At 72.1% G+C, this 43,902-nt stretch carries 34 protein-coding genes and 1 riboswitch (1 of these 35 only partly in view); of the genes, 14 read left to right on the top strand and 20 right to left on the bottom strand.

Annotation, left to right across the window (positions count from 1 at the left end):
• A partial coding sequence (locus tag ABEA87_RS34745) for an amylo-alpha-1,6-glucosidase (protein ID WP_345636998.1) occupies positions 1-1,414 on the bottom strand: 1,414 nt, incomplete at its 3' end.
• A gap of 9 nt (positions 1,415-1,423) precedes the next feature.
• Positions 1,424-1,789: an SCP2 sterol-binding domain-containing protein gene (locus ABEA87_RS34740; protein ID WP_345636996.1), complete on the bottom strand. Its 366-nt coding sequence runs from the start codon at positions 1,787-1,789 to the stop codon at positions 1,424-1,426.
• Between the two features lie 351 nt (positions 1,790-2,140).
• Here ABEA87_RS34740 and ABEA87_RS34735 point away from each other — a divergent pair, with 351 nt between their 5' ends.
• From ABEA87_RS34735 to ABEA87_RS34715, 5 genes are all read left to right on the top strand, one after another.
• The gene (locus ABEA87_RS34735; protein WP_345636994.1) at positions 2,141-4,024 is read left to right on the top strand and encodes a transketolase; all 1,884 of its coding nucleotides are present in this window, start codon (positions 2,141-2,143) and stop codon (positions 4,022-4,024) included.
• Positions 4,025-4,164: 140 nt separating this feature from the next.
• A complete protein-coding gene (locus tag ABEA87_RS34730) occupies positions 4,165-4,956 on the top strand; it encodes an SAM-dependent methyltransferase (protein ID WP_345636992.1) in 792 nt (263 codons plus the stop codon).
• A 155-nt stretch (positions 4,957-5,111) separates the two neighbouring features.
• Positions 5,112-6,917 (top strand): putative bifunctional diguanylate cyclase/phosphodiesterase, encoded by a 1,806-nt coding sequence (locus ABEA87_RS34725; RefSeq protein ID WP_345636990.1) that lies wholly within the window; start codon positions 5,112-5,114, stop codon positions 6,915-6,917.
• 146 nt (positions 6,918-7,063) lie between these two features.
• Complete coding sequence (locus tag ABEA87_RS34720) at positions 7,064-7,831, top strand: FadR/GntR family transcriptional regulator (RefSeq protein ID WP_345636988.1); 768 nt, start codon at positions 7,064-7,066, stop codon at positions 7,829-7,831.
• A 61-nt stretch (positions 7,832-7,892) separates the two neighbouring features.
• Positions 7,893-10,121, top strand: a complete 2,229-nt coding sequence (locus tag ABEA87_RS34715; protein WP_345636986.1) for a glycogen debranching N-terminal domain-containing protein — start codon at positions 7,893-7,895, stop codon at positions 10,119-10,121.
• A 64-nt stretch (positions 10,122-10,185) separates the two neighbouring features.
• On the opposite strand, the gene ABEA87_RS34710 is transcribed toward ABEA87_RS34715, so the two are convergent.
• The 7 genes from ABEA87_RS34710 to ABEA87_RS34680 form a co-directional block, all read right to left on the bottom strand.
• Positions 10,186-10,986, bottom strand: coding sequence for an alpha/beta fold hydrolase (locus tag ABEA87_RS34710; protein WP_345636984.1), 801 nt, complete (start codon positions 10,984-10,986; stop codon positions 10,186-10,188).
• A 139-nt stretch (positions 10,987-11,125) separates the two neighbouring features.
• A complete protein-coding gene (locus tag ABEA87_RS34705) occupies positions 11,126-12,241 on the bottom strand; it encodes a cellulose binding domain-containing protein (protein ID WP_345636982.1) in 1,116 nt (371 codons plus the stop codon).
• A gap of 275 nt (positions 12,242-12,516) precedes the next feature.
• A complete protein-coding gene (locus ABEA87_RS34700) occupies positions 12,517-13,281 on the bottom strand; it encodes an enoyl-CoA hydratase/isomerase family protein (RefSeq protein WP_345636980.1) in 765 nt (254 codons plus the stop codon).
• Positions 13,282-13,348: 67 nt separating this feature from the next.
• On the bottom strand, positions 13,349-13,687 hold the full coding sequence (locus tag ABEA87_RS34695; protein ID WP_345636978.1) for a GlsB/YeaQ/YmgE family stress response membrane protein: 339 nt from the start codon (positions 13,685-13,687) through the stop codon (positions 13,349-13,351).
• 134 nt (positions 13,688-13,821) lie between these two features.
• On the bottom strand, positions 13,822-14,274 hold the full coding sequence (locus tag ABEA87_RS34690; protein ID WP_345636976.1) for a hypothetical protein: 453 nt from the start codon (positions 14,272-14,274) through the stop codon (positions 13,822-13,824).
• Positions 14,271-15,257: a hypothetical protein gene (locus ABEA87_RS34685; protein WP_345636974.1), complete on the bottom strand. Its 987-nt coding sequence runs from the start codon at positions 15,255-15,257 to the stop codon at positions 14,271-14,273. Before ABEA87_RS34685 ends, ABEA87_RS34690 begins: the two co-directional genes overlap by 4 nt.
• Before the next feature lie 85 nt (positions 15,258-15,342).
• Positions 15,343-15,879, bottom strand: a complete 537-nt coding sequence (locus ABEA87_RS34680; protein ID WP_345636972.1) for a hypothetical protein — start codon at positions 15,877-15,879, stop codon at positions 15,343-15,345.
• Between the two features lie 400 nt (positions 15,880-16,279).
• Between ABEA87_RS34680 and ABEA87_RS34675 the strand changes: the two genes are divergently transcribed.
• Both ABEA87_RS34675 and ABEA87_RS34670 read left to right on the top strand, forming a co-directional pair.
• Positions 16,280-19,489 carry a putative Ig domain-containing protein gene (locus tag ABEA87_RS34675; protein WP_345636969.1) on the top strand — a complete coding sequence of 1,070 codons (3,210 nt, stop codon included), beginning with the start codon at positions 16,280-16,282 and terminating at the stop codon, positions 19,487-19,489.
• Between the two features lie 629 nt (positions 19,490-20,118).
• On the top strand, positions 20,119-20,940 hold the full coding sequence (locus tag ABEA87_RS34670) for a hypothetical protein (protein WP_345636967.1): 822 nt from the start codon (positions 20,119-20,121) through the stop codon (positions 20,938-20,940).
• A 140-nt stretch (positions 20,941-21,080) separates the two neighbouring features.
• Here ABEA87_RS34670 and ABEA87_RS34665 read toward each other — a convergent pair whose 3' ends face one another.
• Entirely contained in the window at positions 21,081-22,076 is a 996-nt protein-coding gene (locus tag ABEA87_RS34665) for a DUF4331 family protein (RefSeq protein ID WP_345636965.1), read from the bottom strand.
• Between the two features lie 624 nt (positions 22,077-22,700).
• Here ABEA87_RS34665 and ABEA87_RS34660 point away from each other — a divergent pair.
• The 3 genes from ABEA87_RS34660 (at position 22,701) to ABEA87_RS34650 (ending at position 27,058) form a co-directional block, all read left to right on the top strand.
• Positions 22,701-25,352 carry a discoidin domain-containing protein gene (locus ABEA87_RS34660; RefSeq protein ID WP_345636963.1) on the top strand — a complete coding sequence of 884 codons (2,652 nt, stop codon included), beginning with the start codon at positions 22,701-22,703 and terminating at the stop codon, positions 25,350-25,352.
• 300 nt (positions 25,353-25,652) lie between these two features.
• Positions 25,653-26,114: a peptidase inhibitor family I36 protein gene (locus tag ABEA87_RS34655; RefSeq protein ID WP_345636961.1), complete on the top strand. Its 462-nt coding sequence runs from the start codon at positions 25,653-25,655 to the stop codon at positions 26,112-26,114.
• The gene (locus tag ABEA87_RS34650; protein WP_345636959.1) at positions 26,114-27,058 is read left to right on the top strand and encodes a hypothetical protein; all 945 of its coding nucleotides are present in this window, start codon (positions 26,114-26,116) and stop codon (positions 27,056-27,058) included. Before ABEA87_RS34655 ends, ABEA87_RS34650 begins: the two co-directional genes overlap by 1 nt.
• 60 nt (positions 27,059-27,118) lie before the next feature.
• Here ABEA87_RS34650 and thiD read toward each other — a convergent pair whose 3' ends face one another.
• The 5 genes from thiD to thiO form a co-directional block, all read right to left on the bottom strand.
• Positions 27,119-27,922, bottom strand: a complete 804-nt coding sequence (gene thiD, locus ABEA87_RS34645) for a bifunctional hydroxymethylpyrimidine kinase/phosphomethylpyrimidine kinase (RefSeq protein WP_345636957.1) — start codon at positions 27,920-27,922, stop codon at positions 27,119-27,121.
• Positions 27,922-29,304 (bottom strand): purine-cytosine permease family protein, encoded by a 1,383-nt coding sequence (locus tag ABEA87_RS34640; RefSeq protein ID WP_345636955.1) that lies wholly within the window; start codon positions 29,302-29,304, stop codon positions 27,922-27,924. The genes thiD and ABEA87_RS34640 overlap by 1 nt, the downstream gene beginning before the upstream one ends.
• 170 nt (positions 29,305-29,474) lie before the next feature.
• The gene (locus tag ABEA87_RS34635; RefSeq protein ID WP_345636953.1) at positions 29,475-30,245 is read right to left on the bottom strand and encodes a thiazole synthase; all 771 of its coding nucleotides are present in this window, start codon (positions 30,243-30,245) and stop codon (positions 29,475-29,477) included.
• 1 nt (position 30,246) lies between these two features.
• A complete protein-coding gene (gene thiS / locus ABEA87_RS34630) occupies positions 30,247-30,447 on the bottom strand; it encodes a sulfur carrier protein ThiS (RefSeq protein ID WP_345636951.1) in 201 nt (66 codons plus the stop codon).
• Positions 30,444-31,661: a glycine oxidase ThiO gene (thiO, locus tag ABEA87_RS34625; protein ID WP_345636949.1), complete on the bottom strand. Its 1,218-nt coding sequence runs from the start codon at positions 31,659-31,661 to the stop codon at positions 30,444-30,446. The genes thiS and thiO overlap by 4 nt, the downstream gene beginning before the upstream one ends.
• Before the next feature lie 45 nt (positions 31,662-31,706).
• Positions 31,707-31,817, bottom strand: a riboswitch (TPP riboswitch).
• A 46-nt stretch (positions 31,818-31,863) separates the two neighbouring features.
• Here thiO and thiE point away from each other — a divergent pair.
• The 3 genes from thiE to ABEA87_RS34610 all read left to right on the top strand — a co-directional run bounded on the left by thiE (position 31,864) and on the right by ABEA87_RS34610 (position 37,388).
• Complete coding sequence (thiE, locus tag ABEA87_RS34620; RefSeq protein ID WP_345636947.1) at positions 31,864-32,544, top strand: thiamine phosphate synthase; 681 nt, start codon at positions 31,864-31,866, stop codon at positions 32,542-32,544.
• A 477-nt stretch (positions 32,545-33,021) separates the two neighbouring features.
• On the top strand, positions 33,022-36,885 hold the full coding sequence (locus ABEA87_RS34615; protein ID WP_345636945.1) for an nSTAND1 domain-containing NTPase: 3,864 nt from the start codon (positions 33,022-33,024) through the stop codon (positions 36,883-36,885).
• A gap of 110 nt (positions 36,886-36,995) precedes the next feature.
• Positions 36,996-37,388: a tetratricopeptide repeat protein gene (locus tag ABEA87_RS34610; RefSeq protein ID WP_345637006.1), complete on the top strand. Its 393-nt coding sequence runs from the start codon at positions 36,996-36,998 to the stop codon at positions 37,386-37,388.
• Here ABEA87_RS34610 and ABEA87_RS34605 read toward each other — a convergent pair.
• The gene (locus ABEA87_RS34605; protein WP_345636943.1) at positions 37,365-38,288 is read right to left on the bottom strand and encodes an acetamidase/formamidase family protein; all 924 of its coding nucleotides are present in this window, start codon (positions 38,286-38,288) and stop codon (positions 37,365-37,367) included. The two genes, ABEA87_RS34610 and ABEA87_RS34605, sit on opposite strands and share 24 nt — an antisense overlap.
• Before the next feature lie 311 nt (positions 38,289-38,599).
• Here ABEA87_RS34605 and ABEA87_RS34600 point away from each other — a divergent pair, with 311 nt between their 5' ends.
• Complete coding sequence (locus tag ABEA87_RS34600) at positions 38,600-39,511, top strand: MHYT domain-containing protein (RefSeq protein WP_345636941.1); 912 nt, start codon at positions 38,600-38,602, stop codon at positions 39,509-39,511.
• A gap of 282 nt (positions 39,512-39,793) precedes the next feature.
• Here the strand turns inward: ABEA87_RS34600 and ABEA87_RS34595 are convergent, their stop codons facing one another.
• The 4 genes in view from ABEA87_RS34595 to ABEA87_RS34580 are tightly spaced (at most 5 nt apart) and all read right to left on the bottom strand, a layout consistent with a single transcriptional unit that may run on beyond the window.
• The gene (locus ABEA87_RS34595; RefSeq protein WP_345636939.1) at positions 39,794-40,729 is read right to left on the bottom strand and encodes a PfkB family carbohydrate kinase; all 936 of its coding nucleotides are present in this window, start codon (positions 40,727-40,729) and stop codon (positions 39,794-39,796) included.
• Entirely contained in the window at positions 40,726-42,234 is a 1,509-nt protein-coding gene (locus tag ABEA87_RS34590) for a purine-cytosine permease family protein (RefSeq protein ID WP_345636937.1), read from the bottom strand. The genes ABEA87_RS34595 and ABEA87_RS34590 overlap by 4 nt, the downstream gene beginning before the upstream one ends.
• Positions 42,235-42,239: 5 nt before the next feature.
• Positions 42,240-43,265 carry an ADP-ribosylglycohydrolase family protein gene (locus ABEA87_RS34585; RefSeq protein ID WP_345636935.1) on the bottom strand — a complete coding sequence of 342 codons (1,026 nt, stop codon included), beginning with the start codon at positions 43,263-43,265 and terminating at the stop codon, positions 42,240-42,242.
• A protein-coding gene (locus ABEA87_RS34580) for a GntR family transcriptional regulator (protein ID WP_345636932.1) crosses the window boundary here: on the bottom strand, positions 43,262-43,902 show its 3' portion. The gene runs 61 nt beyond the window's last position; the window shows 641 of its 702 coding nt (coding positions 62-702); its start codon lies beyond the right edge, outside the window — the gene reads right to left on this strand; its stop codon occupies positions 43,262-43,264. Before ABEA87_RS34580 ends, ABEA87_RS34585 begins: the two co-directional genes overlap by 4 nt.

Below are 43,902 nucleotides of genomic sequence, written 5' to 3'. Positions count from 1 at the left end.
GCTTCAACTCCGCCGCCTGCGCCTCAAGCCGATCCGCCAACCCCGGATCGTTCCAGAACTCCCGCGCCAACCGCGCCGCCCGCCGCTTCGCGTCATACGCATACCCCTGAAGCTCACACGTCGCCCGCGGACCCGCCGGGATCCGGCCGTCCCGGTAGGAGATGGAGTCCCAGGAGTCCTTCCAGCACTGGTTCTCCAGCCCGGTCTGCTCGTTGCGCCGCTGATAGTAGACGTACCCGTTGCCGACCAGGTCGGCGTAGGTGTCCATCCACTCCAGGGCGGCCCGCGCCCGCGATTCGAACGCGCGCACCACCTTCGCCTTGCCGGTCCACCGCTCGTACTCGTCGAGCAGGATCACGAACAGCGCGGAGCTGTCGGCCGCACCGTAGTACGGCGAGTGGGGCTGCTCCTCGAACGCCGCCGACTCCCCGTACCGGAACTCGTGCAGGATCTTGCCCGGCTCCTCCTCCCGGAAGTCGTCCAACCTGGATCCCTGTAGCCGGCCGAGTATCCCCAGCGTCGCCTCGGCCAGCTCCGGGTAGAACGGCAGCGCCTGCAGGCTGGTGAAGATGCTGTCCCGGCCGAAAATGCTCATGAACCAGGGCAGCCCGGCCGCGGGCAGCTCGTGCCCGCGTGCGGCCAGCGGCGTGAACCGCAGCGCGGCCAGGTCGATCAGGCTGCGCCGGTAGGTGGAGACCAGCAGTTTCCAGTCGCTGTCCAGCCGCGGCGCCTTCCTCATCCACTCCTTCAGGTCCTGGGCCACCTGGGGCCGCTGCTGCTCGCGGCCGGACAGCGGCGCCCGGAAATCCGAGCCGCCCGGGCCGAGCAGCCTGGTCTTGACGAGCACGTCGGTGGTCCAGGTCTGCTGCGGGTCGATGCGCACGTGGTAGGTCAGCCCGTGCTCGTCGACGGTCCCCGGCCCGACCGGCGTGATGGTGGTCTCCCGCCGGAAGGCGCCGCGCTCGTATCCGAGAAACAGCGAACCGTCCTCGATCCGGGCGTACTTGCGCCCCTTCTTCGGCTGCACGTTGCGGACTTCGAAAAGGTCCGCGAAGTCGGAGCCGGCCTCGATGCGCAGAGTCAGGTCGGCCGGTTTCTGGTCGTGGTTGATGATGGTCAACCGTTCCTGGAAGCTGTTGCCGACCCAGCGGTGCCGGATGACCGACACGTTCGCGTCGATGTACTGCGTCGCCTCGCCCTGCACCAGAAAGAACCGGGTTTCGTAGTACTGCAGGTCGTCCACTGACAGCGCCTGCAGCCGATCACCGTTGACGGTCAGCACCCAGGTCGACAGGAACCGCGTGTCGAACGAGAACAGCCCGGTGGCCGCGGCCGGCGACTCCTCGAAGTCCCCGTTCGAGTCGCTGACCACGAACGTGTTGCCGTGGAGGATCTGGACCAGGTTGTCGCTCATCGTCCCCACTCACCGCGCGCCCTTGGCCAGTCGCGGGCCCTTCGCACCGGGCGGTCCGGGAAGCAGGCGCTCCAACAGGACGAGCAGCTGGATGTCGCCGTGCGCGACGACCTCCGCGCGCAGCAGCATCGCCATCGCGCTCTCCGAGCCGATCGCGATCCGGTCGAACCGGGCCTTGGTGCTGTGCACGACGCAGTCCGCGTCCGCCTCCTCCCTGGTCACCCTCAGGTCGCCGTCGTCGATGGTGACCAACCAGTAGAGAATCTCCGCGTCCGTCGCGAGGTCGAACCGGACCGTGCCACGCACGTACTCCAGCATCGGATCGTGGGCCCGGCGGCCGAGCCGCTCGAACAGCTCGACGGTCGGATCCGGCATCAGATCCTCCCTTCGTCAGGCGCGACGAGCCCGATCGGTGCCGATCGCGCCGCCGGCCGGGGTCGCGACGCCGGACCGGGGCACACCGGCCGAGCCGGGCGGAAAGGCACGGCTGGCGAGGCAAGCATCGCGCCCCCCGTGGTGCCCGGGCATCACCCGGAAGGGATGAACCCGTCGCGGGTCACGCGATTGGCGGACGGTGTCCCGGTCGGCGCCCGCGCGCCGGTTCCCGTGGTTATCGTTCGCGTAGGGCGGTCGGCCGGCCCGCGACGCGGGTCGGCCGGCTTGCGGTACGGCGCGGCGTCACCCGTACGCCGCCGGGGGCGCGCGACCCAGGCGCTGGAGGCGAGCATGGCCGTCAGGACGAAGACCGTATCCGGGCTGCGCCCCGCCGACCTCGACGAACTGCGCGAGCTGGCCGCACAGCTGCGCGCCGACTCCATCCGCAGCAGTTCCAGCGCGGGCTCCGGGCACCCTTCGTCCAGCCTGTCGGCGGCCGATCTGCTGGCCGTGCTCATCTCCCGGCACCTGCGCTACGACTGGGCCCACCCGGACAACCCCGGCAACGACCACCTCATCTTCTCCAAGGGCCACGCCAGTCCGCTGCTGTACTCCGTGTTCAAGGCGACCGGCGCGATTTCCGACGAGGAACTCCTGAACGGGTACCGCCGGTTCGGTTCCCGGCTGCAGGGGCACCCGACGCCCGAGATCCCGTGGGTCGACGTCGCGACCGGCTCGCTCGGGCAGGGGCTGCCCATCGCCGTCGGCATCGCGCTCGCCGGCCGGTACCTCGACAAGCTGCCGTACCACGTCTGGGCGCTGTGCGGGGACAGCGAGATGGCTGAGGGCTCGATCTGGGAGGCGCTGGACAAGGCGCGGCACTACCGGCTGCGCAACCTCACCGCCATTGTGGACGTCAACCGGCTCGGCCAGCGCGGGCCGACCGAGTTGGAGTGGGACCTGGACGCGTACCAGCGGCGGGTCGAGGCGTTCGGCTGCGAGGCGATCTGCGTCGACGGGCACGACCTGGAGCAGATCGACGCCGCCCTGCTGCGGGCGCGCGGCGCCGAGGCGCCGACGGTGGTGCTGGCCCGCACGGTCAAGGGGCGCGGGGTCCCGGAGATTGAGGACCAGAACGGCTTCCACGGCAAGCCGCTTAAGCCCGACGTCGCGGAGCGGGCGCTGGCCGCGCTCGGCGGGGCACGCGAGATAGTGGTGGCCGGCACGCCGCCCGACCCGACGACCCCGCACTCGCCGGACGGCGGGGGCCAGATCCGGCTGCCACACTACGAGCCGGGCGCCAAGGTGGCCACCCGCAAGGCGTACGGGGACGCGCTGCTGGCGGTGGGCGCGCGCGGCAGCGTGGTAGCCCTGGACGGCGAGGTCAGCGACTCCACGCACGCCGAGGAGTTCGCCAAGACCTACCCGGACCGGTTCTTCGAGATGTTCATCTCCGAACAGCAGATGGTCTCGGCGGCCGTGGGGCTGCAGGTGCGCGGGTACCGGCCGTTCGTCTCCACGTTCGCCGCGTTCCTGTCCCGCGCGTACGACTTCATCCGGATGGCCGCCATCTCGCGGGCGAACCTGGCCCTGTGCGGTTCGCACGCCGGGGTGGAGATCGGCGCCGACGGCCCCTCGCAGATGGGCCTGGAGGACCTGGCCAGCATCCGCGCGGTGCACGGGTCGACGGTGCTGTACCCGTGCGACGCGGTCTCCTGCGCGGCGCTGGTGGCGGCGATGGCCGACCGTGAGGGCATCAGCTACCTGCGCACCACCCGAGGCACCTACCCGGTGCTGTACGGCAACGACGAGCAGTTCCCGATCGGCGGCAGCAAGCAGCTGCGCGGTGGCGACCGGGACCGAGTGGCGCTCATCGGCGCCGGGGTCACCGTGCACAACTGCCTGGCCGCCGCGGACGCGCTGGCCGCCGAGGGCGCCGACGTCCGGGTCATCGACCTGTACTCGGTCAAGCCGGTGGACCGCGACGCGCTGGTCGCCGCCGTCCGGGCCACCGGAGGCCGGCTGGTGGTGGTGGAGGACCACTACCCGGAGGGCGGCCTGGGCTCGGCCGTGCTGGAGGCGCTGGCCGACCTCGGGGAGCCGCTGCACCTGACTCATCTGGCAGTGCGCGACCTGCCCACCTCGGGCACGTCCACCGAACTGATGGACGCCGCCGGCATCGGGGTGGACGCCATCCTGACCGCGGCCCGGCGACTGATCGCCGCACCGGCCTGAGCGCTTCGCCCGGGCGTGTGCCCGTGCCCCCGCCCCGACCCGCGACCCGTCATGCCCATAGAGTGGCAGGGCCGGCGGCCGGGGCCGTTGCCCGCGGCGGACCGGCGAGGACTGGCCGTCGCGTGAAACGGGAGCGTCCGATGGAGATGCCTGACTGGGTGCCGGAGGGTCTGGACGTCAACGTGCCCAACGCCGCCCGGATGTACGACTACGCCCTGGGCGGCTACCACAACTTCGCGATCGATCGGGAGTTCGTCGAGCGGGCCGAGGCCGCGATGCCCGGCGCCAGGCTGCTCGGCCACGCCAACCGGGCGTTCCTGGGTCGCGCGGTGCAGTGGCTGGCACGCGCGGGCATCCGCCAGTTCCTCGACATCGGCTCGGGCATCCCGACGCTGGGCAACGTGCACGAGGTGGCGCAGGACGCCGCGCCCGAGGCCCGCGTGGTGTACGTGGACATCGACCCGGTGGCGGTCGAGCACGGCCGGGCCATCCTGGCCGCCAATCCCCGGGCCGTGTCCATCGAGGGCGATCTACGCCGCCCGGGCGAGATCCTGTACCACCCCGACGTGGTGGAGATGCTGGACTTCTCCCAGCCGGTGGCCGTGCTGATGATCGCCGTTCTGCATTTCGTGTCGGACGACGACAACCCGGCCGGCATCGTCTCCGAGATCCGCGACGCGCTGGTTTCCGGCAGCTACCTCGCCATGTCGCACGGCACTCCGGTCGAGGCCGACGTGCAGACCATCAGCACGATGTACAAGCAGACCACCACGCCGCTGCACCTGCGCACCGTGGATGCCGTCGGGTCCCTGATGACCGGCCTGGACCTGGTGGAGCCCGGGATCGTGCCGGTGTCGGAGTGGCACCCGGATCCGGCCGACACCGTCGTGGCCCATCCCGGCGTGCTGGCCGCGGTCGGCCGCAAGCCGTGATCACGCATCGATAACCATGCTTATCTTGGCGACTGGATTCTCGCCCGCGACGGGACGATAATCGCGGGACCGGCGCCGCGGCGGTCGCCCTCGCACCACACCTCCCGCGGCGGTGGCACCCCGCGCCGCACCCCCGCGATCCGAAAGGGGCACTGATGACGGAGCCCCAGCTCGCTCCGGCACCCGGCAACGGTGCCCCACCCGCGCTGCGCGACCTCGCGCGGGACTGGTTCGACGCGGTCGCCCGGACCACCTTCGTCCCCGGCGGGCGCGTCCACGCGCTGCCGGTCCTGCTCGACTGCCTCGGTCGGCTCGCGGCGGCGCTTTCGGCCAAGCCGCTGGACGAGCTCGCCGGGTGCCGGGTGGGCGCCGACCTGGTCGACGCCAACCTGTCCGCGCCCGAGGCCCTCGGCGCCAGCCTCGCCCTGCTCGGGCGGCGCCTGCCGGCGGCCCTGAGCCTCGACGACGACCAGGCGCGGGTCGGGCTGCCCACGTTGCTGGGGCGGCTCGCCACCGGCTTCACCGACGCGCTGCGCGAGCAGGCGCTGACCGCCGCCGAAGGCATCCGCCACGCCGAGCGGGCCGCGTGGCGCCGCAGGCAGGAGCGCCTGCAGGAGGACCTGCAGCACGCCCTGCTCCACCACCCGCTGACCGGCCTGCCCAATCGGGCGGCGCTGACCCGGCGGCTGACCGACCTGCTCACCGACCCGCCCGCCGGCCTGCGGTTGGGCATCTGCCTGCTCAACCTCGACCGGTTCGGCGCCGTCTACGACAGCCTCGGGCCCGCCGCCGGCGACCAGGTCCTGCTCGCGGTCGCCGAGCGGCTGTGCCCCCTCGCCGCCGGCCGGGGTCGCTTCCTCGCCCACCTGGGCCGCGACGAGTACGCCCTGCTGATCGAGCGCACCAGCGGCCCGGACGAGGTCGTCAAGGCCGCGGACGAGGTGCTGGCCGTGCTGCCGGAGCCGGTCCTGCTCGACGGCCACCAGATCTCGGTCACCGGCCGGGCCGGCATCGTGGAGCGGCCCGCCGCCGGCACCGACCCCACCGAACTGCTGCGCGCGGCGCACATCACGCTCGGCTGGGTCAACCGCAACCGGCACTGCTCGTGGGCGGTGTTCGATCCGAAGCGCAACGCCGCCGACGTGGCCCGGCACGCGCTGGGCGCGCAGATGCCGGCGGCCCTGCGCGACGGCGAATTCACCCTGGTTTATCAGCCCCTGGTCCGGCTCATCGACCGCACGGTGGTCGGCGTGGAGGGCCTGGCCCGATGGCGGCACCCACGGCTCGGCGTGCTCGGCCCGGCGCAGTTCATCGCGGCGGCCGAGGACACCGGCCTGATCGAGCCGTTGGGCCTGCACCTGCTGCGCCTGGCGTGCGCCCAGGCCGCGCGGTGGCAGGACCTGGCCTCCGGGCCGCACCTGGTCAGCGTCAACCTCGCGACCACGCAGATCCGCCATCCGGGGCTGCCCGCCCTCGTCGCCGACGTGCTCGACCGGGCCGGGCTGCCCCCGCACCAGCTTCAGCTGGAAATCACCGAGAACGCGTTCGACGACACCGGCGGCTCGGCCCTGGCCAACCTGCACGCGCTGCACGACCTCGGCATCCGGCTGGCCCTCGACGACTTCGGCACCGGCTACTCCAGCCTCGCCTACCTCTCGGAGCTGCCGATCCAGGCGGTCAAGCTGGCCACCGGCTTCCTGCGCGGTCTGGGCAGCTCCGACGCGCCGCGCCGGTCCAACCGCACGATCCTGCCGGCGCTGATCTCGCTGTGCCACGACCTCGGCCTGACCATCACCGCCGAGGGCATCGAGACCGCCACCCAGGCGCAGCGCCTGACCCGGCTCGGCTGCGACCTCGGGCAGGGATTCCACCTCGCCGAACCGGTCGACCCCGAGCGGATTCCCGAACTGCTCGGCACGGTCGTGAGCGCGACGAGCGAATCGCCGGACCCGGCGTGGTAGGCCGGTAGCGCCCCGCGCCGAGCCACGATCGACCGTCCACAACGGACGGAGGTCGGTGAGGCACCGCCGCGCATTTTGGTAATACCATCAGCCGGCGGCGGGCCGGCGGCCACACAGCGCGGAAGTTACCTGTAACAATGGCCGCCATGTCTGCGGATATCACCGGCGATGGCGCCAGGCGTGACCTGTTCAGCCCGGTACACCTCGGTCGGGTCTCCGGGGCGATAGTCGAACAGGTGCGGCTGCTGATCCGGCAGGGCCGGCTCAAGCCCGGTGACCGGCTGCCCAGCGAGCGCGACCTGTGCGAGTCGTTCGGGGTCAGCCGGGTCACCGTGCGGGAGGCGCTGCGCGTGCTGGAGGCCGGCGGTCTGGTGGAGATCCGGGTCGGTGCGCGAGGCGGTGCCTTCGTCACCGTACCGTCCACCGAGCGGGTCGGCGCCAGCCTCGCGGATCTGGTCGGCCTGAGCCCGCTGACCGTCGACGACGTCAACGAGGCGCGCAGGGTGTTCGAACTCGGCATCGTGCCGCTGGTGGTGGAGCGGGTGACCGACGAGGATCTGGCCGACCTGTACCGGCTGTGCCAACAGCAGCGGGCCGCCCGGGACGACGAGGACACCTCGACGGGCCTGTCCGCACGGTTTCACGTGCGGGTCGCCGGCGCGACCCACAACGCCGCGATCGAGATGCTGGTGCACAGCTTCCACGGTCCCCTGCTCGGGTCGACGCGGGAGGATCAGGAGGTCGCGCCGAGGACGGCCGGCCGCGGCACCCGGGAGCACCTGGACTTCGTGAAGGCGCTGGAGCGCCGCGATGTCGAGGCGGCCACCGGCATCATGAGCCGGCACCTCGGCCGGGGTGCGCGGCGGGGCCGATCGTCCCGTTCGTCCCGCGCCGTCCGCCCGGACACCACCTGAGCCGTCGCCACCCGCAACCGCGCCGCCTGAGCCGATTGCCGCCGCCCGCACCGTCCGGCGTGTGATCCGCGACCGGACGGGTACAGCCCGCCGCAACGGGACCGCCGACGGCGTGGAGGCGACGATGGGCGTGGTACGGGACGCACGGGTACGCCCCGCCCTGCTGTACCTGGCCAGCGGATGGTCCACGCTCGTCACCGACGTACACGGGCGGATCAACGGCGTGAACCCGCAGGGATTCTTCGCGCACAACACCCGGCTGCTGTGCCGGGAGCGCATCACCGTGGACGGCCGCGAACCGGTCTCTTTCCACACCGTCAACGTCGGTGCGCACGCACAACTGTCCTATGTGGAGTTGTCCGACGGTGAGAAGCTGCCGTCCGAGGCCTGCTACCTCACCATCGAGCGGTTCCTGGGCGAGGGCCTGCGCACCCGGCTCGCCCTGCACAGCTGGGCCGAGGGACCGCGCCAGGTGCGTGTCGGCGTCCAGTTCGAGACCGACTTCGCCGACACCCAGGAGGCCGTGCGCGGCTGGCAGCAGCGGCAGGTGCCGGTGCGCCGGGAGTGGAGCCAACCGAGCCAGGAACTGCGCCTGGTCTACGGCCACCCCGACCCCGACCACCCCGATCTGGACCGCGCGGTGGCGATCCGGGTCGAGTCCCCGGTCCCGGTGGAGCACACCGGACCGGACTCCGTCGAGGCGATCCTGACCGTGCAGCCCAATGGTTCGACCTTCATCGATTTGGTCGCCGAGCCCGTGTTCGACGGCCATCGGATGACCGCCCCGCAGGCGAGCTACGCGGAGACCCACGACGACGCCGGGCGGGCCCGCACCGTGCTCGCCGGGGAGTTCGCCCGCCTGCACAGCTCCAATCGGGACGTGACGACGGCGTGGGCGACGGCCGTCGACGATCTGGCCACCATGCCGCTGGGCGATCAGCCGGGGCCCGCGGCGCCGTTCGCCGGCGTGCCGTTCTACCAACAGTTCTTCGGCCGGGACACGCTGACCATCTCGTGGCAGTCACTGCTGGCCGGCCCGACCATGCTGCGGGACAGCCTGCGGCTCAACGCCGCGCGCATCGGCCGGCGCGTCGACGACTGGCACGACGAGGAGCCGGGCAAGCTGATGCACGAGGCGCGCCACGGGCCCCTGTCCGCGCTCGGCCTCGACCCGCTCGGCGCCTACTACGGCGACTGGGCCACCCCGCTGGACTTTCTGGTGTTCCTCGGCCAGTACCTCGCCTGGACCGGTGATCACGCGACGGTCCGGGAGCTGCGGCCGACCGCGCACGGCGTGCTCGACTGGCTGTCGCGCGACGCCGACCGCGACGGGGACGGCTTCCTGGAGTACCGGCGGCGCTCGCCCGGCGGCGTGAAGAACCAGGGATGGAAGGACTCCGAGACCGCCATCGTCGACGAGCACGGCCGGGTGGTGGAGAACCCGATCGCCACCAGCGAACTGCAGGGCTACCACTACGCCGCCCTGCGCCACGCGGCCGTCACCCTGGCCTTCATCGGTGAGCGCGGTCGCGCCGCCGGCCTGCTGGCCCGGGCGGCCCGGCTGCGCCGGCGCTTCCACCCCGCCTACTGGATGCCGGATCACCACAGCTACGCGCAGGCGCTGGGGCCGGACCGGCGGCAGGTGCGCTCGGTCAGCTCCAACGACGGCCACCTGCTCGCCAGCGGCATCGTGCCGCCCCGGTACGCCCACGCCCTGGCCCGCCGGCTGTTCGCCGACGACATGTTCAGCGGCTGGGGCGTGCGCACGCTGTCGGCCGACCACCCGGCCTACAACCCGTTCAGCTACCACCGGGGCACCGTCTGGCCGGTCGACGCCGGTACCACGGCGCTGGGCCTGGCCCGGTACGGCTGCGTGGACCAGCTGCACCGGCTCGCGGAGGCCACCTTCTCGGCCGCCGGACTGTTCGAGGGGCATCGGCTCCCCGAGGCGATGAGCGGCCTGCCGCGCGATCCGGCGCATCCGCACCCCGGTGTGCATCCGCAGGCGTGCTCGCCGCAGGGCTGGTCGGCCAGCGCGATCGTCGCCATCGTGCAGGCGCTGCTCGCCCTGCGCCCGGTCGCGCCGCTGCGCACCATCCTGGTCGATCCGCACCTGCCCGACTGGCTACCCGACCTGGAACTGCACGGGGTACGGGTAGGCGAGGCCACCTTCGATCTGGCCGTACTCCGCCGCCGCAATGGCCGGATCATCGTGCGTACCCGCGGCGACCGCATCACGGTGATCCGCCAGCCCACCATGCAGAGCCGCCTGTCCCGCCGCGGCGGCTGAGACGCGGTCCCCCACTCCACGGCGGCTGAGGCGCGGCGCCATGCCGGCGGTGTCGGGCCGCGGGTCAGGCCGGAAGCCCCTTGATGAATCGCTCGACGAGCTCGGCCACCTGGTCCGGGTGTCCGACGTGCGGGTGGTGCCCCTCGCCGTCGAGCATGACCACCTCAGCGTGCAGGCGGTCACCGATCCACCGCGCCTCGGCGGCCGGGTCCGGGAAGTCGATGTCCTTGGTGCCCATCAGCACGATCGCCGGGGCGCTGACCCGGTCGAGGCGGGCCTCCGCCTCCCGGTGCGAGCTGCGGAGCAGCCCGCGCACGGCGTCGATCCTGCCCGGCTCGCCGAGGTTGGCGCGCAGCCTGGTCAGGTACTCGGCGAAGTCCGCCGGCCGCGTCGGCAGCCACTTCGGGAAGTAGCTGAGGAACAGCGGCTTGGTCAGGCCGGGGGTGAGCAGCATCTTGGCGCCGATCCGGGTGGCCCGGGTGGTCGGCGCGTCCCGGACGAACGGCCCGGCCAGCACCATCCCCCGGATCAGGTCGGGCGCCTCGGCGTCGGCGTACACGGCCGAGGCGGAGCCGAGCGAGCAACCGTAGACGACGGCGGGGCCGGCGTCCAGGTGGCGCAGCAGCGCCATCAGGTCGCGGGCGGTGGGTGCGCTGCCGTACTCCGGCCAGTTGACGCTGGATTCACCCAGGCCACGCAGGTCGAAGGTGACCACCCGGTAGCCCGCCGAAACCAGACGGGGAGCGAGGAAGCGGTATTCGGCGCGGATATCACCCATCGCCGGGATGCAGACGACCAGGGGGCCGTCGCCGGTGTCGTCGAAGGCGATTCGCCCGTCGGGCACGTCAAGAAACTGGGTGGTCATGGTCGGCGCCTCTCTAAGCTGTCCTTGATAGCCATTAGGCTAATCCTATTAGCCAATGACTGTCAACCCGCCTCCGGACCCGGCCGGAGACGACCCCTGGCGGGGACCGCCTCCGGCGGATGAGCTGCCGGTACCCGGCTCAGCCGGGGGTACAGGTGATGGACGGGGCCGGATTGCCGCTCGTCCAGTTCGCCAGGAACCCGGCGCTGGTGCTCGCGCCCGGCGCGAGGGAGCCGTTGTAGGACAGGTTTGTCAACGTGAGCGTCCCGCCGGCCTGGGTCGCCACCGCGTTCCACGCCTGGGTGACCGCCTGCCCGGCGGTGAAGCCGAGGCTCACCCGCCAGCCGGACATCGGGACCGCGCCGGAGTTCCGGATGGTCACGCCGGCCTGGAAGCCGCCCGGCCACTGGCTGGCGACCGCGTAGGTCGCCGCGCAGGCCGAGCCGCCGGTGGGCGGCGGCGTCGGCGAATCCGTACGCGGCGGGGACGAGGGCGACCGGGACGGGGACGGCGACGGCGAGGCCGGCCGGGACGGGGAGGGCGACGACGACGGGCTCAGCAGCGCCGCCAGCGGCGGGTACCACCGGTCGGACACCTTCTGGTTGCCGGAGTCGTTGGGGTGTACGCCGTCCACGGTGTCGGTGCTGTCGTCGAACCCGGTCCACTGGTCCACCACCGTCACCGGGGACGCGGCGGTGCTCTTGGCGCTCGCCCAGGCCGGGATCTGGCTGTCCAGCGCGACCACCCGGGCCGCGCATTCGGCACAGTTGCTCGGGTTCATGGGGATGATCTGGGCGACCAGCACCTTGATGTTCGGATTGCTGGCGCGCATCTGGTCGACGAGCGTGCCGAACGCCGACAGGATGGTGGCCGGCGAGAGGTTGCTCCACACGTCGTTGGTACCCAGGTGCATCAGCACGATGTCCGGGTGGGTGGCGGACAACCAGCCGGGCAGCAGGTTCTGGCTCACGATGCCGGTGGCCAGGATGCCGCCGTGCCCCTCGTTGTCCCCGTCGTAGGACACCCCGCAGCCCTGCGGTGGCAGGGTTCCGACGAAGTCGATGTTCGTGTACCCGGCGCTGGTCAGCCTGTTCCAGAGCAGGGCGCGCCAGCAGCCGGGTGAGCCGGTGATGGAGTCGCCCAGCGGCATGATGCGGATCGGCGTGGCCGCCGAGCAGGCCGGCTGGGCGATCGCCAGCACGGTGAGCAGGAGGGCGGCCGCCGTGACGGCGGCGCCGATGATGCGCTTGACCATGGTGAGAGTCCTTGCCGCTCGGGGATTGGCGTGCATGACGGACCGGCCGCGCGCACGCGACCGGCTGCGGCGAGGCCCCGGCGGCCACAGCGCGGTTCCCGTCGATAATAGTCATCCGTCGATGCGATGGCGCGCCAGACGGAGCGGACGGGAGCCAATACCAGCCAGCGGCGGGGCTGCTTAGAAGCGGAAGGGCCGGTCAGGAGCGAGGCGGCCGGTCAACAGCGGGGCGGTCGATCAGAAGCGGGGCGGTCGATCAGAAGCGGGGCGGCCGATCAGAAGCGGGGCGGCCGGCCGGACATGAAGGCCGACACGCCCTCGGCGTACTCGGCGCTGGCGGTCGCCTCGTCGTAGAGCGCGGTCACGGCGGGATCGTCGCCGGGCTCGCCGTCCACGATGCGGCCCACGATGGTCTTCGCGCCCCGCACGCTGACCGCGGCCCGGGTGGCGATCCGCCGTGCCAACGTGACCGCGCGGTCGCGCACCTCCGCCGCCGGGTGCACCTCGTTGACCAGTCCGACGCGCAGCGCGGTGGCCGCGTCGAAGATGTCCCCCGAGAACAGGATCTGCTTGGCCCATGCCGGGCCCACCGCCTCCACCAGCCGGCGGGTCGAGTCGAAGTGGTACACGATGCCGAGGTTGGCCGGCGTGATGCCGAACCGGGAGTCGGCCGCCGCGACCCGGATGTCGCACGCCAGCGCGATCTCGCAGCCACCGCCGACACAGACCCCGGTGATCGCCGCTATCGTCGGGATCTCCAGCGTCGTCAGCGCGCACCCGGCCGCGTGCACCGCCTCCGCGTACCGGCGGGCCCCGTCGATGCCGCTGCGCAGCGTGCCGAACTCGCTGATGTCCGCCCCGGCGGAGAAGTCGTCGCCGCCACGCACGATCAGCACCCGCGCCCCACGCTCGCGCACCCGCTCCACGTGTCCGGGGATCGCCCGCCACATGTCCAGGCTCAGCGCGTTGCGCTTGGCACCCCGGTCGATGACGATCGTGGCCAGCCGGTCGTCGAACTCCAGCCGCAGATGCTCAGACATGCGCCACCCTCGGTACGCCCTCCCGGAGGATCAACCTCACGGCGTCCCGACACCGTACTCCGTGGGCTCAGCGGCTGGTTCTCGGCCCGTGCCGGGTGCGCCGGCGCGGGCGGTCGTCGTTGTCGGCGATCGCGGTGTGCGTCACCATGGTCGCCAGCCCGACCCCGATGGCCGCGAAGCCGACCTGGATGGCCAGCAGGACCCAGTTCCAGGACAGCCGGTGCCAGTGGACGTCCCAGCGACCGAGCGAGAGGCGCCCGGCGACCCAGGTGCCGGCCACCGCGGCGGCGACCCCGATCAGGAACGTGACGAACACGCCGATGCGCTGCCGGCCGGGCAGCACCAGCCGGCCGAGCACCCCGAGGACCACGCCGATCGGGATCGCGACCAAGTCCGAGACGCGCATGAGCCCAGTATCGGCCCGGTCGGCCCGATCGGCATCTCGAGAACACCACGCCGGCTCCGCCCGCTATCAGACACCGCCCGGTATCAGGCACGGGGCGGTATCAGGCACGGGGCGGTATCAGGCACCGGGCGGTATCAGGCACCGGGCGGTGCCGGGCGCGAGGGCCCGTGGCCGGACCGGCTCCGGGCGGCGAGCGCCACGGCTGCCCCGGCGAGCAGGAGCAGGGCGCCGAGCGCGACCAGCATGCCGGTCGCCGGGGTGTTCCCCGTGATGGGCAACGGCCCGTGCGGCGTGGTCCGGGCCGGGCCCGGCGTCGCGGTGCGGCTCGGGCTCGGGGTGTGGCTCGGGCTCGCGGTCGGCGGCGCGGGTGTCACCTCGAGAATGACGCTGCCGGGCGCGGCGGTCGCGGCGCGTACCTGTGCGGCCGGACGCACCGTGCGCGGCGCGGGGCCGAGCCCGACGGCGGGCAACGCCACCACGGCGACCGCGGCGAGCGCGGCCACCGCGATCGCGATCATCGCGGTGGTGGTCGCCACCGCACGCCGGGGGCCCGGCGTGCGGCGACCCGGCGTCGCACGGTCGGTCATCGGAATTCCCGTGCGGCGAATGGCGCCGTGGCGCGGCGGGTCCTGCGGTGTCGCGGCTGCCCCGGATTTCCGCGCCGCCGCAGCAGGTACCGGGTCAGCAGCAGCGCGGCCACGATGAGCAGCACCGCCAGGGTCGCGGCGGCGCCGAGCTTCGTCCACGGCGTGCCGGATGCCATGATGGCCGCCCGCGTACCCGCGACCGGGAGGGTGAAGGTGGCCGAGGCGGTACGCGTGGTGGTGCCGCTGGCCAGGGTGAGCTTGGCGGTCCAGGCTCCGGCCGGCAGTTGCTTGTCGATGGGCACCTGCACCGGTCCGCTCTGACCGGGCAGGATCGTCACGCCGTTGGTGACCTCGAACGGACCGGCCTTGACGGAGCCGTCGTCGTTGGTCAGCGTCAGGCTTCCCGTCATGTCGATGGCCCGCCCGCCGGTGTTGTCGACCCTCGCGGTGACCAGCGGCCACGGGCCGTGGCCGCCCGAGATGGTGATGTCCCCGATGCGGAAGTCGGTCGGCGGCTCGCCGCCCGGTCCGATGTCGAGGTACATCCGCACGCCCACCCGGTTGTTCTCGCCGACCGTGCTGCCGGGCTTCGGCGGCCGGCTGATCTGCGCCCAGATGGCGCCGTAGCGTTCGCCCTTGACCGCGTCGCGCGGCACCGTGATGGTCGCCCAGACGTTCTGGGTGGCCCCGGCCTTCAGGTCCAGGCTGGGCGAATCCAGGCTCACCCAGCCGGTCAGGTCTTCTTCCGGCGGGGCGGTGGCCGGCGTGAAGGTGTCGTTGACCACCGCGGCGGCGCCGGCGTACATGTCGACGTGCTGCGTCTGTGGTGAGGTGTTCTTCACCTCGACCCGGCGGCGGATCGTGTCCCCGGGGTTCAGGAAGTCGATGATGTAGGCCAGCGCGCGGGGATCGTCGATCCGTGCCGTCGGCACGTCCAGGACCCTGATGCTCAGGCTCGGCGGGTCCGCCGTCGGCGCCGCCACGGCCCGCCCAGCACCAGCTGGTGACACCGGCATCGCCAATGCCGCGAGGGCGGCGGATGCCAGAATCACCAGCCGGCGGGGGCGGTTAGAACACCGAATGGGTCACCGTGCCGGTGTAGATGCCGCCGACGGTTCCGTTCGGCACATTGACCTGCAGGGTGGGGTTCCAGGAGGCGGCGTTGTTGCCGGTGCCGCCGGTAAGGCTGAAGGCGGTGCGGGGGACGTTGATGATCACCGCGTCGGCCGCGGCGGGCTGGCCGGGCGTGAAGGTGCCGGGGCCGGCGGTGGCGGTCGCCGGACCGGACCAGTACAGAACGTTGATGTTCGGGATGGTCTCGGCCGGGCTGGCGGTGCCGGTGGTGAAGTCCGTCGAGATCACCGAGGCGTTCCAGCTCGCGTTCAGCAGGGCGCGCGCGTCCGTCACCGTCACGGTGCCGAGCTGCCCGGAGATGGTGGTGCCGGGACCGCCGGTACCGATGTTCGCCGTGCCGGGCACGCTGATGGACAACCCCGCGGACGTGACAGTGAGGGTGGTGGCGGTGTCCGCGGCCATCGCGGGTACCGCCGATCCGACGGCCAGCGCAAGACCGGCCAGCCCGGATCCGACGAGAGCTTTCTTCATGAAGACTCCAAATTTCTCGATGTGAGCGCGAGGCTGTCTCCCACCCCCGCGGTCCGGAGCATAAACGAACAAAACGGACTTACACCGCTCATTTGCCCAATAACGGGACCGATGCCGGCACGCCGCGCGTCCACTATGGATCGGCACGGCTCTGTCTGATTTTTCCGGAAGAATTGCCATTTGAAACGCCACGCCCGCGCCGCCTCGCTATCGTCTGCACGTCGATCGACCGCCGACGAAGGCCGATCGCGACAAGCATTCGGATGACGAACGGCCGGCTCGAACGGATCACACCAGCGGCGAGAGCCGCGCGGCCCGAGCGCCGGCCGTTTCAACGCGCACGGATCGGGGTGGAAGCGCGATGGCAGGGTGCCGGCCACGCCTGCTGGCGGCGGTCACTGTGGCTGTTGTCGTCGCGGCCGGCCTGGCGTCCACGTCCGGTCCAGCGGTGGCGGCGGGCTCGACGCTGTTCAACCAGCCGTTCCACAACAACACCGCGAACGGCACCGGCGCGGTGGTGCTGCCGGCCGCGCTGGCCCGACCCAACAGCGCCTGCCTGTCGGCCGCCGGCAACTCCACCACCGGCCCCCTGCTCAGCTGCACCACCTCGACCGACCCGCAGGGCTCGGGCAAGCTGCGGCTCACCGACGCCACTGCGAGCAAGGCCGGCGGGGTGTTCGGGGCGGTCAGCGTGCCGACCTCGCAGGGCCTGGACATCACCTTCAACACGTACCAGTACGGCGGCATCAGCCCGGGGGCCGACGGGCTGGCGTTCGTGCTGGCCGCCGTCGACCCCGCCAGCCCACTGTCGCCGGCCTCGCTCGGCCCGACCGGTGGTTCGCTGGGGTACTCGGCGGCGTTCGGCACCACCGCCGGGCTACCCAACGGGTACCTGGGCATCGGGTTCGACACCTTCGGCAACTACAGCACCACCACCTACCAGGGCACCGGCTGCACCAACCCGGCCTACATCGCGACCCTCGGCCGGGTACCCGGCCAGGTCCTGATCCGCGGGCCGGGCCGCAACACGGTCGGGTACTGCGCCCTCAACAGCACCGCCACTACCACCACCTCGCCCGCCCTGGCGCTGCGCGCGGCGACCCGAGCGGCCTCCCAGATCCCGGTCGAGGTGGTCATCAACAGCACCGCCTCGACCTTCACCACGAACTCCGGGATGGTCGTGCCCGCCGGGCAGTACCGGGTGCGGTTCACGCCGGTGGGTGGCAGCCCCATCACCATGCAGGGCGCGCTGCCCGTGGTGTCCTCGACGCTGTACCCGTCGTCGAGCTGGCTGAACGCGAACGGCATTCCCAAGCAGCTCGCGTTCGGGTGGGTCGGCTCGACCGGCGCCGTCACGGACTTCCACGAGGTGGACAACACCGTCGCCACCAGCTTCACCCCGGTGCCCGACCTGACCGTGTCGCAGGTCAGCTACAACGGCACCGCGCCGCAGCCGGGCGATCCGGTCAGCTACGTGGTCACCGCCGGGGTCGGCCCGGGAGCGAACGAGAACTCGCCGGTCTCGGTGACCGAGACGGTGCCCGCGGGCGTCGTTCCGGTGACCGCCAGGGGCTCCGGCTGGGTCTGCGCGGCGCCATCCGGCCAGACCATCACGTGCGTCAACAGCAACGGCCCGTTCGGCGCCGGCACCTCGCTGCCGCCGATCACGGTGACCGCGATCGTCACCGGTACCGGCGTGACCCCCTCCCTCATCCAGACCGCGTCGGTGGTCACCTCGTCCTCGGCGGACGCGAATCCCGGCTACTCCTCCTCATCCACGCCCGGCACGCTGCCCGCCACCCCCTCCGGCATCACCGTCGTGCCGGCCATCAGCTCGATCGCCGGCGGCATAGCGGTGACCATCACCGGCACGAACCTCACCGGCGCCAACGCCGTCGAGATCGGCACGACGGCCGAGCAGCAGGCCGGCACCCCGGTGGTGCTGCCACCCTGCGCCTCCGGCCCCGCGGCCGGCTGCTTCACCGTCAACGCCGACGGCAGCCTGTCCATCTCCTCAATGCCGGGCCGGTCCTCCCCCGCCACGGTGCGGGTCACCGTGGTCACGCTCGGCGTCGCGGGCTTCGCCAGCTACGTCTACGCCGCGGGTCCCGCGGCGCCGGCCGCGCCGACCGCCAGCGCGGGGATCACCAGCGCCACGGTGAGCTGGAACGCGCCGGCCGCCAACGGCAGCCCGATCACCGGGTACGTGGTCACTCCCACCCGGGACGGGGTGGCCCAGCCACCGGTGTCCTTCGACGCCTCGACCACCACCCGTACCCTGACCGGGCTCACCGCCGGTGCCGCGTACACCTTCCAGGTCGCGGCGGTCAACGCCTTCGGCACCGGCGCGAACAGCCCGGCGTCCAACTCGGTCACCCCGTACACGGTGCCCGGGGCGCCGACCATCACCTCGGTCACCGCGGGCAGCGCCTCGGCCGTGCTGAGTTGGACGGCGCCGTCCAACGGCGGCTCGGCGATCACCGGGTACGTGGTCACCCCGTACCTGGCCGGGGTGGCGCAGCCGTCACAGCTCTTCCCCGGTACCAACACCACCCAGACCTTCGGCGGGCTGACCGGCGGAGCCATCTACACGTTCCGGGTCGCCGCGGTCAACGCCGCGGGCACCGGCCCCGCCTCGGCGGCCTCCGCGCCTGTCATGGTCAACCAGCCGCCCAGCCTGTCGTTCCCGCCGCCGCCGGCGGGCGAGGTCGGCGCCGCCTACCACGACCAGTTGACGGTCAACGGCGGTACCGCGCCGTTCACCTGGTCGGTCGGCGCCGGATCGCTGCCGGCCGGCCTCAGCCTGGCCCCGTCCACCGGCCTGCTGTCCGGCACCCCCACCGCCGCCGGCAGCTTCACCTTCACCGTCCGGGTCACCGACGCCAGCTCAGTGTCCGCCACGCAGCCGGTGACTCTGACCATCGCGGCGGCGCCCACCCTGACCTTCCCCGACCCACCCGCCGGCAAGCAGTACGAGCCGTACCAGTACCAGCTGACCGTGACCGGCGGCACCGCGCCGTTCACCTGGTCGGTCAGCGCCGGATCGCTGCCGGCCGGCCTCAGCCTGGTCCCGTCCACCGGCCTGCTGTCCGGCACCCCCACCGCCGCCGGCAGCTTCACCTTCACCGTCCGGGTCACCGACGGATTCGGGCAGAGCGCGACCCGGCCCGTCACGCTGGTGATCACTCCGGTCGGCGGCCTGTCCATCACCGTGCCGGCCACCGCCGACCTCGGCACGGCCGGCGTGCCGGACGGCTCGGTGACCGGCCAACTCGGCGTCGTCACGGTCACCGACGACCGCGGACCGGGCTCCGGCAACTGGATAGCCACCGTGTCCACCACGGACTTCACCACCGGCGCGGGTACGGCCCCGCTGACCATCCCGCACAACAACGTCGGGTACGCGTCCGGGCCCGCGCTGACCACCACCGGAACCGGGACCTTCTTCGCCCAGCCCGGCGCCATCCTCAGCAGCGCCCAGGTGGCGGCGCGGTGGTCCGGTGCGAACGCCGCGAACTCGGCGGCGTGGAACCCGTCCCTGACGGTCACGCTGCCACCACAGACGATCGCTGGCACCTACACGGCCGTCGTGACCATCTCGGTCTTCTGATCTGCCGGCTCGCTCTTCCGATCCGCTGACCGATCGCCGGCTCGCTCTTCCGATCCGCTGACCGATCGCCGGCTCGCTCTTCCGATCCGCTGACCGATCGCCGGCAGGGTGCCGGCGGATTGCCCGCCAACCGCCGGCCGATGGCCGGCCGACCGCCCCGGTCATCGCGCGTTCGCGCCGGTCGGATCAGTGACACCCAGCGCACCGTCAAGATCGGCTTCGGCGGACCGCCGTTGACACCGCCCAAGCCTCGGAGCAGGCTTTTTACCAGCAGCATCAAGGCAGGTCATCAGCAGAAACCAAGGGCAGGGCCGGCGCGTTGCGCAGCGACGGACGTGCCGCCCGCGGCACTCACCGCCCTGCCGCGCGGCTCCGGTCGCGCCCCGAGGGCCGCCGTCCCGGTCACCGCCGGGCGTCGCAGGCGGCGTCCTCGTCAGTCATCACCAGAGTTGCTACCTCACCTCGGCGGCGGTCCCCCGTGATCCCTCGCGTCCCTGGACCGGCCGAGAGCCCTGCGGATTCCCCGACGGCGCCGGCCACACCGTGCCGAGCGGCGGCGCGACCGCGCGCGGCGGGTGGATCCGGCGGTACCCGACGGCGAACGCGCCGTCGTGGGGAAGGAGGCGTTAATGGCGACGGTTACCACCTACCAGCAGTGGCTCGCCGACGGATCTCCCTGGAAGCCCTCGAATCCATCGGCGGCGCTCGCCCTGGCCTGCAAGGCGCACGGCACCGTGTACGGGATCATCGGGGACGTCACGACGCATCTGAAGGCCAAACCGCCCGAGGACCACTGCCCGTACAGCGCGACCCCGTGGCCCGTGGCGCAGCCGTATCCGTACGTGCTGGCGATCGACATCATGACGACCAGCCCCGTGGTGGCACAGCGGATCATCGCCGCCAAGCGCGCGGGCCGGCTGCCGTGCCTGAAGTACATCAACTGGACCGATGCCGACGGCCGTTGCTGGCACACCTCCTGGCAGGCCAGCGAGGCGACCAAGACCAGCACCGACACCGGGCACATCCACTGCTCATGGCGATCCGACCACGTCACGTGCGCGCACGCGACGGGCTTCGATCCCTTCGTCAATCAGACATTGGAGGTGGACATGGATCCTCAGGGTCAGGACATCGTCAAGGGCGTGTCCAACGCCCAGGCACTCGCGGATATCTGGTACGCCACGGTCGGACAGACCGTCGAGGGCGGCGGCAGCAGCACCGACGGTGGCCGGTTCAAGGCACCGTTGCGGTTCAAGGAGATCCGCACCGCGATCGCCAACCTCGCCAGCAACCCGCCGACGCTGACCCAGGCGCAGATCAACGCGCTGGCCAAGGCGACGGCCGATCAGCTCATCGCCTCGCAGACCAACAGCCTCACGGCGGCCGACCACGCCGGCATCGTGGCGGACGTGCAAGCCGCCCTGCGCGCCGGTACCGGCGCCGGCAAGTAACGGCGGCAAGCGACCTCCCGGGTCCCGGCCCGGCGCGGACCCATGCGGCGCGCCGGCACCGGGACGCCGCGGACCGTGACGCGTTGCCGGGCCGATCGGTGCCGGGCCGAGCGATGCCGGGCCGATCGGTGCCGGGCCGGTCAGTGGCCGGGGTTGGGTGGGCCGAGATAGGGGAAGTGCGTCATCAGGTCGGTGTGCGGTCGCAGGCCGGTCGGCGGGACCTTGCCGCGGGTCAGCCAGGCGAACCGCATGCTGAACACGTCGTCGGTCAGCGCCCGGCCGTTGGGGTAGGCGGCCGGCTTGCTCCGGTCGTAGCGGAGGATGTCCGGCACCACCTGCATGACGGCCGCCTTGGCCTCCTCCGCCGAGTAGCCGCCCTTGTCCTGCAGGAGCTGGGTCCAGGGGCCCAGGTAGTTGGCCATGTCATCGACGGGCTGCCGGGTGTTGTAGAGGTTCTTCTCGCCCTCCGGGTTGAGGAACGGGTTGATGGTGGGGTTCCCGCCGCGGTCCAGCTGTTCCAGCCCGCCGTCGGTACGCCGGCTGATCGAGGCCCACACCCCGATCGCGGAACCGGGGCCGAGCAGGTCGGACGGCACCTCCAGCACGATGCTGTCGACGTTGTTGTCGGCGAAGTCGTCGTGGCCGGTCCAGTCGAACCCGTGCAGGGCGCCCTCGACGTCGGCGAAGAACGGGTCGCTGCGCAGCCCGGCGAAGAGTCTCAGCGGGCTGGGCCCGTCCAGCGGAACGGGCTGCGCCGCGCCGTCGAAGCTGACCGGAAAGGACTCGGCGAGCAGCTGTCCGGCCGGCTCGGGCCCGCGGGCCTCGGGTCCGGACGCGCACCAGGCGGTGCCGGTCTGGCCGCCGTCCCGGTACTCCGAGAAGGTGAATGTGAACGCGACGTCGGCCAGCGCGTCGCCGTCGTTGTCGATGTTGATGCGGTAGATCGCGCCGGGATAGAACTCCGGGCCGGTGACGGGCGCCGGTATCGGAGGCGGAGCACTGGTCGGGTTGGCGTCGATGATGAGCACCGTCTTGCCCGGGTCCTCCGGTGAGGCGAAGGCGAACACGTCGGTGAGTTCGAGACGCCGGTCGTCCCCGGGAAACTTGAGGTTGTCGGCGCTGAAGTGGTTCGACATGTGGCTCCTTCCAGCGGTGGACAGCCGGGGCGTCGGCCAGAGTCCGATCCACCACCGACGGTAGTCGCGCTCGGCGGCCGCCAACCCGGGATCGCGCCAAGGCACGCCGACCAGGTGAGCGGCGCCCCGGTCGGTGGACCCGTACGGCCGTGCCCGGATAACGGAAAGTCGCCCGATCATCGCGGCCTCGCCGGCGGCCGGGCACCGGCCCGGGGCGGGCCGGTGCCCGGTCACCGCAGGCAGGCGCCGCAGAGAGCGTTCTCCCCGATGCTCCGGCAACGGGTAATCCACCGGTATGTCGTTTGTTCGGGTAGCCGAACCGCCGGCCGGAGTTTTCCGCGAAGCCGCCCGACCGAGCAATGGTGCCCGCCACAACAAATACCCTGGCCAGGGTGCTTGACCTCGACGACAACGAGATCAATCGATCTTCCGTTACCGAAACGTGCCCTGCCGGTTACCTTGACACGGATTCGAACCCCGGCAACTCTCTTGGAGAGCGCTTCCCCATCCAAAACGCCGGAGCCCGCCTCCGGCGCGGTTTTCCGTCCCAGCACGGCCAGCGCGTCGGCGCCGCCATCGGCCACCGCCGCGCGATGCCGCGCACCTGCGAACCATGGAGACGCCATGCAGCCCGCTTCACCACTCGCTCCCCCCGGTGCCACGCGCCGGCGCAGACCGATCTACCTGCTCGCGCTGATCGCCACCGCCGTGGCGCTGCTGGCCGGCTACGCGGTCAGCGCCGTCTCGACCGCGAACGCGGCGACCACGCTGCTGTCCCAGGGCAAGCCCGTCACCGCGTCGTCGACCGAGAACGCGGGTTCCCCGCCGTCGGCGGCCGTCGACGGCAACACCGGCACCCGGTGGTCCTCGGCCTTCAGCGACCCGCAGTGGTTGCAGGTCGACCTCGGCAGCCAGGCCAGCATCAGCCAGGTCGTGCTCAACTGGGAGGCCGCCTACGCCAAGTCCTTCCAGATCCAGACCTCCAACGACGGCAACACCTGGACCACCATCTACACCACCACCACCGGCACCGGCGGCGTACAGACCCTCAATGTCACCGGCACCGGCCGGTACGTGCGCATGAACGGCAGCGTGCGCGCCACCCAGTACGGATACTCGCTCTGGGAGTTCCAGGTCTACGGCTCGACCTCCGGCACCGGCTGCGGCACGAGCAACGCGGCGCTGAACCGTCCCGTCAGCGCCTCGTCCACCGAGAACGCGGGTTCCCCGCCGTCGGCGGCCGTCGACGGCAACACCGGCACCCGGTGGTCCTCGGCCTTCAGCGACCCGCAGTGGCTGCAGGTCGACCTGGGTGCCTCGTCGCAGGTCTGCCAGGTCGTGCTCAACTGGGAGGCCGCGTACGCCAAGTCCTTCCAGATCCAGACCTCCAACGACGGCAACACCTGGACCACCATCTACACCACCACCACCGGCACCGGCGGCGTACAGACCCTCAACGTCACCGGCACCGGCCGGTACGTGCGCATGAACGGCACGGTGCGCGCGACCGGTTACGGCTACTCGCTCTGGGAGTTCCAGATCTTCACCGGTGGCGGCACATCCAGCCCGCCGCCGAGCGCGTCGCCGTCGCCCACCCCCACCACCACGCCGACCGGCCCGCCGGTCAGCGGCGGTGGATCGCTGGGCCCGAACGTCATCGTGTTCGACCCCTCGATGTCCAGCGCCAGCATCCAAAGTCAGCTGGACACCGTGTTCCACCAGCAGGAGAGCAACCAGTTCGGCACCCAGCGCTACGCGCTGATGTTCAAGCCCGGCTCGTACAGCGGGTTCAACGCGCAGATCGGCTTCTACACGTCGATCCTGGGCCTCGGCCAGAACCCGGACGACGTGCAGATCCACGGCGACATCACGGTCGACGCGGGCTGGTTCGGCGGCAACGCCACCCAGAACTTCTGGCGCTCCGCCGAGAACATGTCGGTCTACCCGTCGGCCGGCTTCACCCGGTGGGCCGTGGCGCAGGCCGCGCCGTTCCGCCGGATGGACATCCACGGCGACCTGAACCTGGCGCCGAACGGTTACGGCTGGGCCAGCGGCGGGTACATCGCCGACAGCCGGGTCAGCGGCACGCTGCAGCCGTACTCGCAGCAGCAGTGGTTCACCCGGGACAGCCAGATCGGCGGCAACCTCAACGGCGTGTGGAACATGGTGTTCTCCGGCGTACAGGGCGCCCCGGGTACCAGCTTCCCGAACCCGCCGTACACCAACGTCCCGCAGAGCCCGGTGACCCGGGAGAAGCCATACCTGTACCTGGACTCGGGCGGCAACTACAACGTGTTCGTCCCGTCCATGCGCACCAACTCCTCGGGCGTCACCTGGGCCAACGGGAACACTCCCGGTTCGTCCATCCCGCTGACCCAGTTCTACGTCGTCAAGCAGGGTGACTCCGCGCAGACCATCAACAACGCGCTGAGCCAGGGCTACAACCTGCTGTTCACGCCCGGCATCTACCACGTCAGCCAGACCCTCAACGTGACCCGGGCCAACACCGTGGTGCTCGGCATCGGATACCCGACCATCATCCCGGACAACGGGGTGGACGCGATGCATGTGTCCGATGTAGACGGTGTGAAGCTGGGCGGGCTGCTGTTCGACGCCGGCACGACCAACTCGCAGAACCTGCTACAGGTCGGCACGGCGGGCTCTACGGCCAGCCACGCCAGCAACCCGACGTCCATCCAGGACGTGTTCTTCCGGATCGGCGGCGCCGGGCCGGGTTCGGCGACCAACAGCCTCGTGGTCAACAGCAACAACACCATCATCGACCACATCTGGGCCTGGCGGGCCGACCACGGCGCCGGGGCCGGATGGACCACCAACCCGGCCCAGACCGGCCTGATAGTCAACGGCAACAACGTGATGGCCTACGGGCTGTTCGTCGAGCACTACCAGCAGTACGAGGTGCTCTGGAACGGCAACGGCGGGCGCACCATCTTCCTGCAGAACGAGATGCCCTACGACCCACCCAGCCAGGCCGCCTGGCGCAGCGGAACCAACGGATACGCGGCGTACAAGGTGGCGGACACGGTCACCTCGCACGAGGCGTGGGGCCTGGGCAGCTACTGCAACTTCACCGCCGACCCCTCGATCCACGCCGACCACGCGTTCGAGGCGCCCAACAACGCGAACGTGAAGTTCCATGATCTGCTCACCGTGTCGCTGGGCGGGAAGGGCACCATCGACCATGTCATAAACTCCACCGGCGGCGCGGCCCAGGGCACGGCCACGGTACCGGTGAACGTGGTCAGCTATCCCTGATCAACACCGTCCATAGTGGACCAACGAGTGCGCCCCGACGGACCGTCGGGGCGCACTCCGGTTTCGGCGGGTGTTCGCCGCCCGCCGGCAGGTAATACCTGGTAGGACCTCTGCGCCGGGGCGAACCGGCCCGACCTTGCGGCAGGGTTTTTGGCGAACATTTGGCAAGGGCTTTGGCAAGACCGCTCCCATGCACTGGGAGTAGCCGGTCCGCGAACGCAGTCGGCCGCGTGCGCCGCAGGCGCGCGGGCACACCGACGGCGACCGCTCGCCGGACCCCCAGCGAAGGAGTGCCTCGCCATGAACATTAGCCCGATCACGAGACGATCGGTCGCCGCCGCCGCGATGGCCGGCGGCCTGGCGGTCGCCGGCCTGTCGATCGCGTCTCCCGCGTCCGCCGCCACGGCCACGCCGAGTTCGGTGGTGTTGCCATCCTGCCCGGATTCGTACGTGTGCTTCTACCCGTTCAAGAACTTCGGTGGCCACCAGGGCAAGGTCAAGGATAACAACCCGGACTTCAGCAAGATGCCGCACACCACGAGCGAGTGCCACACCGGCACGTGGAACGACTGCATCGAGTCGGTCGACAACCAGGGCCTCCTGTGCACGGTGTACTTCTTCGTCGACGCCAGCTACCGGGGCGCTTGGCACAGCCTGGCCGTCAACAACGACGTCTCGGACTTCGGCATCGGGTTCCACGACTCCTCGTTCAACGACAAGATCAGCTCCAACAGCTGGTGCACCAGCAAGCCTCTTGGCTGATGGCATCAACGGTGAAAGGTCTCGCCCGCACCTGCGCGGCCGGACTGGTGCTCGTCGTGATGCTGGCCGGCTGCGGGAACCCGCGGCCGGCCTCGCGCGGCGCCCCGAGCCCGCCGGCCGGGTCGGTGAGCCACAGCCCACCGAGCCTCGACGTCGACGTGGTGGACTTCGCCACCCGGTCCGGGTCATGGCCGAGCAGCGAGGATGATCTGGAGAACGCGTCCAACCAACTCGACCGCCAGTGCCTGCGGGCACACGGATTCGCCGTACCGGCGGCGCCCCCGCTGGCCCTTCCGGTACCTCAGGATGAAGCCGCCGCGATCGACCTGCCCGGCCGTCGCTCGGTCGGGTACGGGCTCGCCAAACACTCCGCGCCCGCCCCGGAACCCACGACGTTCGTCGGCGACGTCGGTTTCAGCGCCGCGCAGTTCGGCGCCGGCAAGCCGAGAATCAAGGTGAGTCTCGAGGGCAAGGCAACGGTGCTGACGCCGAGCGCCGGCTGCGTCGCGCAGGGATATCGGGAACTGGCCGGCGATCTGGCGACCTGGGCCCGGTTGTACTACGTGCCGCAGCAGTTCGACGACCGGATGTACGCCGCGATGTACGACGACCCCAGATACCCGGTCGCCCTGGCCACCTGGCGATCGTGCATGAACTCCCGCGGCTACTCGTACTCCCGGCCCGACGACGTCGAGCCCGCCCTGCGGGCACGGTACGACGCCTCGGGGATGACGCCAGCCCTCGAACAGCTCGAATTGCGCACGGCGGTCGACGACGGCGAGTGCCAGCTCGCCGTGCACCTACCCACCACACTTCTCCAGATTCGCCGGTCGCTCGTGGCGAGCCTGCCACGATCCGACCTCGCGACCATCGCCACGATGGTGGTAGCGCGCCGCGGGGCGGTCGCCAAGGCCAGATCGGTGCTGGCCGCGGGCCAGCGATAACCCTCCCGTCAGCTCCACCAACGGTGGCTGCTCCTCATTTCCACCATTCGTGGCCGCTCCTCATTTCCACCATTCGTGGAAGTGGTGCACCGGGCCGTGGCCGGAGCCGACGTCCAGGCCGTCGGCGGCGGCCAGCGCGGCGGTCAGGTACCGCTTGGCGTCGGCCACCGCCTCGGCCCAGCCGCCGCGCTGCGGGCGCAGCGCCGCGATCGCCGAGGACAGGGTGCATCCGGTGCCGTGCGTGTTGCGGGTGGCCACCCGGGGGGCGGTCAGCCGCACCGGCTCACCGGACGCGTCCAACGCCAGCAGATCGGGGCACTCGGGCCCGGTCAGGTGCCCGCCCTTGAGCAGCACCGCCGGGCCCAGCCTCATCAGGCTCGCCAGTTGCTCGCGCATCTGGGCCTCGTCGGCCGCCTCCGGCACCCCGAGCAGGTCGGCCGCCTCCGGCAGGTTGGGCGTGATGAGGTCGACCACGGGCAGCAGCGCCCCGCGCAGCTCCCTTACCGCGTTGGCGGCCAGCAGCCGGTCGCCGCTCTTGGCCACCATCACCGGGTCCAGCACCACGTACGGCGGCCGGCGCGCGGCCAGCACCTCGGCCACCGCGCGGACCACCTCGGCGGTACCCAGCATGCCTATCTTGACCGCGTCGACGCGCACATCGTCGAGAACCGCCTCCAGCTGATCCGCGACGAACCGCGCCGGCACCGGGTGGATGCCCCGCACGCCGCGGGTGTTCTGCGCGGTCAGCCCGGTCACCACGCTCATCCCGTAGGTGCCCAGCGCGGCGAACGCCTTCAGGTCGGCCTGGATGCCGGCGCCGCCGCTGGGGTCGCTGCCGGCGATCGTGAGCAGGTTCGCCACCATCACGCCACCTCCACGCTCTCGCGCAGCCCCCGGCGGCCCAGCGCCGGAAACACCGCCGCCAACAACAGGGTGGCCGCCGCCGCGACCACGAACGAGACGATCGACGCGCTCGCCCAGGACGGCGGGGTCACTCCCAGCCACGATCGGGCGTGGATCCAGAAGTCGTGCCACCCGCCGACCGTCGCGGGGTTGACGAGCTGGTACGCGGCGAAGCCCAGCAGCCACGGCACGAGCAGCACGGGACGGGACGTCGCCCGGGGCGAGGTGTCCCACGTGCCGCCCCGGCCCAGCACGAAGTACCGGACCGTGAAGACCGCGAACATCGGCACGAACACCGAACCGAGCAGGTACAGGAAGTCCTGGTACGCGGCGATGTGCAGGACCAGCGCGCCGAGCGTGGTCAGCGCGCCGACCGCCACGGCCAGCACCCGCCGGTCGGTCAGCGGCCGCAGGTTCTGGATGGACACCACGGTGGAGTACACGTTGGTGAACGACTCGTCCAGCTCCCTCGCGATCAGGATGGCGAACGCCAGCCAGCCCACCGGCACCGCGAGGAACGCGCCGAACAGCTGCCCCTGCGGATCCCCGGAGCCGGACGCCAGCGTGCTGAAGGCCAGCAGCCCCAGGCTGTAGCAGGCGATCTGGGTGACCGCGTAGCCGATCAGCGACCCGGTGAACGCCGAGCGGGCCGAGCGCGCGTGGCGCGAGTAGTCGGCGGCCAGCGGGATCCAGGACACCGCGACCGCGATGGCCACGTCGGCGGCCGGCCAGAACCCCGACCAGGAGCCGTGGGTCAGCGACGGCAGCGGGTGCCGGGCCGCCTGCACCATCAGGTACCCGACGGCCAGCACGATCGCCACCAGCGCGTACCGGCGCAGCAGCCGCACCGCCCCCAGCGGCCGCAGCGCCATGCCCGTGGTCGCCGCGCCGGCCACCACCACATACACCCAGTGCGCCCGCCAGGGCAGCAGCCGCTGCGCGGCGGCCGAGATCACGGCCAGCTCGAAAATCGCCCAGCCCAGGCACTGCACCAGGTTCAGGATGGTGGGCAGGTACGACAGCCGACCGCCGAACAGCCCCCGCATCAGCACCATGGCGGGCGCTCCGGTCCGCGCCCCGGCGAAACTGGCCAGGGACAGCAGCACGGTGCCGATCAGGGTCCCGGCCACGGTGGCGGTGAACGCCGCGGCCAGCGACAGCTGGGGCATCCCGGCCGGCATCAGTACGAACAGGGCGCTGACCGGGCCGAGCAGCGTCATGCCGAGGTTGCCCCACAGCGCCACCTGGTCGAGCAGGCCCAGCGTGCGCGGCGGCGGGTCGGCCAGGGTGAGGCCGGGCTCGGTGCTGGCCGGCGCCACCGGTTCGAGGACTGTCTGGTTCATCTGCGCTCCCTACGCCGGCATTACCCGGTCAGGTTCGGCGGTCGGCGGCGGCAGCCGCCCTCTCAGCCCGGTACACCCCGAGCTCCCGCGGTGGTGATGGAAGTGGTGCTACAGCGCTCGCCTGCACCACGGCGTGGTGCTACAGCGGTGCGCTGCACCACGGTGTGGTGCTACAGCGCTGCCATGCCCCGGGTCGGCGAGGACGCCTTGGCATGCTCCCGGCGCGGGATGCGCCCGGCCCGGTGCGCCATCCGGCCGGCCCGGACCGCGTCGGCCATCGCGGCCGCCATCAGGGCGGGCTCCTGCGCGCGGGTGACCGCCGAGGCGAGCAGGACCGCGTCGCAGCCCAGCTCCATGGCCAGCGCCGCGTCCGAGGCGGTACCGATGCCGGCGTCGAGCACCACCGGCACCGTCGCCTCGGCGACTATCAGTTCGATGTTGTGCGGGTTCAGGATGCCCAGGCCGCTACCGATCGGGGCGCCCAGCGGCATGACCGCGGCACAGCCCGCCTGCTGCAGGCGCCGGGCCAGGATCGGGTCGTCGTTGGTGTAGACCAGCACGGTGAAGCCGTCCCCGACCAGCGACTCGGTCGCGTCCAGCAGCTCCACCGGGTCGGGCAGCAGGGTCTCGTCGTCGGCGACGACCTCCAGCTTCACCCACGGGGTCTCCAGCGCCTCCCGGCCCAACCGCGCGGTCAGCAGCGCCTCCCGGGCAGTACGGCAGCCCGCCGTGTTGGGCAGCACCCGTACGCCGCGGGCCACCAGCACGTCCAGTACCGAGCCCGAGGTGCCCGGGTCCACCCGCCGCATGGCGACCGTGCACATGGCGGTACCCGAGGCCACCACCGCCTCGTCGAGCACCTGCGGGCTCGGCGCGCCGCCGGTGCCGAGGATGAGCCGGGAGCCGAGTTCCTGTCCGGCGATGATGAATGGATCGTCCACGTCAACCTCCCTGTACCGCGGTCAGCAGCTCGACCTGCTGGCCCTCACACAGCGCGACCTGAGTCCAGGTGCCGCGCGGCACCACCGCACCGTCCACCGCCGCGGCGACCCCACGCACCGCGGGAGCCCACGAGGTCACCAGCTCGGCGAGGGTGGACCCGTCGGGCAGGTCCACCCGTTCACCGTTGATCGTCAGCGTCATGCGGATACCTCCGAGCGAGAGAACCGGCGCGGGTCGCAGGCGGTCAGATCGATGCCCGGGTCTTCGCCGGTGATCAGGCCGGCGACCGCGTCGGCGGTCAGCGGCGCGAGCAGGATCCCGTTGCGGTAGTGGCCGGTCGCCACCAGCAGGCCGTCCACGACGGTGCCGCCGATCATCGGGAGGTTGTCCGGCGAGCCGGGGCGCAGGCCGGTGCTCACCTCGTCGAACCGCACCTCGCCCAGCACCGGGAGGAGCAGCTGGGCGTCGCGCAGCAGCTCGTACACGGCCCCGGCGCGCGGGCCCAGGTCGAACCCGGCCTCCTCGCTGGACGCGCCGATCACCAGGCTCCCATCGCCGCGCGGCACCACATAGACCGGGCTGCCCCGCACGGCACCCCGTACCACGTGGTTGAGCAGGTCGCTCGGGCCACGCAGGCGCAGCGTCTGCCCCTTGACCGGCCGGACCGGGGGCACCACCTCCGCCGGAAGCCCCGCCGAAGCCTGAAGCCCCGCCGGAACCTGAAGCCCCGCCGGTGTCGAGGGCCCGGTCTGGGCTGGCAGTTCGGCAACGGCCGCCGACCAGGCTCCGGCGGCCAGCACCACCGTGCCGGCCTCGAACCGGTCCCCGCTCTCGGTCCGCACGCCGACCACCTGCTGGCCGCGCCTCAGCCAGCCGCCGACCCGGGCCGTGACCTCCCGCACGCCGGCACCGCCGGCGGCCCGGCGCAGCGCGCCGTGCAGCATCCGGTTGTCGATCTGGTGGTCGTCGGCCGCCCAGAGGCCGCCGGGCAGCCCCGCCGCCAGGGCCGGCTCGGCGGCGCGCAGCTGCCTGCTGGTCAGCAGCTCCGACTCGATGCCCAGCGAGGACTGGAAGGCGTGCAGGTCGCGCAGGGCGGCCAGGTCGGCGGCGTCCCAGGCGGCCTGCAGGGTGCCGCACCGCCGGTACCCGACGTCCACCCCGGTGGCGTCGGCCAGCTCGGCGACGAAGCCCGGGTACCGGGCCGCCGAGTCGAGGGTGAGCGCCAGCAGCGGGCGCCCCTCGTAGTGCAGCTCGGTGGCCGGCGCGAGCATGCCGGCGGCGGTCCAGGTGGCACCGGAGCCCGGCGCCGGATCCAGCACGGTCACGGCCAACCCCCGCTGCGCGCAGCGCCAGGCGATGGACAGCCCGATCACGCCCGCGCCGACCACCACGACGTCGGTGGCGCCGCTACCCATCCGGCCTCCCGTGGTCACGCCGCGTGCGCGAGGCAACGCGGCGGCTGGGGGTCGGTGAGCACTCCCTGCGCCGGCATTACCCGGATCAGGTTCAACGGTCGGCGGCTCCCAGCCAGCCCTCTCAGCCCGGTCTACCGGGCTCCCGTGCACGGTTCACCATACGCGCCGGCCGATACCGGCGCATCGGGTACCGTCGCCGACCATGAGCTCACGATCACCCGAGCAGGTCCGGGCCGCCCTGGCCGGCGCCCGGCTGTACCTGTGCACCGACGCCCGCACCCGCCAGGGTGACCTGGCGGACTTCCTCGACGCCGTGCTGGCCGGCGGGGTGGACATCGTGCAGCTGCGGCAGAAGGGGCTGGAGGCCCGGCAGGAACTGCGCTATCTGGAGGTGTTCGCGGAGGCGGCGGAGCGCCACGGCAAGCTGTTCGCGGTCAACGACCGGGTCGACCTCGCGCACGCCTGCGGGGCGCCGGTGCTGCACCTGGGCCAGGACGACCTGCCGGTGCCGCTGGCCCGCCGGATCATCGGGGACGGGCCGGTGATCGGTCGCTCCACCCACTCGCCCGAGCAGTTCGACGCGGCGCGCGACGAGCCGGGCGCGGATTACCTGTGCGCCGGCCCGACCTGGGCCACCCCGACCAAGCCCGGCCGGCCGGCCGCCGGCCTGGACCTGCTCAGCCACGCCACGCGGTCGGCCTCCGGTACCCGGCCCTGGTTCGCGATCGGCGGGATCGACCTGGACCGGCTGGACGAGGTGCTGGCCCGCGGCGCCCGCCGGGTGGTCGTGGTGCGGGCCATCACCGAGGCGGACGATCCGGGAGCGGCGGCGCGCGCCTGGGCCCAACGGCTGTCGGCCGCCACCCTCGCCGAGGCGGCGTAGACGGGGCGCTTCCCGCTGGGGCGGGGGTGCTCGCACCGCCACACGCCGGCTCCGGCTGCGCTCCCCCCGGAAGGCCCTAGGCGGGTCTGGCCTCGTGATGGCTGCCACCCATGCCGGCGCTGTCGCCGCGGTACGAACTCGTGCTCATCGAGGCTCCCTGACTGGTGTCGAAATCGGACTTTCGATGCCGCCTCGACTCGCTTTTCTCAAGCAAGTGAAAGGCTCGGCTGTTAAATCGGCTTCGGTTGGCGATGAAGTTCGCCGATGTCGTGCCGCCCCCGTACGACGTGGCCCGACCGGGTTGGTGCTGGCGGGAGCCGTCCCGTCGGCAGACACCGGCCAGCCGGTTATATCCGCCAAACGTTGTCCGGTGTCGCTGGCTGGACGCCGGACAACAGACTCCGGATAATGGCCGCGCGACAGAAACGCCGGATTCAGTCGCGTTGATACCTATCCGGGCGTCAAGGGGTGGAGATCGTGCCGCGCAACGAGAGACCACTCGAGGCCGACGACCACGTGCTGACCAGATTCGCCGCCGACCTGCGCCGGCTGCGCGAGAAGGCGGGCAGCCCCCCGTACCGTGAGCTGGCCAGGCGCGCGCACTACTCGTCCACGACGTTGGCGGACGCGGCCGGCGGCCGGAAGTTGCCCAGCCTGCAGGTGACCCAGGCGTACGTGCGGGCGTGCGGCGGCGACCCGGCGGAGTGGGAGGCCCGCTGGCACGCGGTCGCCGCGGAGGTGGCCGAGGCCGACCCGGGCACCGGGGCCGACGCGCGGCCCGAGGACACCGGAGTGCCGTGCCCGTACGCCGGCCTGGCCGCGTTCGCCCCGGAGGACGCGGACCGGTTCTTCGGCCGGGAGGAGCTGACCGAGGATCTGGTCTCCCACGTCCGCGCCCACCGGCTCGTCATCGCGTTCGGCGCCTCGGGATCCGGGAAGTCCTCGCTGCTGCGCGCCGGCCTGATCCCCGCGTTGCGCGGGGACATACCCCGGATGCGCGGGCAGGCGCGACCCACGCTGCTGTTCACCCCGGGATCGCACCCGCTGGAGGAGTGCGCGGCCCGGCTGGCCGCCATCGGCGGCGGCAGCGCCGCGGCCATTCACCGGGAGTTGGTCGAGGACCCCTCCGCGCTGCACCTGAGCGTGCTCCAGGCGCTGGCCGCCCGGTCCGGCGAGGGCGAGCTGCTGATCGTGGTGGACCAGTTCGAAGAGGTCTTCACCCTGTGCCGCGGCCAGCGGGAGCGCGCCTCGTTCATCGCCGCCCTGTCCGCCGCCACCCGGGCTGACAACTCCCGCACCCGCGTCGTGCTGGGCGTCCGCTCCGACTTCTACGCGCACTGCACCGAGTACCCGGGGCTGGTCGAGGCGCTGCGCGACGCCCAGTTGCTGGTCGGGCCGATGACGACCGAGCAGTTGCGGCGGGCGGTGAGCCAGCCGGCGATCGACGCGGGCGCCACCGTCGAGGGCGCGCTGCTGGCCCGGGTGGTCGCGGACGCGACCGGGCAGGCGAGCGTGCTGCCGCTGGTCTCCCACGCGCTGCGGGAGACCTGGTCGCGCCGCCGGGGCAACACCCTCACGCTGGCCGGCTACGAGGCGTCCGGCGGCATGCGCCACGCGCTGGCCCGCACCGCCGAGACCGTGTACACCGGCCTGACCGAGGCGCAGCAGCGGCTGGCGCGGGGCGTGTTCCTGCGGTTGATCGCGCTCGGCGAGGGCACCGACGACACCAAGCGGCGGGTCAACCGCGACCAGCTCGACCCCGGCGCCGGCCCGGTGCTCGACGCGCTGGCCAGCGCGCGGCTGGTCACGCTCGACCTCGGCACGGTCGAGCTGACACACGAGGCGCTGCTGCACGCGTGGCCCCGGCTGCGGGGCTGGATCGACCAGGACCGGGCCGGGCTGCTGCTGCACCAGCAGCTCGTCGACGCCGCCGCGCTGTGGGACCGGGAGCACCGCGATCCCGGGGCGCTGTACCGGGGCGGCCGGCTGGCCAGCGCCCTCGAGTGGGCCGAGGAGCACCCGGGCGACCTGCCGCCGGGCGGGGTCGCCACGCGGTTCCTGGACGCGTCCCGCCGGCAGGAGAGCCGCGCCTGGCGGCTGCGTACCGGCGCGCTCGTCGTGCTGTCGGTGCTCACCCTCGTCGCGTCGGGCGCCGCGATCGTGGCGTTGCAGCAGCGGTCCACCGCCAGGAACGACCTCAACCGCGCGGTCGCCACCCAGACCGCCGTCGAGGGCGAGCAGGTGCGGACCACCGACGTGTCGTTGTCCGCCCAGCTCAGCCTGGCGGCCAACCGGATCCAGCCGAACCCGCAGAGCTACACCGACCTGCTCAGCACCCAGAGCGCGCCGCTGGCCAGGACGCTGCCCGGGTACACCGCGACGGTGTACGGGGTGGCGTTCAGCCGGGACGGCAGGCTCATGGCCACGGCCGGCGGCGACGGGACGGTGCGGCTGTGGAACGTGTCCGACCCCGACCACCCGGTCGGCTGGGGCGCACCGCTGCACGCCGATCCCAAGAAGGTGTACTGGGTGGCGCTGAGCCCGGACGGGCGCACCCTCGCCACGGCCGACCACGACGGGACCGTCCGGCTGTGGCGCATCACCGACCCGTCGCACCCCGTGCCGTGGGGCGCGGCGCTGTCGGCCCACGGCGGCCTGGTGTTCTCGGTGGCGTTCAGCCCGGACGGCAAGACGCTGGTCAGCGCGGGCGACGACGGCACCTTCCGGCTGTGGAACGTCGACGATCCCGCCCATGCCGTGCCATTGGGGCCGGGCGTGCGCGCCGGTGACGACGCCATCGCGTCGGCGGGGTTCAGCCCCGACGGGCGCACCGTGGTCACCTCCGGCCACGACCACCGCATCGGGCTGTGGAACGTCACCGACCCGCGCCATCCGGTTCCCTGGACCACACCGCTGACCGGCCACACCGACACCGTGTTCGCGACCGCGTTCAGCCCCGACGGCACCATGCTGGCCAGCGTGAGCAACGACGACACGGTCCGGCTGTGGAACGTGCGCGACCCGGCCCATCCGAGCAGTCTGGCCACCCTCAACGGCCACAAGGACACCGTGTACGCGGTGGCGTTCAGCCCCGACGGCGACACGCTCGCGACCGGGGGTGCGGACCAGGGCATCCGGCTGTGGAACGTGACCGACCCGGCCAACGCCGTGCCCCTGGGCCAGCCGCTGTTCGGGCACACCGGCTACGTGTACTGGCTGGCGTTCGACCGTGACGGCCGGCTGGCCAGCGCGGGCGCCGACGGGGTACGGCTGTGGAGTCTGCCCCGGACCGTGCTGCCCTGTCCCAGCTACCTCAACGGGGTGGCGTTCGACCCGAGCGGCGCGCTGCTGGCCAGCGCCAGCACCGACGGGACGGTCCGGCTCTGGGACGTCACCGAGCCGGCGCACCCCACCGAGGTCGGCGACCCGCTGCTCGCGCACGCCGACGCCGTGATCAGCGTGGCGTTCAGCCCGAAGACCAGGACGCTGGCCACCGGCGGGCGCGACCGGAAGGTGCGGCTGTGGGACATCAGCGACCCCGGGCACCCGCGCCCGCTGGGTTCGCCCCTGTCGCTGGGCCTGCAGGAGGTCACCTCGGTGGCCTTCGACCCGGCCCGGCCGGTCCTGGCCGCCTCGGATTACGACGGCACCATGCGCCTGTGGGACATCTCCGACCTCGACCGGCCCCGGGTGCTGGCCACGCCGCTGACCGGCGACCCCAGCAACGGGCACGCGGTGCGCGGCCTGGCCTTCAGCCACGACGGTGCGCTGCTGGCCGACGGCAGCGCGGACGACACCATCCGGCTGTGGAACGTGACCGATCCGGCCCACCCCGTTCCCGACAGCACCCTGGTGCTCGCCACCGGCGGTGTGCTCAGCGTGGCGTTCAGCCCGGACGACCGTACGCTGGCCAGCGGCCACACCGACCACACCGTACGGCTGTGGAACGTCGACGCCCCGACCCACCCGGTGCCGCTGGGCGCGCCGCTGACCGGCCACACCAGCTTCGTGTACTCGGTGTCGTTCAGCCCGGACGGGCGCACGCTGGCCAGCGGCAGCGATGACGACACCATCCGGCTGTGGAACGTCGGCGACCGGGCCCACCCCACCGCGATGGGTCAGCCGGTGATCGGGCACACCGCCCCGATCGACCAGGTCGCCTTCTCGCCGCGCGGCGCGTTGCTGGCCAGCGCCAGCGACGACCACACCGTCGGGTTGACGGCGCTGTCCACCGCCCAGGCCGCGCGGCGGATCTGCGCCACCACCGGCGGCGTGCTCGACCAGGCCCAGTGGCGGCGGTTCATCCCCGAGCTGCCGTTCGCCCCACCCTGTCCAAGCTGACCGGCGGGCGCACCGGCGGGCGCTGCCCGACGGGGCCGGCGGAATAGCGGACGGTGGTGCCGCGTTGATCGCTACCGGATGAGTACTTTCAGCGATGAGGGGAGATGACCGTGGATCTGATGGCTGAGTACCGGCGGGCAGGTCTGTTCCTGGAGGCCGGCGATCCGGCCGAGGCTGCCCGGATCCTGGAACCGGTCATCGAGGCGGATCCGGGCAACGCCGGAGTCCGGCTTCAGTTGGCCCTGGCGTACTTCGGTTCGGCGCAGCTGCGCCGGGCCGAGACCGAGCTGCGCACCCTGGTGGAACGGGACCCCAGCGACCACTTCGCCCACCACGTGCTGGGCCGGACCCTGGAGCGGCTGAGCCGCCCGACCGAGGCCCTCCCGCACCTGCGGCTGGCCGTGGCCATGTCGCCGAAGTCCGACTACCGCGACGCGCTGACCCGGGTGGCGGCCCGGGTCGGCACGACGAAGCGGCGGCTACCGGATAGCGCCGGGTGGTAGCACGGCATGCACGCCGACCACGCGGTTGACGATCTGGGTGATTCGTAGGTCGACGGCCACGCTGGCCATCGCGATCGCGTCCCGTCGGGACATCCCGTAGAGCCTGCCCAGCAGTTCGAACATCGACTCCAACGCCATGAAGGTGGCATCGGTCTGGTCGTCGGCCAGCCCCATGGTCAGCCACCCGGCGGGCGTGTGCGCCACCGGCCCGGCCAGCACCAGGTCCTCGCGCAGCCCGAAGGTCAGGTCCACCCGCTCCATGGGGCATTCGATGGCGGTGCCCCCCACCTCGCCGTCGCCCTGCCGGGCGTGCCCGTCTCCCACCGAGAAGAGCCCGCCCGGTACCGGTACCGGCAGGTACAGGGTGCTGCCCGCGACCAGTTCCTTGCAGTCCAGGTTCCCGCCGTGCGCCCGGGGCGGGATCGTCGAGTGCTCGCCGGGCTCCGCCGGCGGCATGCCCATCACGCCCAGGAACGGGTGCAGCGCGACGCTGTGACCGTGCTGATTGCGACCGACCATGGCGGTCGGGTCCAGCTCCCAGGCGTGCACGGTGGTGCGGTCGGCCACGCCGTACCGCTGGTTGAACGGGGACGGCCAGCCGCCGGACACCGTGGTGCCCCACATGGCCGGCACTACGGCGTCGACGCGCACCTCCAGCACCATGCCGGGCTCGGCGCCCCGCACTTCGATCGGACCGGTCAGCGCGTGCCCGTACCCGGACCGGTGCTGGGGCACCTTGGGCCGGTCGGCGTGCTCACCGCCGGGGTATGGCCCCTGCGACCAGAACGCGTCGAGCGTGCGCACCCGTACCGAGTCCCCGGGGTCGACGGTGAGGACCGGCGGGTATTCCCGGGAAAAGTATCCGTGCAGCGTCTGGTCATCGGGTTCGAGAACGATCATGGCGCACATCGTCACACGGGCTGCCCCGTCCCGAACAGGGCCGAGCGCCGGTGGATCGAGCAGCGATGAATAATGCTCTTTCCGGGCTGTGGGGGCAGCGGCCGGCTGTCTCATGGGATTCGCGCCGTACGCCGTATTTGACCGTCTGGCGCGTGAGCGGCATCGAACGTATCAGGCGCAACGGTTGGGTGGACCGATCGGGGTGGCCGGGAGGGCGTCAGAGCCGACCGGAAGTGCTCTTGATCGGGAACCAAGCCCAGGCCACCATGCGATGGTGGCGTTGATCTAGGGTGCCACCGAGGCTCCCACGCGTGAACGGTGTGAAAACGTTGATATCCATCGCTACCCCGCTGACACTGATTCTGGCGTATGCGTTCTCCTATCTCGGCTGTCTGGTCGGCTTGATCGCCACCGCCCGTGCCCGTCGGAGTTCCAAGGGCTCCCGCGGTCGCTGGTTGGTCATGGGTGCCTTCGCCATCGGTGGCACCGGCATCTGGGTCATGCACTTCATGGCCATCATCGGCGTGCAGGTCCCGGGCAGCGAGATCAGGTTCGATGTCAGCATCACCGCCGCCAGCTTCCTGCTCGCGGTGCTGGCCGTCGGCGTCGGCCTGTTCATCGTCGGCTACGGCGACCGTCCCGGCGCCGTGCGGGTGATCGCCGCGGGGGCGCTCACCGGCACCAGCGTGGCCGGGATGCACTACACCGGCGTCGCCGGCATGCGCATGGACGCGACCGTGCACTACAACGTGGTCAGGGTCGTGCTGTCCGTGGTGATCGCGGTCGTCGCGGCCACCGTCGCGCTCTGGTTCACCGTCACTCTGAGCCGTGCCCGGTGGATCGCCGTCGCGGCCGCCATCATGGGCGTGGCGGTGACCGGCATGCACTACACCGGGATGTCCGCGATGCAGGTGCACCTGCTCACGACGCCGAAGGCGCTGCACGGCATCAGCGCGCTCGACTTCGTGCCGCCGATCCTGGTCTTCGTCCTGCTGGGCAGCATCGTGCTCGCGTACGCCCTGCTCATCGAGCCCGCGAACGACGAGCGGCCGCCCGCGCCCCCCACGACCCCTGGGCGGGACGGCGCGGGGTTCGCCGGGTCGCTGCCCGACCGGCGCGACCACGTCATCTTCCCCACCCAGCGGCCCACGTCGGGCGCGAGCGGGTCGCTGTTCGATCCGCTCGCCCGGCACAACCAGCCGCCGACCCACCGGCCTCGCTGAGCCCGCCGGGCTCGGCTGCCGCGAGCGAGCCGGCCAGATCGGCCGAGCCCACCAGACCACCCAGGCCCGCCCGGACCGACCGAATCCCACCCGGACCGACCGGCCCCACCCCACCCCGCCGGCTCCGCCAAGCCGCACGAGAAACCCCGGAACGGACGCGAAATCGCCGGGCCCGACCATGCGTCGGGCCCGGCGATTGCTCTTCTTCCTTCGGGCGAACTCGCTTCGGGCTAACTCTCTTCAGGCGAACCGTCGGGGCTGCGTTGGAGCGCGGGCGATCGGTCAGCGTGCGGCCAGCGCGTCGGCCAGGAACGCATCCGTCTCCCCGGCCGTCGGCGCGGTGGCCGGTCCCGAGCGGGTGACCGCGATCGCGGCCGCCGCGTTGGCCCGCCGTACCGCCTCGACCGGGCTGCGGCCGTGGGCCAGCCCGGCGAGGAACGCGCCCACGTGCGCGTCCCCGGCACCGTTGGCGTCGAGCTGCGACACCGCGAAGCCGGGCACCACCACCGCCGGTCGGCCCCGTTCCCGCAGTATGGCGCCGTCCGGCCCGGTACGCACCAGCACGCCGGCCCGGCCAATCCGCTCGTACAGCGCCTCGGCCGCCCGTACCGGGTCGGACTCGCCGGTCAGCGACTGCGCCTCGCGCAGGTTCGCGCTCCACCAGTCGGTGCGCGCCAACACGGCGTCGCGCACCGCCTGGGGGATGTCCGCCACCAGCGGCCCAGGGTCGGTGATCACCACCGCCTCCCCGGGCAGCCCGGCCAGCCAGCCGGCGATGGCCGGCCCGTTGGACGGGTACACCAGCCCGTAACCGGACACGTAGACCGCATCGGTCGGGCCCACCCGTACCGCGTCGAGGTGCCGCCGGGTCAACCGCGCCTCGGCGCCCAGGCTGGTCGCGAACGTCCGCTCCCCCTGGGCGTCGACGAGGGCCACATCGAACCCGGTGTCCACGTCGGGCTCGGCCGGCTGCGCGAGGTCGATCCCGGCCTCACTCAGCTGCCGCCGCGCCAGGTCCCCGAAGGGGCCGGTGCCGTGCGCTCCCGCGTACGTCACCGGCAGCCCCTGGCGCCTGGCGGCGGTCATCACGTTGTACCCGCCGCCCGCCGTCACCTGCGACGAGCGGGCCAGCATGTCGCCACCGCGTACCGGCAGCGAGGGCACGTTCATCACCAGGTCGATGACGACGTTCCCGACGTGTACCAGGCGCTCGATCATGACCGGGCCACCCCCACCGGCTCGGCCGGGCTGACCGGTCCCGAGGGCCCGGCCGGTGCCGACGCGGACCGGCCGTCGGGGTGTGCCCGCCGGTGCGCGAGCGCCGCGAACGGCAGGTAGATCACACCGGCGACCACGAACGCGACCACCCAGCCCAGGCCGTTGCGCCCGAACCAGCTGTCGGCCAGCGGCCCGGCGAACCAGACGTCCGTGGCGGACGTCTCGGCCACCGTGAACAGCAGGCCCACGCCGATGCCGGCGAGCCAGCCGATGAACGCCGGCCAGCCGATGCCGCCGTGGTGCCAGTACCGGCCGCCGCGGTGGGTGTTCATCAGGCCCTCCGCGTCGTACTCCTTGCGCCAGATCATGTCGATCAGGAACACCGCCACCCAGGCCGTGATCGGCACCGCGAGCAGTGAGATGAAGGTGATGAACGGGCCGTAGAAGTTCTTCGCGATCAGCATGAGGTAGATCGCGCCGGCCAGGGTGAGGATCACGTCGAGGCCGACCGCCAGGGTCCGGCGCAGCCGCACGCCCAGCGTGATCAGGGTCAACCCGGCGGAGTACACCGACAGGTTGTTGGACAGCAGCAGACCGCCGAACGCGGCGATCAGGTAGGGAATGGCCATCCAGGCCGGCAGCATCTGCTGGATCGCGGCCACCGGGTCGGAGGCCACGGCGATGCTGTTGTCGCCGAAGGACAGCAGTCCGCCGAGCGTGATCAGCAGCACCAGCGGGATGCCGGCGCCGGCCGCCGCCGAGGCCACCAGGTGCGCCCCCTTGGCGCGGCGGGGCTGGTACCGGGCCATGTCGGCGCCGGCGTTCGCCCAACCGATACCGGTACCGGCGGCGATGGTGCCGATACCCACGATGATGGCCGAGACCGGTGCCGCGGGCGCGTGCGCGACCGCGTGCCAGTTGACCCGGTCGATCAGGAATCCGGCGACCACGATGTTCAGCGCGCCGAATGCCCACGTGGCGTACTTCTGGATGACCAGCAGGGTGGCGTGTCCGAGCCCGGACACGGCCAGGGTCGCGGCCACGAACACCAGGATGGAGATCACCGTGAGCACCGTCGTGGAGTGCCAGCCGAACGCGATGTCCAGCAGGGCGAGCAGCGCGAACGCCGCGGTGGTGGTGTTCACCGTCTCCCAGCCCACTCGGGAGAGCCAGGACACCAGGGTCGGGCCCTTGTTGCCGTGCGGTCCGAACGGAGCCCTGGACAGGGTCATGCTCGGCGCCCCGCCCCGCTTGCCGGCCACACTGATGAGACCGACCAGGGCGAACGATCCGAACGAGCCGATCGCACCGACGATCAGCGCCTGCCAGAGGTTCAGGCTGCGCAGGGCGACCAGGGTCGCGCCCAGCGGCAGTCCGAGGATGGAAATGTTGGCCGCGAACCACACCCAGAACAGCTGCCGGGAGCTACCGGTGCGCTGGCCATCGGGTACCGGCTCGATGCCGCGGGTCTCCACGGCACCGAATCGGTTCTCCTGTTGTGCCATGACACTCACACTTTCGTCGTGTTTAGCTGTGCCTGTCCTCGCAGCTCCAGGAGCTGCCCGGCGAGCCGGTCGAGGTCCAGCTGGTTGATGTCGCGGACGGTGTCGACCGCGGCGGTGGGAAAGCCTTGGATTCCGTGTACGGCTCCGGCGATCGCGCCGGCCATCGCGGCGATGGTGTCGCAGTCGCCGCCGAGCGAGGCGGCGAGCAGGACGGCCTGCCACGGGTCGTCGGGGTACACGGACAGCACGGCGAACGCGGCGGGCACCGATTCGGTGCTGTGCACGCTGGTACCCACCAGTTGGTAGATGCGCTCGGCGGCGACGTCGGCGGGCAGCCCGCCGACCAGGGCGGTGGCCCAGGCGATGCGGGTGGCGATGTCGGCGCCCGCGATCCAGTAGCCACGCCGCGCACCGAGCCGGGCCGCGTCGATCGCGTGCCGGGTGGCCAGCTCGACGGTGGCCCCCTCCAACCCGGCGCTGACCGCGGCGGCCACGGCCGAGGCGGCGGCCAGCGCGACGCCGGTGTTGTGGCTGACCGCGCTGGCCTCCACCACCCGGTCCACGAGGGCCGGCAGGTCCTCCCCCGGCACCGCGATGCCCACCGGCGCCACGCGCATCGCCGCGCCGTTCGTGTCGCCGTACCGGCCGGTCTCCGCCACGGGTACCCCCGCGGCGACCGCCGCGACCGCCCGCTTGGTGGAGGGGCCGAGCAGGTCGAGCGAGCCGCGGGCGGCCATGGCCTTCTCCCAGGCCAGCAGCTCGCTGGCCAGGTGCGTGGGCGCGATGTGCCCGCCGCCGTCGACCAGCAGCCGGCCGACCAGGACCGCCTGTTCGGTGTCGTCGGTGACCGAGCCGGCCCGCATGTTCGGCGCGATCGGCTGGTCCGCCTCGCCCGGGGCGAACCCCGTCAGGCGGGCACCGTAGCGGGCCACTATCCGCTCCCGGGACAGGGACTGGGTAGGCATGCCCAGCGCGTCGCCGATGGCCAGCCCATAGAGGGCTCCCCTGGCCCGGGTATCCATGTCGTTCATTGGTGTCGCTCCCCGAATTGAAGCCGGATCTGGAACCTGGCGGGGTCGAGCAGGCTGTCGGTGTGTTCGACCAACTCCCCACCGAGGGTTCGGCTGATCCGCAGTGTGTGCAGGAACGTGTCTCCGGGCTGCCGGCCCAGCAGTGCCGCCTGGCGCTCGTCGAGCGCGACGATGTCGATGCGCTCCTCGCCGTGGTCGGCGTACCGCCCGGCGGCGTGCAGGGTGGCGGTCAGCGAGTCCGCGACCAGGCCGTCGTCGGGCGCCTCGCGCAGCCGGCCGACGGCGGGCACCCGGGCGCACTCCAGCGAGATGGCCGGGCCGCCGGCGATCGCGCGCACCCGGTCCACGGCCAGGAACTCGTCGTCCTCGACGCCGAGTGAGTCGGCCAGTCCCGGGTCGCGGACCAGCTCCATCCGCACGATCCTGGTATCGGTGGTGACGCCCTGCCCGGCCAGCGCGCGGGCCCAGCCGAGCCGCTGGTCCAGCGTCCGGTCGTCGAACACGACGAACGACCCCTTGCCGGACTCGGTCGCGATCATCCCCTGCCGGGCCAGTTCGGCCAGCGCCTGCCGGACGGTGTTACGGCTGACCTTGAAGCGGACGGCCAGCGCGTGCTCGCCCGGCAGCTTGGCGCCGT

Origin of the sequence: Rugosimonospora acidiphila, assembly GCF_039543385.1 — a bacterium.
Lineage (GTDB): Bacteria > Actinomycetota > Actinomycetes > Mycobacteriales > Micromonosporaceae > Rugosimonospora > Rugosimonospora acidiphila.
Note: the sequence above shows the minus strand (reverse complement) of the source record. Positions and strands in the feature narration are given on the sequence as shown.

Bases quoted from the DNA above. Each gene is read 5' to 3' on its own strand.
- ABEA87_RS34660 (WP_345636963.1), top strand. From the start codon at position 22,701: ATGCAGCCCGCTTCACCACTCGCTCCCCCCGGTGCCACGCGCCGGCGC.
- ABEA87_RS34740 (WP_345636996.1), bottom strand. From the start codon at position 1,789: ATGCCGGATCCGACCGTCGAGCTGTTCGAGCGGCTCGGCCGCCGGGCC.
- ABEA87_RS34585 (WP_345636935.1), bottom strand. From the start codon at position 43,265: ATGAACGACATGGATACCCGGGCCAGGGGAGCCCTCTATGGGCTGGCC.
- ABEA87_RS34695 (WP_345636978.1), bottom strand. From the start codon at position 13,687: ATGCGCGTCTCGGACTTGGTCGCGATCCCGATCGGCGTGGTCCTCGGG.
- thiO (WP_345636949.1), bottom strand. From the start codon at position 31,661: ATGGGTAGCGGCGCCACCGACGTCGTGGTGGTCGGCGCGGGCGTGATC.
- ABEA87_RS34670 (WP_345636967.1), top strand. From the start codon at position 20,119: ATGGCGACGGTTACCACCTACCAGCAGTGGCTCGCCGACGGATCTCCC.
- ABEA87_RS34650 (WP_345636959.1), top strand. From the start codon at position 26,114: ATGGCATCAACGGTGAAAGGTCTCGCCCGCACCTGCGCGGCCGGACTG.
- ABEA87_RS34690 (WP_345636976.1), bottom strand. From the start codon at position 14,274: ATGACCGACCGTGCGACGCCGGGTCGCCGCACGCCGGGCCCCCGGCGT.
- ABEA87_RS34700 (WP_345636980.1), bottom strand. From the start codon at position 13,281: ATGTCTGAGCATCTGCGGCTGGAGTTCGACGACCGGCTGGCCACGATC.
- ABEA87_RS34595 (WP_345636939.1), bottom strand. From the start codon at position 40,729: ATGATCGAGCGCCTGGTACACGTCGGGAACGTCGTCATCGACCTGGTG.
- ABEA87_RS34705 (WP_345636982.1), bottom strand. From the start codon at position 12,241: ATGGTCAAGCGCATCATCGGCGCCGCCGTCACGGCGGCCGCCCTCCTG.
- ABEA87_RS34655 (WP_345636961.1), top strand. From the start codon at position 25,653: ATGAACATTAGCCCGATCACGAGACGATCGGTCGCCGCCGCCGCGATG.
- ABEA87_RS34735 (WP_345636994.1), top strand. From the start codon at position 2,141: ATGGCCGTCAGGACGAAGACCGTATCCGGGCTGCGCCCCGCCGACCTC.
- ABEA87_RS34720 (WP_345636988.1), top strand. From the start codon at position 7,064: ATGTCTGCGGATATCACCGGCGATGGCGCCAGGCGTGACCTGTTCAGC.
- ABEA87_RS34725 (WP_345636990.1), top strand. From the start codon at position 5,112: ATGACGGAGCCCCAGCTCGCTCCGGCACCCGGCAACGGTGCCCCACCC.
- thiS (WP_345636951.1), bottom strand. From the start codon at position 30,447: ATGACGCTGACGATCAACGGTGAACGGGTGGACCTGCCCGACGGGTCC.
- ABEA87_RS34730 (WP_345636992.1), top strand. From the start codon at position 4,165: ATGGAGATGCCTGACTGGGTGCCGGAGGGTCTGGACGTCAACGTGCCC.
- ABEA87_RS34590 (WP_345636937.1), bottom strand. From the start codon at position 42,234: ATGGCACAACAGGAGAACCGATTCGGTGCCGTGGAGACCCGCGGCATC.
- thiE (WP_345636947.1), top strand. From the start codon at position 31,864: ATGAGCTCACGATCACCCGAGCAGGTCCGGGCCGCCCTGGCCGGCGCC.
- ABEA87_RS34710 (WP_345636984.1), bottom strand. From the start codon at position 10,986: ATGACCACCCAGTTTCTTGACGTGCCCGACGGGCGAATCGCCTTCGAC.
- ABEA87_RS34605 (WP_345636943.1), bottom strand. From the start codon at position 38,288: ATGATCGTTCTCGAACCCGATGACCAGACGCTGCACGGATACTTTTCC.
- ABEA87_RS34665 (WP_345636965.1), bottom strand. From the start codon at position 22,076: ATGTCGAACCACTTCAGCGCCGACAACCTCAAGTTTCCCGGGGACGAC.
- thiD (WP_345636957.1), bottom strand. From the start codon at position 27,922: ATGGTGGCGAACCTGCTCACGATCGCCGGCAGCGACCCCAGCGGCGGC.
- ABEA87_RS34640 (WP_345636955.1), bottom strand. From the start codon at position 29,304: ATGAACCAGACAGTCCTCGAACCGGTGGCGCCGGCCAGCACCGAGCCC.
- ABEA87_RS34680 (WP_345636972.1), bottom strand. From the start codon at position 15,879: ATGAAGAAAGCTCTCGTCGGATCCGGGCTGGCCGGTCTTGCGCTGGCC.